This window comes from Abyssisolibacter fermentans, assembly GCF_001559865.1.
Lineage (GTDB): Bacteria > Bacillota > Clostridia > Tissierellales > MCWD3 > Abyssisolibacter > Abyssisolibacter fermentans.
The window spans coordinates 1-57,671 of sequence record NZ_LOHE01000057.1; the positions used below are offsets into that span (position 1 = coordinate 1).

Genomic DNA, 57,671 nt, shown 5'->3' on the forward strand with positions numbered 1-57,671 from the left:
ATTATAACAGTGTTGTAATTATGAGGTGAAGTAGGAATAACTAGAAACATTTTTTTATTAGTGTTATTTTTCAAGAATGATACTTTAATCAACAGCAATAAAAAATCATCTCTACTTTTTACAGGTAAATAATATAAGCAAAAAACCTTTGTTAATAAAGGTTTTTTGCTTATATTATTTTTTTAGTTAATACATATAAAATAAGGAAAAGTTTCTTTAACAAAGCAATGGGATTATTTCCAACAGTTCCTTCTATTTGAAATTTTCTCTTTATTGTTTTATTTAGGAGGGTATATTATAATTAATAATACTAGTTGGTATTTTAAGCTGTATAAGAATAATATTAAGGAGAATTTTATGTATACTAAATGGCTGAATACACTAAAAAAGGTTAAATTGTTTGAAAACATTGAAGTAGATGAATTAAATAGGATGTTAATCTGTTTAAAACCAAAGATAGAATCGTACCAAAAGAAAGAATATATAACTTTAGCAGAAAATGAGTATACAGGAATAGGGATTGTATTGCAAGGTGAAGTAATTGTTACAAAAGAAAATGCAGCAGGGGATAGAGTGATTATGGCAAAATTAAAAGAGAATAGCATATTTGGTGAGATGACTGCTTTTTCTAATAATAACAAATGGCCTGCTACAGTGAATGCTTCTACAGACTGTACAATATTATTTTTACCTTCAGATAAAATTGTAGGAAATTGTCCTAGAATGTGTATTGGACATAAAATTTTAATTAAAAATATGTTGAAACTAGTTTCACAGAAAGGGCTTGCTCTTAATAGAAAGATAGAATATTTATCTATGAAAAGTATAAGAACAAAAATAAGTGTATATTTATTAGAACAATATAATATTGTTAGGAAAAATAAATTCATGATACCTTTAAAAAGAAATGAATTAGCAGATTTTTTAAACGTATCTAGACCATCATTGTCGAGAGAAATTATAAAAATGAAAGATGAAGGCATTATTGATTTTTATAAATCTTCATTTGAAATTATCGACATTGAAGCATTAAAGTTAAATATTTAATTTTTAGTTAATAATGAGCTATAATGAATGAAAACAGTTATACAAGTAAATTTAATTACTTGAGTAACTGTTTTTTTCTTATTGATTTATTGTATATGCCATAAAATATATTTACGTAACATAGGATACGGAAAGAAAAAAATATAGATGGTACAATGAGTACAACAAACTAGCAAACAAAGATTATTTATAAATAATTTATGGGGTGAAAATATGGAAAATAAATATTTTGATATAAAAGATACATTGTTTGATATTACTGAAAAATATAAAGAAGTTATTGACCTATTAGTCTCAGTGGGCTTTGACAATATAAAAGATGAAAAGCAAAGAAAAACAATTGGTAAATCAATTACATTAGAAACAGCTTTAAAAATGAAAAAAATAAATGTAGATACTTTTACAAAACAATTAATAGATATTATAGAAGATACGCAGAACAATATAGATGAAGTATTAGAAGCAAACGAAATAATAAAAAATGCAGATGTGAAAATTGAAGGTATATTGCCATGTCCAGTAAGAGTACCATTGACAGAAGCTTTTCAGGAGTGGGTAGAAGAAAATAGAGATGAATTAGATATGACAATAGGATACGAATTGAAGGCTGCATCTATGGGTGTGGATTGGCTTAAAACATCTCTAGAAAAAACAGGGACAGTAGATGTACTGGCAGACATATTTATATCAGCTGGGTTCGATTTATTTTTTGATAAGGATTTAATTGGTAAATATAAGTCTGAAAATGTGTTTGAAGATATTACAGATATGGAGCATTATAATAAAGATTTTGAAAATGAATATATGAATTTAAAGGATCCAGATAACCAATATTCAATGATAGGAGTTGTGCCGGCAGTATTCTTAGTCAATATGGATGAATTGAATGAACTAAAAATGCCGACAAGCTGGGAAGATATATTAAGTGAAGAATTTGAAAACAAAGTGAGTTTACCAATAGGAGATTTTGATTTATTTAATGCAATATTATTAAATATCTATAATCAATATGGCGAAGATGGAGTAAAAAAATTGGGTAAAAGCTTATTGAAAAGTATGCATCCATCAGAGATGGTTAAATCCCATATTAGAAAAACAGAAAAGCCAGTTGTTACAATAATGCCTTATTTTTTCACAAAGATGACCAAAAGAGGTGGGCCAATGAAAGCTGTATGGCCAAAAGATGGTGCTATTATTAGTCCAATATTTATGTTAAGTAAAAAAGAGAAAAAAGAAAAATTAAAGCCAATTGTAGATTTTTTTGCTTCAGAAAAAGTTGGAGAAATATTGTCACACAATGGGAGATTTCCAAGTGTAAATCCTAATGTGGATAATATGATTTCAAGTGAGCATAAGTATATGTGGCTTGGATGGGATAATATTAAAAACAGTGATATTGGAAGTTTAATAAGTAAATGCGAAAAGCTATTTAATGAAGCAGTTAGTGAGGTGTAAATATGAATTTAATAACAATATCAGGTCCTCCTTCATCTGGAAAAACATCAATAATATTAAAAACAATTCATGCTTTACATCAAAGAGGGTTAACGGTAGGTGTAGTAAAATTTGATTGTTTATATACAGATGATGATGTTTTATATAAAAAAGCAGGAGTTCCTGTTAAAAAAGGATTATCAGGATCATTGTGTCCAGATCATTATTTTGTAAGTAATATTGAAGAAGTTGTGAAGTGGGGAAGAAAGCAAGATTTAGATGTATTGATTACAGAAAGTGCAGGACTTTGTAATCGTTGCTCACCATATATTAAGGATATTAAATCAATATGTGTTATTGATAATTTAAGTGGTATTAATACTCCTAAAAAAATTGGACCTATGTTAAAATCAGCAGATATTGTTGTAATTACAAAAGGAGATATTGTATCTCAAGCAGAAAGAGAAGTTTTTGCTTCAAAGGTTCATTCAGTTAACCCTAAGGCAATAACAATGCATATTAATGGATTAACAGGTCAAGGCGCATTTGAATTAAGTACACTGTTATACGATGAAAAAGAAGATATAGAATCTGTTAGAGGAAAAGAATTAAGATTTTCAATGCCATCAGCCCTTTGTTCATACTGTTTGGGAGAAAAAAGGATTGGCGAAGATTACCAAATGGGTAATGTTAGAAAAATGAAATTAGGTGATGAAGATGATTAATATAAAAGATATAGAACAACTGAAGATAAAAGATTTAGAAAAAAAATATCCTTTTTCCATTTCATTTTTTCAAAACAATAATTTGAATTTAGAAGGATATGAAGAAAGTACATTTGAACAATATCTAAATCATTTTACTGAAGAAGAAATAGAAGAATGGGCAATAGATGTTGAAAAATTGAAAGTGGATTTTGCTGCTTATATCAATGAAATGTTAGAATTTCTTGGAATAGCAGAAGATGATGATGTAGATTCCTTGACGATTGTGGCAGGAAAGGATAAAAACGGAGAAAAAGAGAATTTTGAAATGCTTACAATTAACAAAAGTGAAATTATTTCAATAGTTGGTCCAACAGGTTCAGGTAAAAGTCGTTTATTAGCTGATATTGAATGGACTGCTAATAAAGATACTCCTACAGAAAGAAGTATTTTAATTAATGGAAAGATTCCTGATAAAAAATGGCGCTTTTCATCTTCGAACAAATTAGTTGCACAATTATCTCAAAACATGAATTTTGTAATGGATTTAACTGTAAAGGAATTTATAGAGTTACATGCTGAAAGTAGAATGATTGAAAACAAACAAGAAATAATTAAGAGAATCATTGATGCAGCTAATCATTTAGCTGGTGAAAAATTTGATTTGGATACGTCTATTACTAATCTTAGTGGTGGTCAGTCTAGAGCTTTAATGATAGCAGATACAGCAATATTAAGCATGTCACCAATTGTTCTAATAGATGAAATAGAGAATGCAGGAATAGATAGAAAAAAAGCTTTAAATCTTCTTGTTAATGAAGAAAAAATAGTTTTAATCGCTACGCATGATCCGATATTAGCCTTAATGGCGGATAAACGAATTGTTATTAAAAATGGTGGTATCAATAAAGTTATAGAAACCAACAACGAAGAAAAAGAAATGCTAGTTGAATTAGAAAAAATGGATACGATTATAGGAACATTAAGAGCCAATTTAAGAAAAGGTGAAATATTAAAAAAAATAATATAAAGTAGGTAGTTGCAAAATACAAATTCAAAAAATGTGGATAACTTTTGTTGTTTTAGCTCATAAGTTTTTGGCGAGGGGAATCATCTCTACACGTAATTATATAGTTTTTTCAAAATGTGTATAATCTTTAATGGTTCTGACAACAGCACTTTAAAAAAATAAGAAACTCCCTACTCACTACGTTCCTAGCAGTAAGCGATTCACTCAAAATCGTAGATTTTGGTTCTCTACTTTGAAGCGATGTAAACGAACTCTTGAAGTCACGCTTTCAAAGAAACATTAGATGTTTCCTCTAGTGATTATATTGGGAATTTATGCAACAGATATATGCTGGGGAAAACTGAGTTGTTTTAGTACATTTAAATGTAGTATTTATGAATAGTTTAGCATTTTGCAATTAACTAAAAATAATATAAAAAAAGGAGGATGGAAAATGCACGAAGGATGTTCAGGAAGTTTTAAAACAGGAAAAGAAGTAGTTGATAAAGTGAGAATGATGGGGTTTTCAACTCAATATATGCCTATGCCACTATCTATTGAATGTGTAGAGTGTAAGAAAACATTTGAAATGCATACTTATGAAGATAAGTGTCCGCATTGTGAGATGGTTTATGGTGTTACACCTTGCCATGCTTTTGATCCAGACAATATTAAGGCAGCTGGAATAGACTATTAAATTTCATTTGGTAACATAGGATACCGAAATAGTATTTAAATTATTATATAGTAGATTCATAAAGATAAGAATTAAAGTTTAATTCAATATAGGAGGTTTTTTAATGAGTATGTTTTGTTATCAATGTCAAGAGGCAGCAAAAGGAACAGGCTGTACAATTAAAGGTGTTTGTGGTAAAACAGATGAGGTTGCAAATTTACAAGATTTGATGATTTACACGTTAAAGGGTATAGCAGTAATAGCGCAAGAAGGTGCAAAAACAGGGGTTAAATTTCCATCATCAGATTATTTTATAATGAATGGTTTATTTATGACTATTACAAATGCTAACTTTGATGATGCTGTGTTCATTGAAAAAATTAAAGAAGGATTAGCATTAAGAGAAGAAATGAAAAAAGAACTAAAAAATAAAGGTGTAGTACTTAATGATTTACATGATGTTGCTATGTGGACAGCTGATTCTGATTCTGCTATAAAAGCAAAAGCAGATTCAGTTCAAGTTGGTGTTTTAGCTACAAAAAATGAGGATGTTCGTTCTCTAAGAGAATTAATAACATATGGACTTAAAGGTATGGCAGCTTATGCAGAACATGCTTATAATCTTGGAAAAGAAAATGAAGAAATTTATGCATTTATTTCAAAAGCTTTAGCAGCTACATTGGATGATACATTAAGTGCAGATGATTTGGTTGCCCTTACTTTAGAAACTGGTAAATATGGTGTAGATGTAATGGCTATGCTAGATGCCGCCAACACAGGTGCTTATGGAAATCCAGAAATAACTGAAGTAAATATAGGAGTTAGAAATAACCCAGCTATTTTAATATCAGGTCATGACTTAAAAGATTTAGAGCAATTGTTAGAACAAACAGAAGGTACGGGAGTAGATGTTTATACACATAGTGAAATGTTACCAGCTCACTACTATCCAGCATTTAAAAAGTACGATCATTTCGTAGGAAATTATGGAAATGCATGGTGGAAACAAAAAGAAGAATTTGAAACATTCAACGGACCAATTCTTTTTACAACTAATTGTATTGTTCCTCCAAAAGGTGAAGTAGTTAATAGAATATTTACAACAGGTTCATCAGGATTCCCAGGATGTAAGCATATAGAAGCTGTAGATGGAAAGAAAGATTTTAGTGAAATAATTGAACTGGCAAAAACTTTACCATGTCCTACTGAAATAGAAACAGGCAAAATTGTCGGTGGATTTGCTCATGCACAGGTATTTGCGTTAGCTGATAAAGTGGTAGAAGCAGTTAAGACAGGAGCTATCAAGAAATTCTTTGTAATGGCAGGTTGTGACGGAAGAATGAAATCTCGAGAGTATTATACTGAATTTGCTGAAAAACTTCCTAAAGATACTGTTATATTAACAGCTGGTTGTGCAAAATATAAATATAATAAGTTGAATTTAGGTGATATTGGTGGTATTCCAAGAGTACTAGATGCTGGTCAGTGCAATGATTCATATTCACTAGCGGTAATTGCACTTAAATTAAAAGAAATATTTGAACTTGAAGATATAAATGAATTACCAATTGCATATAATATTGCATGGTATGAGCAAAAAGCAGTAATCGTATTGTTAGCACTGTTACATCTAGGTGTTAAGAATATTCATTTAGGACCAACATTACCAGCATTTTTATCTCCTAATGTAACAAAAGTATTGGTTGAAACATTTGGAATAGGTGGTATTGGAACTGTTGAAGATGATTTAAAAATGTTTTTAGGATAATTAGTTTTCAATCTAATTAAATTAAAATTAAATCATTAGAAATTATTTAATAAAAGGAACTGAGTATAAGCTTAGTTCCTTTTGGGTAGAGATAAAATAAGAATGGAGGAATTAATATGTTAGAGAAAATTTACAAATATTCAACTGGAAATGAAAAAGCGATAGAAAAAATTATTAATGATGAGAATCTTCATTTAAATCATATGGTATTCAATAAAGAAGAAGGATTGCCAGAGCATTTTTCAAATTCTAACGTGTACATGATAGTAATAAGAGGAACATTATCAATCCAACTAGACGAGCAAGATGTACATGAATATGTTAAAGGAGATATGCTAAATATTCCTTATAACACTAAGATGAATGTTGGAAACAAGCATGATGAGACATTGGAGATTTTTGTTATTAAGGCACCAAACCCTAAAGATTATGTGCAAAAATAATTAAACAAGATTGTCAAGTGAGTATAATTTATTTGTGTGTGAATAGTAGATTTTATCTGCTATTTTTTTTATATTACAGAAAACATTAATGATTATAGAAAAATTGTAAAAAGTATGGTAATCTAAGAACAGATGAACTTGTAAAATTAAAAACTACTTACTTGAAAAGAGGAGATTATGGACGATATCAAGATATTTTCGAAAAAAATCACCAATGTTTCATCAACAATGTTGATGACAATTTATTGTCATGCATTAGAAAGTAGGACAGAACAACCGATATTGAAAGACCCGAAAGCAGAGGAGATTGTAGCAGCCATCAATGATGAGTTGAAAAAATCACCAAGTAAATTGGCTAGGAAGTTAAGTTCTAACAAAGTCCGAAAAGACCTGAGGGTTCATATTGCAATTCGAGCCAAGCAGTATGATATGTATGCAAAGGAGTTTTTAGCTAAATATTCAGATGGTGTGATTGTTAATCTTGGTTGCGGATTTGATACGAGATTCCATCGAATTGATAATGGAAAAGTCGTATTTTATGATTTGGATCTTCCTGAAATTATTGAACTAAAGAAATCTATACTTCCTGAAGAGGACCGTTACAAGTATCTAGGGTGTTCAGTATTGGATCATTGCTGGATAGAAATAGTGAAATCTCATAATAAACCAGTCATGTTCATTGCAGAAGGGTTGTTTATGTATTTACCTCAATCTGAAGTAGAGGCTCTTATTAAGAAACTTAGTGAAGATTTTAAGGAGTCACTATTGCTTTGTGAAATTGTGAACAAGAAATATACTGTTGGTTTCAATAAAAAAATAGTTGAATTCAAGATGAATAAAGAATTAAAATTCGGAGATAAAGTTACTTATGATTTTGGTCTCAATGATAGTTATGAATTGGAGAAACTTTCACCAACAATAAAACTTATTGATGAATGGGCATATCTAGATGCTGATGAGGAGAAACTTGGCTGGATGAAGATGTTTAAAAATATGAAAGTTTTTCGAACAACTCAATGGACAGCAAGGTACAAACTGTAAATAAATTGGGTAGAGATTGCTCCATTTATTCCATTGTTTAGTTAATAATATTCATGTTTTTTTACTAATAACATGGATGGGCAATCTTTAAGGTTGACCGTTTTTTTTGAACTTCTATATGTTCAAATATAGTAATTTAGTAGTATCGAAGTTTAGCAATTAAACGATCTTCACATCAAATAAGGGAACGGGCTTGCTGGGCCTCTCGTTGTTCTAAAAATCAATAATTCGGGATAAATTGAAAGATTTAAATTAATATGATAACATAAGTTTATAAAAGAATTATATTAAAATAACAATGCTTATTGACACTATATATTTACACATAAGGAGAATTTGATGAATCGAATTGACAAAGTATACTCTGCTCTTGAAAATCTGGATAAGGGTGAAGGGGTTATTACCACAGATATTGCTGATTACTTAGGTGTTTCTAGAACCAACGTTAGTAATTCATTAAATACATTACATAAAAAAGGAATGATTTTTAAAACTGGTACTAAACCAATTTATTATCATATTTCTGAAAAAGGTTCATCAAACTTGATTAGTGACAATGATGAACCTAGCTTTGTATACCCAAAAAAGAAAAAAAGTACATTAGATGAATTTGTAAAACTAAATCCAAGTTTATCAACTGCTTGCCAACAAGCGAAAGCCATTGTTCTATATCCTCCAAATGGAATGAATGTACTTATATTAGGAGAAACAGGTGTTGGTAAATCAATGTTTGCAAATTATATTTATAACTATAGAAAAGAAATAAAGAAACAAAATGATATGTCCTTTGTTGTTTTTAATTGTGCTGATTATGCTAGCAATCCACAGTTGCTTTTGGGTCAATTATTCGGTGTGAAAAAAGGTGCTTTTACAGGGGCTAATGAGAGCAAAGCTGGCTTAATAGAAGTAGCTGATGGAGGCATATTGTTTTTAGATGAAGTACATAGACTTCCTCCTGAAGGACAAGAAATGTTTTTTACTTTTATGGATAATGGAACATATAGAAGATTAGGAGAAACTGACATTGTAAGAACTTCAAAAGTACTCATAATTTCTGCAACTACAGAAAATCCTGAGTCATCTTTACTTAAAACCTTTAAACGAAGAATACCAATGATTATTACCCTTCCAAATTTAGAGGAGCGTACTATAGAAGAAAGAATAAATCTAATTTCTTTATTTATATACAATGAAGCAAAGAAATTGGATAAAACTATACGCGTTTCTGTAAACGCTTTAAGGGCATTATCATGTTATAAATGTACTAATAATATTGGTCAATTAAAATCTGATATACAAATCATATGTGCTTCAGCCTATGCAGATTATATGACAATGAGAAAATCTGAGATAATTATTGATAGTTTCAAATTGCCAAAGCGAATCCAAGATGGGTTAATGAAAAATCAAGGGCATCGTGAGGTTTGGACTAAATTTAACTCTCCTAACAATAGATATATTGACTTTAATTCAACAGCACAAAACACATTAATAGAAAAGGACTTTTCTGTTAGTATCTATCAAACTATAAATGAAATAACAGATAGACTAAAAAATACTGGAGTTAGTCAAGATGAATTAGCTAATGAAATAGATAAAGAAATTAATAACTATTTTCATGGATATCTTAACAAAATTAATAGTAATATGATGGATAAAGATCTAATTAATATGGTGGGAGATGAAATTTATAATATTTCTAAAGAAATGATACAATTTGCGGAGGAAAAACTTAATAAGAAATTTTCTCAGGATATAATTTATAGCATAATACTTCATGTTAACAATACTATAACAGGATTAAAAACTGGTGTAAATATTATAAATGATAATATTAATCAAATAAGACTCCAACATAGAGCTGAATTTAATGTTGCATTATCATGCGTGCAATTTTTGGAAGAAAATCTAAAATTGATCATACCCATTGATGAATCTGCATATTTAACTTTATTTTTTGCCTATAATGAGCATTCTCTTAAAGATCAGAATGTTAAAATATTTGTTCTTGCTCATGGTAATAATACTGCAACTTCTATTGCTGATGTTGCTAATTCGTTGCTAAATACAAGTATTGTTACTGGAATAGATGCTCCCCTAGATAAAAGTCCTGAGTATGTTTTCAGTTCACTATTAAATTATATTAATGAAAAATCGATTAGTTCAGAAATACTATTACTAGTTGATATGGGTTCATTAATGATGATTAGTCAACAACTTGAAGAAAGCATTAGTATTAAAATAAAGACAATTCCTCTAGTTTCAACTTTACATGTGTTAGAGGCTGCAAGTAAATCAATACTTGGATATAATCTAGATGATATTTATCAATCTGTAGAGAAAATTTATGATTATAAAATATCTGCGCCCCAACCCCAAATTGAAAATACAAAAATGGCTATTTTATTAATTTCTGTTACTGGAGAGTATGGTAATAAAACCATAACTGAGTATTTGCAAGAAATGTTATTTTTCGACAAAAAATATTTAGAGATAATATCTGTTACCATTAATAATAGAAGCTTTAATCGTTACTTATTAAAGGAGTACCAAGATAAATATCAGGTTTTAGCTATAGTAACTGGTGGATCTATACAAGTTGATGAAATACCACAAATTTCTTTAGAGGCTATATTTAATGGAGAAGGTATTTCTATTTTACAGGAAGTAATAAATAAAGAATTCACATATTTTAACATTTACAAAACCCTTAAGAATAAGTTTGATAATCTTAACGGCAAAGAACTTATTGTGGATATTAAAAATTTCATAAATAATATAGAAAAAGAAATGTTTATTAGTATAGAAAGTAATGCTTTAATAGGTATAACCTTACACATTGTTAGTGTTATTTCAAGAATAAAAGACGGAACTCCTTCTCCTATATTCGATTTACCTGTTAAAAATAATAGAAAACATTTAGAATTCTTTTCTTTTGTAAAAGAATATTTAAAGCCAATTCAGAAGCTAGAAAATGTTATCTTTAATGATGATGATGTTCATTTTATTGTAAATAATATATTGAATTCTTCTTATTGAAAATTATCGTAGAAAGGGCTGCCTAAAAAGAAAACATGACAGCTTTTTTTATACTTATGTAAAAAACATTATATTAAATAATATAAAAATGAAAACCATATAGCTAGAATTTAGTTATATGGTTTTATAATTTTTTATTATTAATTTCAGAAAAATAATTAGTTAAAATTAACAATTATTTTCTATTAATTATTACTTAAATCATTACCATTTGTTTCAATTACTTTTTTATACCAATAGAATGATTTTTTTCTTTTTCTTTCAAGTGTTCCATTTCCATCGTTATCTTTATCTACATAGATAAATCCATAACGTTTTTTCATTTCGCCAGTAGAGGCTGACACAATATCAATAGGTCCCCACATTGTATATCCTATTAGATTAACACCATCATTAATTGCTTCCTTCATTTGCTCAATATGACGTTTAAGATAGTCGATACGGTAATCATCCATAATCTCACCTGAACCATTTACTAGATCTACAGCACCTAATCCATTTTCGGTAATTATTATTGGCTTTTGATATCTATCATAATAGTCATTTAATGCAATGCGTAAACCTTTTGGATCAATTTGCCATCCCCAATCACTTGCTTTTAAGTGTGGATTTTTAACTCCAAATACTACATTACCCAGTGTTGTAGGAAGTTCTGTATTTGTACTTGCTGCAGAAGACATATAATAACTGAATGTAAGGTAATCTGCAGTATACTCTTTAAGCAATTCTAAATCTCCATCCATAATTTCTAAATTAATATTATGCTCTCTAAAGAATCGTTTTGAGAAAGCTGGATATTCCCCTCTTAATTGTACATCGCTAAAGAAATATACTTGTTCTCTTTCTCGTTGTTTAGCTAACAGTACATCATCTGGATTGCAAGTATAGGGATAAACTGGATTTGAATAGACCATCATTCCAATTTTCATATTTGGATTAATTTCTCTTCCTGCTTTTACAGCTAGTGAACTAGCAACAAATCGATGATGAGCTGCCTGATATGTTCTTTGATATCTATTTTCACCTTCTTTAAAAACAAGTCCAGCAGCCATACTGGGGATAAATGTTATGTCATTTATTTGATTAAAGGTAATCCAATATTTAACCTTATCTTTATATCGTTCAAGTACAGTTTTAGCATAGCGTTCAAAGAGTTCAATTACTTTACGGTTATCCCAACCACCATATTCTTCAGTTATATGTGCAGGGGTTTCATAATGACTAAGTGTTACAATTGGCTCTATACCATATTTTAATAATTCGTCGAAATAGTCATCGTAATGCTTAAGTCCTGCTTCATTGGGTTCTAATTCATCTCCTTTAGGAAATATTCTAGCCCAATGAATTGAAGTGCGTAGTGTTTTAAATCCCATCTCAGCAAATAAAGATAGATCTTCCTTGTATCGATTATAATGGTCTATTGCTTCGTGTGATGGGTAATACTTATTTGGGTCTAATTCTAATTTTTCCACAACGTTACGTTTTAGGGTGGTTAAGTCCATTGGCATATAATCAGGGATACTCATTCCTTTACCATCTTGTTTATATGCACCTTCTAATTGATGAGCAGAAACTGCGCCACCCCATAAAAATCCATCTGGAAAACTTTGTTCATATTTTTTCATATTGTAGCCTCCTATAAATAAAGTGCTAATAGTAGTATTAGCACTAAAAAATTCCTAATCTAAAAATTCACCGTTAGATGCTATTACTCGTTTGTACCATTCAAAACTATCCTTTTTAATACGTTTTCCAGTACCTTTTCCTAGGTCATCAAGGTCGACATAAATGAATCCATATCTTTTAGACATTTCAGCTGATGAACAACTTATGATGTCAATTGGTCCCCAAGGGCAATATCCAATCAGTTCTACGCCATCTTTGATAGCTTCTTTCATTTGTTCAACGTGTTGTTTTAAATAGTCAATACGGTAATCATCATGGATAGAACCATCACTTTCAACTGTGTCTAAAGCCCCAATACCATTTTCTGCAATGATAATTGGTTTACCATAACGATCGTAATATTTATTTAAATTTGTTCTTAATCCTACAGGGTCAATTTCCCATCCCCAGATAGATTCTTTTAAGTATGGGTTTTTTGATAGATCACCTAAATCAGTTGAATTTTCTGCTGAGTTAATTTTTGTATAGTAGTAACTTATTGACATGAAATCTGCTGTGTTTTCACTAAGGACTTCTTCATCACCTGATTCCATGTGAATTGTAATATTTCTTTCATTGAAGAAGCGGTTACAATATTTTGGATATTTTCCCCTCAATAAAACATCTCCAAAGAAATATTGCATTTGATTTTTTTTCACAGTAGCTAAAACATCTTCAGGTTTACAAGTAGCTGGATAAGCAGTACAATCTGCAAACATCATACCGATCTTAAATTCAGAGTTTATTTCATGTGCAATTTTTGTAGCTTTGGCACATGCAACGAATTCATGATGAAGTCCTTGAAATTTTGCTTGTTCTAAATTTTTAACTGTATCACTTGGAATTCCTAATGCATTAAATGATTCAAAGAAAATCAAGTTAATTTGGTTAACTAAAATCCAATATTTCACTTTATCTTTGTAACGTTTGAAACAAACTTCACAATACCGAGTAAAAAATTCAATCAATTTACGATTACTCCATCCACCATATTTTAATGATAGATTTATAGGCATTTCATAGTGAGATAATGTGATTAATGGTTCCATACCATTTTTTCTTATTTCATCAAATAAGTCATCATAGAATTTTAATCCTTCTTCATTTGGTTCTAAATCATCACCATTTGGGAAAATTCTTGACCAGTTAATTGAAGTTCTAAAACAGTTCATTCCTGTTTTTGCTAGCAATTTTAAATCTTCTTTATACGTATGATAAAAGTTAATACCATATCTTTTAGGAAAATATGATTCTTTATCTTTTAATGCAAACTCAATGTCTTTTAAGGAAAAATCTCCACTGTGTAGCGTTTTACGATCTATTTTGGGGTTGTATCGATGAATATCAGCAGCACAAACTCCTTTTCCACCTACATCCCATGCACCCTCTGCTTGATTAGCTGCAATAGCACCTCCCCATAAAAAATTCTTGGGAAATGTTTGTTGACATTTTTTCATAAAATCACATCCTATAATTTTTATTTGCTTTCCTTTAAAGAACGGAACAGTCTTACTAAATTAGATGTTATATTCCATTCACTTGATATAGTCATTAAAGTGTCTTGTGCATGATTAAATAGTAATGAATTTTCGTGTTTTACTCCATTAGCTTCTTCCTGAATTAAATTTGTTTGTGCTTTATGAGCAATTGTGATTTCCTTCTTAGCTTCAGTTAATTTAATATCTGCACCTTCAAAATCATTAGCTTCAATACACTTAATAACCTCTGATAAGCCAAGGCGTGCATCTCCTGCATGTAAAATGATTTCCATAGCAACTTGTGTCATTTTTGTTTCATTTGTATTATTTTCCATATTAGCCACCTCTATAAATTTAGTCTAATTCTAGTTCTAAATCATCATATTCTTGAGTTTCTTCATTTTCTTTCTTAATCTCTTGAGCTTCATACACCTTAAAGAATGGATACCAGATTAAGAACATTATAAGAACTAAAAATGCTAGTAAAATAACGCCTTTAATACCTGCTACAATGTATGTTGGTATAGGAAAAGGCAAATACCAAAGTTGAAAAACTTGTGAAGGTATTGGTACTAATCCCATATTAAGGACAATATATGTAATTGTCGGGATAATAAGGCCGTTTAACCAGAAGGGAATCATTAGTATTGGATTCCAAGCAATCGGTGCTCCATATACTACTGGCTCATTTATATTAAATATTGATGGTATTAATACTGCTTTTCCTATTGCTTTTAATCTTTTTGATTTAGATAATACCATTAAAATTACAAGAATTAATGTACTTCCTATTCCACCAACAGCAATCCATCCTGTATAGATTACCTCGTAAGTATTTATAAATACTGGTGCTTTTCCTTGAGCAACTAAAGCAGCATTATCAGCTATGCCTTGTAACCAAATTGGAAATACAATAGGGACTAGTGTCCATCCACTTATACCAAAAGAGTATATAAAAACTGTTATAAAGTAGAATAAAACAAATCCGGGTAAAGTATTTCCTATTTTTGCTAATGGCATAAATATATTAATAATCATTGTAAACAAATCTATGTGTAATGCATAATTAAACAACCATCCAGTAAGTAAAACAATGGTTATAGGTATCATTGAATCAAACCAAGCTTTTACAAAGTCTGGTATAGTTGAATCTTTCTTAAATAGGGACAAATTAGCAAAAATATTCATTATAATTCCTGTAAATATTCCTACCACAATAGCAACAAACATACCTGCTGATCCAAAACGTTCAAAGACAAAGGTTATGCCTCCATCTTCTGTAAAGGTTGGATTTAATAACATCAAAAACAATGCTATTGAAGCTATTCCCGAAGTTATTTTCATCTTAGCTTTATCTTTCTTACCCATAACGTTGTATGGAATTAAAAAGGCAACAAATAAGCTTAATAGCCCAAATGAAAAACTATTAATTGGACTCAAATTAGGAAAGTTTGGAATGATATTGCTTAATAGGGATATCATTGTGATTAATGAACCCACAAATATCATAGGCAATACTGACATCATAGTATCTTGAATTGATGAAATCCAAACATTCTTAGTGATTTTTGTTAAAACTGGAGCAAATTTCGAATTCATAAAATCAATTAATTTTTTCATTGTTTACATACCTCCTCAGTCCTAGGTTTTAATTAATTATTTAATGTACCTTTTATTGTTTTTTGAGCTATAGCTAGTCCACGTTTGCCATCTAAACTTCCATAAGTTGTGTTATCAATCACAGCTACTGGAACATTGTATTTACTACATTTTTCTTTTAGTGTTGTCTCCATAAATTTCAAGTGTGGTCCAACTAGTAATACATCAATTTTATCGATATAATCATCTAGCATAGTGTCACTTCTTGCTTCTATTTCAGCATCTATACCATATTTTTTAGCTGCCTTTCTCATGTTAGCAGCCATAAATCCACTAGAAGCTCCTGAACCACAAATTAATAAAATTCTCATTTTTGCCATAATAAATCACCTCCCTAAGTGTCGTAATTTTTTAGCTTAAATTACTTTGACGTTAATATATTAAGCAAATCTCGTACCAAAATGTGTTTAGTCTTTATAAATGATGCATAAGAGCTAATAAATTTAATAATTATAAAATCTAAACACTTTATTGAACACATTTAAAAGATGTGTTCAATAAAGTGTTTAATAAATTCAGATGGGGGTTGACTTAGATTCTAGGCGCACTAATGCACATAACGTTCTATCGTAGAAGAAGACCCTATGGAGCAATGAGTATAACAAAGTTGAATACTGGATTTGAAAGATTTGATTTTCAAAGCATGAACCTATTGAATTTTATGATTGGATGAAGATATGGAGTCAGTCTATTATAACGTTTAATAATTTTGTTAAGTTTGAAGGCTCATATTTGAAGATTTTATTAACAGTCAAATCTCCATGCCTAAATCTGCCTAATTTAGCGGGTGTGTTGTTTAATTTGTAGTGACCAAGATAGTTTAGATGTTTTTCTTTATTATCGACAAATTTTTTAAAAATAATATAAAAATATAAAAGAAAAAGAAGGAATATAAAAAATAATGTAGAAATACATAATTAAATACTTAGTTAACTTAATTAAGAAAGTGAAAGAGGGAATTGAATGAAGAAAATTAATAAAGGTGCCAATCAAATATCATTAAAACATCTAAATCAAACTTTGATTATAGATAAAATAAAAAATTCTAAAGCTATATCTCGAGCTGAACTTTCAAAGAATATAGGCTTAAGTGCTCCTAGTATTTCCAAAAATATTGAGGAACTTTTAGATAAAGGTATTATTTTAGAAACAGGTATAGGAGAATCAAAGGGTGGTAGACGACCTATAGTGCTAGCTTATAATTATGATTATGGCCATATAATAGGTATTGCACTAAAAGAAGATAGTATTACTGTTATTATTTCAAATTTATCTGGAGAAGTAATAAATGAATATAATTTGGAAGGAAATCTTACTAAAACAGAGGAACAAGATATTTTAATTATGATAAATGAAAGTATATCAAAGATAATGGAGGAATCAAAGATACAATTAGATTCATTAAAATGTATAGTTTTGTCTTTACCAGGCATTATTGATGATAATTCAGTCAAAGTATCGAATATTTTTCCTTGCTTACAAGGAAAAGTTATTGTTGATTCAATAATGAAAAGATTTAATACAAAGGTCATAATTAAGAATGATATTAATACAAGAGCTATAGGTGAGTACTGGAAATTACCAGAAAATGATTTGAAAAATTTTATCTATATTAGTCCTGAAAAAACAGGAGTAGGAGCAGGAGTTATTTTAAATGGTAAGTTGTTTGAGGGTAGTAGTTTTGGTGCAGGTGAAGTAGGATATATGCTCTTAAACACAGAATTTTTAGCTAACGATTTTAGTAAAAACGATATTAAATATTTGGAAAAAATAATATCTAAAGAAAATGTTTTCAAATATGCATATGATTTAGCTATAAAAAATGGAGGCTACATTAGAGAAAGGGTTAAAGATGATCAAAATAATATCAATTTAAAGATATTAGTTGAAGCAATAAAGCAAGAGGATGAAGTTGGACTTAAAGTAATGGAGTTTTTATCAAGATATTTTGCTATAACGGTACATAATATAGCGACTATACTTAATCCTGATGTAATAGTTTTAGGAGGTATGATAAAACAGATTGGAAATCCAATTTACGATTCCATTAAGAAATATCTAGAGAAAATATCCATAATTCCTATAGATATAAGACTGGCAAATTTTAATGACATATCTCAACTTTACGGATGTATATACTTTGGGATTAAATATATTGATGAAAATATATTAAATTTATAAATATAAATTTAATAACTTGTGAAAGGAGGATAAGTTAGTTCGCAAAAGAAAAGCTATCAAAAAAAGGAGGAAAAAATATGTTACAAGGTATGTTAATTTTATTAGTTTTTGTATTAAGTGCAATAGGAATGATGAGTAAAAAGTTACCTGCATTAATAGCACTTCCTCTAATGGCTGTATTAATAGCTATTATTTCAAAGATACCATTCAATGAAATTTTGACTACTATTATAGGTGGAGGCGCAGTTAGACTTTCAAGTGCTATGGCGGCAGCTATGTTTGGAGGTATGCTATCACAGGTAATTAATAGAACTGGAATAGCAAATTCAATAATAAAGAGAGCTGCTGAATTAGCTGGAGATAACCCAATGATAGTTGCTTTTGTTATTGCAGCTGCTGTAGCTTTTGTATTTACTTCAATAGGAGGACTTGGTGCTATTATCATGGTTGGTACTATAGTATTACCAATTATGATTTCAGTAGGCATAAATGCTCTTTTGGCTGCTTCGATTATGCTTATTTCTTTTAAAATAGGTCTTTTATTTAACATGTACAACTATGCATTTTATAGTGATGTACTAGGAATTCCTATTGCGGATTTAAAAATATTTGCACTAGTATATGGAGCTATAACGGCAATAGCAACAATAGTATTTATTATCTTCAATGTTAGAAAAAGCAAAACAAGGACAGCATGGGCAATGCCTAATGCAAATATGGTAAAGCAGGATAAAAAAAATGTACCAATTTATGCATTAATTACTCCTATTATACCAATTTTATTAGTGTTTATATGGAATGTAAACGTTATAGCAGCAATAATTGTTGGTGCACTATATGGAATATTAACTACAAAACCTAAAGAAATAGTAAACATTCTTTCAAGTAGTTTTATTGAAGGAATCAAAGATGTTGCACCTGCTGTTGCATTAATGATTGGAATAGGAATGGTTTTACTAGCAGTTATGAATGAAGCAACAGCTTCTATAATGCAACCTATAATTGCAGCAGTTGTTCCTTCATCTAAAATATCATACATATTATTCTTTGCATTATTATCACCATTAGCTCTTTATAGAGGACCGTTAAACTTATGGGGACTAGGTAGTGGGATAGCAGGATTAATGCTTGCAACAGGATCATTAAGTCCAATGGTTATCACAGCCGCTTTATTAGCTTTAAGTGCAGTACAAGACGTTGCTGATCCAACAAATACTCATAATGTATGGATATGTAACTTTGTAGAAGTAGATACTTCGACAGTTCTAAAGAAAGTATTTCCATATGTCTTTGGAGTTGCAGTATTATGTTTGATTTATACAACAATGTTCATTTGGTAAATATGATTTATATAAATTATTCATATAACGGTGAATAATCAGAGTTTAAGTGTAAAATCAGATAACTACCTGATTTTACACTTATCATAACTCGGAAGGAGGAGTAGTAAATGGGTGAAAAGAAATACAGAATAGGAATAGATGTAGGGGGAACATTTACAGATGCTGTTGTAATAGATAACGAAACTTATGAGATTATAGGAAAAGAGAAAATCCCTACTACTCACAATGCAAAAGAGGGTGTAGCTAAGGGAATTATTGATATAATTCAAAAAATAATAATTAATAATAATATAAACGCTGATGATATAATTTTTATAGCTCACGGGACTACACAGGCTACAAACGCATTATTGGAGGGTGATGTTTCACCTGTTGGAATTATAGCTATAGGTACTGGTATAGAATCGATAAAAAGCAAGTCAGAAACCCAGATAGGAGATATCGAGTTAGCTAAAGGTAAGTTTTTAAAAACTGAACATGCTTTCATAGATTCTAAAGGTTTGAATGAAAAAGAAAATGAAATCAAAGATTTAATAAAACGGTTTAAAGAAAATGGCATAGGCACAATTGTATCTACAGAAGCATATAGTGTCGATAATCCTGAGAATGAAGAAAAAGTGTTAGAAGTAGGTAGAAAGCTAGGCTACTATGGAACTGCAAGTCATGAAATATCTAAGTTATATGGTCTCAAAACTAGGACTAGGACTGCTGTAATAAATGGGAGTATTATACCAAGAATGATGGAAACAGCTAATATGACTGAGAGTAGTGTTATAGATGCAGGAATAAAATCACCTTTAATGATTATGAGATGTGATGGTGGAGTTATGACTATTGATGAAGTAAGGAAAAGACCTATTTTAACTATGCTTTCAGGACCAGCTGCCGGAGTCGCAGGAGTATTAATGTATGAAAAGGTGTCTGATGGAATTTTCTTCGAAGTTGGTGGTACTAGTACAGATATTTCTGTTGTAAAAAATGGAAAAGTCATGGTAAAATATGCAGAAATCGGGGGACATAAGACATATCTAAATTCATTGGATGTAAGAACGTTGGGAATAGCTGGTGGAAGCATGATAAAGGTGAAAAATGGCAAAATTGTTGATGTAGGACCTAGAAGTGCACATATAGCAGGACTTGATTACGAAGTTTTTGCAAGAGAAGAGGATATGAAAGAACCCAAATTAAAATATATAAGTCCAAGAGAAGGAGACGATAAAAATTATGCAGTAATAGAGACTTCTAATGGCAAAGTGTTTTCGCTTACTTTAGCAGGGGCTGCTAATGTTGCTGGTATGGTTCCTGAAGGAGACTATGCAAGAGGTAATGTTGATGTAGCTATAAAAGCATTTGAAGTTCTTGCAAAAGAATTGAACTTAACAGTTAATGAAGTTGCTAATCAAATTCTTAAGGTAGCAATTTCAAAGGTGAAAAAAGTCGTTGACGAATTAAAAGAAGAGTATGATCTTAGTGAAAATATCATAAATTTAGTAGGTGGCGGAGGAAGTGCATCAATAGTAGTTCCTTTCTTAGCAAAGGAGACTGGATATAAATTTACTATATCAAAAAATGCTCCATATATATCTACTATTGGTGTTGCATTAGCAATGATTAGGGACGTTGTAGAAAGGACAATACCAAATCCTACTAATGATGATATTAGGTTAATAAGAAAAGAAGCATTAGAATCAGCCGTAAGGTCAGGAGCAAAAGCTGACACAGTGGAAGTAACTGTTAATATTGATAAAAAGAAAAACATTATAAGAGCTATAGCAACAGGAGCTACAGAATTAAGAACTAAGGATTTAGGTTCAAAAAAATTAGACAATAAAGAATTAGCAGATATTGCATCTAAATCAATGAATATTTCTCAGGAAAACATATATTTAGATTCTGAAGTAGGTAATTGGAAAATATTTAAAGGAGAAATAGTAAAGAAAAGATTGTTTGGACTAATTAAATCAAAGAAAACTCCTGTAAGGGTTTTAGATTGTGATGGTGTTTTAAGACTCCAAAAAAACTGGGGGAAATCCTGTATTACTAATGGAGCTGAAATAAATAAGACATTGGAAACATTTATTGATGAAAACACCAAGTATGGAGATGGAGGATCTGAAATACCTAGCACTTATGTTTTCCTTGGACATAGAATGATAGATTTATCCGGGTTAAGTCAAAAGGAACAAATGATTTCTTTAGTAGAAATGGAACTTAGCGATGCACAGCAAGATGAAAAGATAGTAATATTAGTATCTCGCTAAACTACTCAAAAGAGGTGAATTATGACAATAACTGAATTGAACAATTTGGCTACAGATAAGGTTATGTCTTTAGCGGAATTAAAAGAGGATAATATATACAGAAAAATACCACATAATATGCAAAAATTATACGTGTCAGAATCTATGAAAATAGGTGTTGGCACAGCTAATTTGATAAAAGAGAAGTATAATGATGCTGATATAAAAAGTATATGTTCGGACAAAGGTATTACTATTAAATTTATTGATAAAATACCAAAATTGAAATTTATTAAAATTAGAGCTGATTACAGCCATCAAGAAAAATGTTTAAATATATATAATTCTTCTATTGAAGAGATGTATAAACAGTTCAATAAAATAGATATGGGATTTAAATTGAATGTAGATGACATAATCAATATACACATAGCTCATGAATTATATCACTATTTGGAATATGAAGAAATCGGGTTGACTAATGAGATTTTGCCTAAGATTACTTTATTCAAATTTGGAAGTATTGAAAGAAAGTCTACTGTAGTAAAAACTAGAGAAATAGCTGCACATATGTTTTGCAGGAAGATGTTAAATTTATCGGTACATCCAAAATGGATAGATTATATATATTTATTAGCCGCTTCAGAAATAAAATACAAAGATTTAAAAGAATATTTATTAAATTTAAAGGAGGAAAAATAAATGAACGACTATTTAAAATTGTTAAATAATAAAAAAATATCTTTAATTGTAAGTTTACCTAAAAACGATATTGAATTTGCTAAAGCAGCAATAGAAGGCGGAGTAGATGCAGTTAAAGTACATATAAATGTTGAGCACCATGCAAGTAAGACATTATTCAAATCGCTTAAAGAAGAAATTAAAACTTTAGAACAAATTATAAATATTTGTAAAGAAAATAATAAACCATTGGGAATAGTAGCTGGAGGGAACGATAAAATTCCAATGAAAGAAATTGATGCAATTATAAAATTAGGATTTGACTTTATTTCACTTTATGATAAACATATGAACCCATTACTTCTAGAACGAGAAGGAATATACAAAATGGCTGCAATAAACAACGAATATGATATTGAGTGGGTTAAAGCTTACGATTCACTGCCAATAGATGTATTAGAATGTTCAATTATGGACCCAGATACATATGGAGATCCATTAACAGTTAGAGAAATTTTGAAATATCAATCAGTTAGAAATGCTACCAAAAAACCTATTGTAATACCAACTCAAAGAGCCATAGAGCCTAAGCAAGTAGCTATTCTAGATTCTATGAATATTAATGCAATAATGATAGGTGCAGTTGTTACAGGAAAAGAAAGTGAAACAATTTACGAAAAAACAAAGGAATTTAGAAAAGCTATTGATGAAATCAGCAGATAAATAAATACAAAATGAATGAGGGTGAATATTATGAGAATAAAGGACATTATCAAAACTGATATTGCAGTTATTGGTGGAGGTCCTTCAGGTATAATGGCTGCAAAAGCCGCTGCAGCGGAAGGTAAAAGAGTTATTTTGTTTGAGAGAAATGGATTCCTTGGCGGATGTGCAACTAATAGTCTTGCATTACCACTCATGACATTTCATGCTGGAGATAAACAAATTATAAAAGGTTATGCTCAGGAATTAATGGATAAAATTAGAGAATACAATGGAACATTAGGACACATCATAGATCCACTTGGAGTAGGAGGTACTATTACACCAATTGATACAGAAGTATACAAATTTGTTACGCAAGAATACCTTCTTGAAGCAGGAGTAGATTTGAAGTTTTATTCAGAAGTTATAGATGTTGAAGTCGAAAATGACAAAATTTTTTCTATGCTTATTAAAGTTCGTTCAGGTATATATCAGGTAGAAGCTAAAAGATATATAGATGCTTCAGGAAATGGTGATATAGCTTTTCTTTCAGGTAACCCCATGAAAGTTGGAAGAGAAAAAGATGGCAAATGTCAGCCAATGTCAATGATGTTCAAGGTTGGGAATGTTGATATAGATAAGGTTATCGAATATGCAGATAAAAACCCAAATGAATTTGTTATTCATCCACAAGTTGATTCATTATCAAAGGTAAAAAGAATTGCAGTATCTGGATTTTTTTCAATTGTAAATAATGCGTGTGAGAATGGAAATCTTAAGGTTAATAGAGATAGAGTTTTATTTTTTGAATCAATAAAAAGAGGGGAAATAATCGTAAATATGAGTAGAGTAATAGATAAAATTGCTACTCGTGAATTTGATATTAGTGAAGCGACTATTGAAGGAAGAAGACAAGTATTCAATATTATGAATTTCTTCAAAAAATACTTGCCTGGGTTCGAGAATGCAGTACTTTTAGAAACTGGATGTCAAATAGGGGTAAGGGAAACTAGAAGAATAGTAGGCGACTATACATTGACTGAATTTGATGTGGTTGAGGGTAGAAATTTTGATGATGCAGTAGCTCAAGGAAGTTGGCCTATTGATATCCATGACCCAGAGGGGAAAAGTTTAGATATTAAGGGTATGAAATGGGGAGATTATTATGAAATACCATATAGATGTCTTCTGCCACAAAATACTACCAACCTAATAGTTACTGGTAGAGCAATATCAGCTACCCATGAAGCATTTGCTTCAGTTCGAGTTTCACCTATATGTATGGCATTAGGGCAAGCAGCAGGTACTGCAGCAGCTATATCTTTAGATAAGAATACAGATTTTAGGAATGTACCATATAATTTAATTTATAATACTCTAATCGCAAATAATCAGTCTATAGATGAGAAGATGTTATAGCTTTTTATAATACATAGGAAATAATGAACCTTTAAAATTGTGGTAAATATTATTTCCGTTATGTAGTGGACAAAATCCATAGAAAATGTGTATGTTTTAGATTTTGTAATTAGCCCTATTGTTACATTACTAATTGTATATAGGTGAAATTCGAAATATAAAGGATGTGTTTAACTTTGCAAAATGTTATAGCGATAGATTTAGGTGGAACTAAAATAAAAGGTGGAGTAATAGATGAACAAGGAAGACTTCTAAAAACAGAAATTATTGCTACAGAGGCATTTAAAGGTAAGGAAACTATCTTAAATAAGATGGTTGATATGATAGAAAAATTGAAAAAAAACTATGAAATACAAGCAATTGGAATTGGATCGCCAGGATTTATAGATTTAGTCAATGGTAAAGTTTTGTTTGTTGGAAGTAATTTTCCTGGATGGCAAGGAACAAATATAAGGGAAGAAATAGAAAGAAGATTTAATATTCCTACTATTGTGGATAATGATGCGAATGTGGCAGCTTTATGTGAAAGTTGGATTGGTAGTGCTAATGAAATGAATAGCTTTGTAATGATAACACTTGGTACAGGAGTTGGAGGTTCTTTATATATAAGGGAAGATGGAATCTGGCGTGGAAACAATTGGCAAGCAGGAGAATTAGGTCATATTATTTTATATCCAAATGGTAAAAAATGTGGATGTGGTCAAAGTGGTTGTGTAGAACAATATGTATCAGGTAATGCATTAGAAAAAGCATATGAAGAAAATAATGATTGTGCGTTAAATGGAAAAGATATTTTTAAAAAAGCATCACAAGGAGATTTAGGCTGCATAAAAATTGTTGATAAATTTATATATGATTTATCAATATATTTAGTTAGTTTGAAAAATATTTTTGATCCTGAGGCTATTATTATTGGAGGAGGACTAATAAATTCAAAAGAATTTTGGTTGGAAAAACTACAAAAATCTTTTAAAGAAATGTGTAATAGTTCATTACAACCTCAAATATTATCAGCTAAATATTTAAATGATGCTGGGATGATAGGAGCTGCAAAATTAGCGTTTGATTATATAACGTAATTTAATGAATAGTTAGGCAAATTCAAATATTAAGCTCTTATATAGTTAATTTAAAAGTAAAAAAACTAACACTTGATATTAAATTCTTATCAAGTGTTTTTTTCATAAGCAAGAATATGAAAATAATTTTTTATGAAATCTTTTTTATTATTCTTATATTTTGTATTATCATTCTTATATTTCATAAATATTCAATATTCTCATAATACTTAACAAGAGATATTATCTAAAAATAGACAGAAAAAGATATAAATTACAAAAAATCTTAATTATATTAACCCTGAATTTAAGGCTAGTGAGTTGGTATGTTAAGAATTTAATGGATATATTATATCCATATGAATGCAATAGAGTATTAAATTTTCTATCATGAAATATATTGAAAATTGTTGAATAAAGTAATAAAATAGAGTTAAAAAGTGATTAGTTTATAGTTGGCTGAATGGATATAAAATAACATTGGAAATATAACTCATTAATATGTTTTTAATAGTTATTTGAATAAGATTATTTTTGTAAAGATAGGACCAATATGAAACTAAGATACTTATAATATGTTTTGGGGAGGTATAAGATGAGACTAAAAAGAAAGACAAACAAAAAAAAGGCGAACAAAAAAAAGACTACAATTAAAGTGAGGCTTATAGTTTTACCCCTAATTTTACTATTTATAGCCATTAATAGTATGGCAGTAGTATCCTCATTATATGTCAGGAGTAGTTTATTAGCCCAGATGAGAGAGGATGGAATAGCACTTACCAATCAACTGGTATCAAAGATTGAAAATAATATAATATCATTAAGAAGTATTAATCATTTGTTAGAAGACAAAATTAGTGTTGCAGCAAAAACAGTAAAATCAAATAAAGATGTTTTATCCAATGAATTACTAAAACAAATCGCTAAAGATTCTGGAGTAAATTATATACATTGGTATGCTGCTGATGGCAATATTGCATACTCTACCGATAATGATTATTTAGGAAGGAAGCTTTCTAAAGGAGATCCTGCAGAAAATTTTAGAGCTAGTGGGAAAAACGAACTAATAGAAGCGGATGCTGGATCTGATAATCCTAACATGAATGGATATCTAAGAAATAAAGATGGTAGTTTTATTCAAGTAGGGATAAGAGCAAATCAAGTAGAATCACTAGTCAAAAAATTTAGTCATCAAACCTTTGTTGAAGAATTGGCAAAAGAAGAGAATATAGTTTATGCTACTATAATAGATAAAAACCTAAAAGCTATTGCTGATTCTGATGCTAAAGATATTGGGGTTATATATGATAAAAATGAAGAAATTGGAATGGTACAAGCCTTAAAGGGTTCTAGCTTTACGAATGAATGGTACTATGATGTAATTGAATCCAATCTACTAGAAATGACAGTTCCAGTATTTGTTAATGGCGAAGTAAACGCTATACTAGATATAGGTATTTCTATGAAGGGTGTTTATTCAGCAATCAAAACAAATATTATATCATTTGTGATATTGGGGATTAGTTCCTTTGTTATCATGGGGATACTTTTAATAAGACGATCCAATTATGTGATAAGCACTATAAACAATTTAAAAGAATCTTTAGGATATATTTCTTCAGGTGATTTAACAAAGAATGTATCCCAAAAGGATTTAAATAAAACTGACGAACTCGGAGATATATCAAGAGCAGTTGATATAATGCAGAACTCAATTCAGGATATGGTTAATGGTATTGCCAATACATCTGCTAATATATTTTTATCCTCAGAAAAAGTATCATCTATAAGCGAAGAATCCGCTATGGCATCTGATGAAATAGCAAAAACTGTTGAAGAAATTGCAAAAGGTGCTACTAACCAAGCAAAACAAACAGAAGAAGGTTTTAATGATGTAAATATTTTAGGAGAACGGATAGAAGAAAATCAAAAAATGATGGATGATTTAAATACTGCTTTAAAGCAGGTTGAAATATTAAAAAATGAAGGAGTAAAGACTCTTGATGTTTTGGTAGAAAACACAAAGAAAAGTAGTATTGCATCCAAAGGAGTATATAATGTTATAGTAGAAAGTAATAAAAGTGCAGAAAAAATTGATAATGCAAGTCAAATGATTAAAAATATAGCTGATCAAACTAATCTTTTAGCATTAAATGCCGCTATTGAAGCCGCAAGAGCAGGAGAGGCCGGGAAAGGATTTGCAGTTGTTGCAGACGAAATAAGAAAATTAGCTGAACAATCCAATAGTTTTACAGATGAAATATTTAATATAATTGGGGAACTAGGGAATAAAACCAGTGTAGCTGTTAAAACTATGGAAGAAGTAAGTAGAGTTTTATCAGATCAGAGTAATAGTGTTGAACAAACTAATTTTAAATTTGATGGAATTTCTAATTCAATTGATGCAATAATGGATATTATAATAAAATTAAATGAATCAAGTAAAGAAATGGAAAATAGAAAAACAGATATTATTACTATAATAGAAAACCTAGCAGCTGTTTCTGAGGAAAATGCTGCATCAACAGAAGAAGCATCAGCAGCTGCTCAGCAGCAAACTGCTTCTATGGCTGAAGTAGCAAATTCAATTGATGCTTTAGTAAACTTAGCAGAGGAGATGAAAAAAAGCATAGCTAAGTTTAATTACTAAAATAATCCCTGATTATTCATATAACTTTGAATAGTATGCTGTATAATTCTGAATTAGAAGATTCCAGTGAATTCGAAGGCATACCGAGTTGGTATGTCAAGAATTTAATGGACATCTTATAACAACGGAAGCAATTACGTAGTAATTGCAACACACCGTTTCAACGAGGCGGGAGATATACACACCGCCTGTTAAATATAATTGGTACCCGCTACCTATAGAGGTGGGGGACATCTTGTGCCTTGTTATAATCAGAAGGATACAGTAGAATATTTGATTTTCTATGAATAATCTGGGATAAGTACTATTTAGATAAATTATTCTCATACCCCCTTAAAATAGGGGGTATTTTACTTTATAAAAATATTAGTATTTTATTTTGTTTTATACTAATCAAAAAATATAAAAGAAACAATGAATTTTAGAAGCATTAAACAATTAAACTATGAGTAGAGAAGATATTATAAAGATTTTTAATATTTTAATACCCCTGGTTTATGATAACATAAATGAAAAATTGTAAATAGTATTATCTAAATGTATAATAGAATGTATATATAATAAATGCGGAGGATATTATGAAAAAAAGACTTGGTATTGTTACTTCCAGTAAAGACGTTGGAATTGAGTATAAAAGACAGCTTTATAATGTTTTCAAAGACAAAATTGAAGTAACTACTTATGCCTTTGAAACGAATAATGTACAGAGTATAACAAATATAGATGCAATACTTATTAGTACGTATTCTCAATATGAGGTATTAAAAAAATATATTGATAATAGGGTTGAAATCATTATTTCAAAACTTACATTGTCAAAGGAAAGCTTTGATTTACTTAAAAATTTTAAAATAGACAAAACAGCAATGCTAGTTAATTTGAGTTTAGAAATGTGTATTGAAACCATGGCTTTATTATATCAGTTGGGTTTTGATAATTATGAACTTGTACCGGTATATCCAAATATGGGCGAATTACCCAAATCTAGCATAGCAATAACTACTGGTGAAATGAGATATGTGCCAAAGACTGCAAATAGAGTTCTTGATTTAGGTCATAGGTTAATTGATAAGAATACTATAGTTGAAATTGCAGCAAGTCTTAATTTGGAAGATATTTTATCAGAAAAAAGGATATTAGAATATTTTGAAACACTAGTTGCTTATAATAAAGGAGTAGAATTTTTAATCAGTAGATCAAATAGCTTGAAAAATCAATTCAATACCTTACTTTCTATAATGAAAAAAGGGGTAATTGGGGTAAATAAAAATTGTGTTATTGAAAGTTGTAATGGTCATGCAATGAAAATTATCGGTGCAGATCATTCATATATAGGTTGTAATGCTAGACAAGTACTTCCACAGATAGGTTTTGATGATTTTTTTGAAACTAAAAAACCTGTAAAAAACAAGCTTATAGAGTTAAATGGGAAGTATATCACAATGTCAATATTTCCAATAGGTGTTGTAAGCAGTGGAGAGATATTAGAGGTTACTGATGGAGCATATGCAATAATAGAAAGCTTTGAATCTCAAGAAAATACACAAAATATGTTAAGGTTACAACTAGCTAATAAAGGACATGTTGCAAAATACTCAGTAGATAACATTATAGGAAAAAGTAAAGCTATAAAAGAAGTTAGAAAATTAGTAGTAAGAATGGCTAATTCAAAATCAGCTGTTTTAATTACTGGTGAGAGTGGTACAGGAAAAGAACTCGTAGCACAAGCTATTCACAATGCTTCGCCTATTAGAGATAAACATTTTGTAGCGATTAACTGTGCTGCAATTTCACCAAATCTTTTGGAAAGTGAATTGTTTGGCTATGAAAGCGGTGCATTTACTGGTGCACTTAAAAGCGGCAAGATGGGTATATTTGAATTTGCTAACAATGGAACATTATTCTTGGATGAGATTGGTGAAATGCCTATGGAACTTCAAGCACGGCTTCTTAGAGTTATTCAAGAAAAAGAAGTTATGAGAGTAGGCGGCAATAAAATCATTAAAATTGATGTACGGATAGTTGCTGCAACTAATAGAAAACTATATAAACAAGTGGAAAAAGGCTTATTTAGGAAGGATTTATATTATAGACTCAATGTTTTGCCTATTAATTTACCGCCGCTTAGAGATAGGATTGAGGATTTAGAAGTTTTAATTGAACTTTTCAAAAATCAGAATCAATGTAGTTTTGATATTTCTGACGAGGTAATGGATTTTTTAAAGAAATATAAATGGGATGGTAATATAAGAGAGCTTATAAATTGCATAGAGTTTTTTGATAATATAGGTGTAGATTGTATAACCATGAGACATTTACCACATCATATGGAGGAGTATTACAAAAAAAAGATAAAGAAAATAGATTTAGAAAATATATCAGATTTAAATGAAAAGCAAAGCTTCGTTTTGAAATTGTTTTATGAGGCATTTTTAAATCGTGCAAAGCTAGGCAGGAGAAGTATATCTCAGAAGGCTTTCGAAAATAAAATGCACATTACAGAGTATGATGTAAGAGGTATTTTAAATGAATTAAAGGAACTAGGGTATATCAATGTCGAGCTTGGTAGAGGTGGAAGTACGATAACTAAAAAAGGAATAGAAGTAATAGGAAAGGAAAAATGAATAAAATGGGCCAATGGGATACAAACTAAACCATTGGCCCATTTTATTTTTTATTTATGATAGCGTTTTCAATTTTTAACACTTGTACTTCTATAATTAGTAGAAGAAAACTTTTTCCTTCAGGGAAAGAAGAATCTTTATCTGAAACCTAGATATTTAGCTTTAGAAAGACAAATTTTATAGTATTAAAATGAATCAAAAGACTAAAAAATCATGTCGAAAAATAAGAAATCACAAAGAATTTTTAAATTATTAATGGAATTGGCATTCGATTTGCAATAATATAAAGCGTTAAATTGATACAGAAATACAAATTCTAAAATACTATTTTAGAAAAAGGTACACAAGGAAATTATTAATACTATTATAAAACTAGGAGGTTACTTATGACACAAAAAATTAGTAAGAAGACAGTTTTTCAGTCGTACAAATCATTAATATTATTACTTATGGGTATTATTGCAGGCTGTATTGTTGGTTTGATTTACGGAGAGAAGGCAACTGTATTAAAGCCATTTGGACAAATCTTTCTTAATTTAATGTTCACTGCAGTTGTACCATTAGTATTTTTTAGTTTATCAAGCTCTATAGCTAAGATGTCAAATATGAAGAGACTTGGCAAAATATTAAGAAATACACTTTTAATATTTATTGTCACAGGTCTTATAGCATCTGCATTTATTATTGCTGTGGTAACAATAGTTCCACCAGCTGATGGAGTAAATATAGAAATGGGTTCTTATGAGCAACCTGAACAAATGAATCTATTAGATCAAGTTGTTAAGGCAATTACAGTAAGTGATTTCAATTTAATTTTATCAAAAGGTGCAATGCTTCCACTTATCATATTTGCCATTGCGTTTGGATACTGTGTAAGTCTTGTAACAAAGGATAGAAAACTTACTAAAAATCCATTAGTTGATGTTCTAGACATCAGTGCTGAAGCATTCATGAAAATGATAAATATAATTATGCTTTATGCTCCAATTGGATTAGGTGCTTATTTTGCATCACTTATAGGAGCGTATGGTTCTGAGTTATTAGGTGCATATACGAAAGCAGTAGTAATGTTCTTCCCAATTTGTATAGCATATTTCTTAACAGGTTTTACACTATACGCATATTACGCTGGTGGAGTAAAGGGTATCAGAGTATTTTACAAGAATATATTCCCAGCAGTTATAACATCATTAGCAACACAGAGTTCAGTCGCAACACTTCCTACAAACTTAGCAGGAACTAAAAAAATGGGAGTACCAGAGGATATCAGTAATATAGTATTACCTTTAGGTGCAACAATGCATATGGATGGAACTGCACTTACTACTCTTATGAAAATCGCTTTCCTATTTGGAATATTTGATATGAGTTTCACAGGTTTAGGAGTTTGGGGAACAGCTATTGCAATATCTGTTATGAGTGGTGTTGTAATGAGTGGTATTCCAGGTGGTGGAATGATGGGATCCTTGATAATAGTTGGATTCTATGGTTTTAACCCAGAAGTTATTCCAATCATAGTAACAATAGGTTTACTTACTGATGCAATAGCTACTATGATAAATGCAACTGGTGATGCTGTTGTAACAATGATGGTAGCAAGAAGAGTTGAAGGTAAAAATTGGATGGAAAAATCATATGATAATGAATAATCAGTAGGAGAATAAAATGTCTTTAAACTATAAGACACAAGAATTTTGGAGGTAAAAATGTATAATTTTGATGCAGTAATTGACAGAAAAAATACGAGCTCAGTTAAATATGAAGAAATGGAACTAAAATTTGGTAGCAATGATATGCTTCCATTTTGGGTAGCGGATATGGATTTTAAATGTCCTGATTTTATGATAGATTGTCTTGTAAATAGAGCAAATCATGGTGTTTTTGGATATACAAAAAGAATGCCTGAGTTCTATGAGGCAGTAATTAATTGGTTAAAAACAAGACATGATATAAGCGTAAAAAGAGAAAACATAGAGTATGGACCAGGTGTTGTATTTTTACTAAACATGATGATCAGAAAATTTACAAAGCCAAATGATAAAATTATCATTCAAAGACCTGTTTACTATCCTTTTAGAGCAGTTGTTGAAGGTAATAATAGGGTTGTTAGTGATAATACACTTAAGTTTGAAAATGGAAAGTATGTAATGGATTACGAAGATCTTGAGAAAAAAGCAAGTGATCCTGAGTGTACAATGATGATTCTATGTAGCCCTCATAATCCTGTAGGTAGAGTATGGACAAAAGAAGAACTACAAAGAGTTGGAGAAATCTGCTTTGAAAATAATGTTCTTTTAGTGTCAGATGAAATTCATTTTGACTTAGTTTACAAAGGAAGTAAACACATATCAATGATGAATGTGGATGAAAGATTTAATAAGAATATTATAGTATGTACAGCACCAAGCAAGACATTTAATATAGCAGGACTTCATACAGCTTATTGTATTATGTCTGATTTAGAAAAAATGGAAGCTTACAGATCAGAATTAGGATTATTAGATTTAAATCGTTCAAATTCATTTAGCCGTGAAATCACACAAACAGTGTATGAAAAAGGTGCAGAATATGTGGACGAGTTAGTTGATTATTTAGAAGAAAATATGAATTTTGTTCATGATTATATTACGGAAAACATTAAAGGAATAATCCCATACAAAATGGAAGCAACTTATTTGATGTGGCTTGATTGTAAAGGGTTAGGACTTGATACAGAAGGAATAGATGACTTATTCTTTAATAAAGCAAGAATTGCACTTGACAGCGGACATTGGTTTGGAGATACAGGAGAAGGATTTATGAGAATAAACATTGCATGTCCTAAATCAGTGTTAAAAGAAGGATTAGAAAGACTAAAAAATGCAGTAGATGAAATGTAATATATAAATATATTTAAAGATTAAGCATATTAAACATATAAAAAAGCATCTAACTTTGAGGTTAGGTGCTTTTATAAATCATCATTTTATTTTTTAGGAGCATTAATATTCTTGCTGATGTATTGTACTGTATGTATAATTCCATTATTAATTCCTGATAAACTTTGATAGATTTCTGTGTTTTGTGTGTCCCAAATATGTTTAACAAACAAGTGTCTTAAACTGATAGCGAGACCATATTTATCAGGATTATCTTTGTACATGTTGTTTATCCAACTAAAGCCATCTATTAATTTATTTTCTTGTTTAAATTTTTTATTTAATGAGTTCAAGATTAATTTATAATCATCTATATATAAATTTTTATTTTCATGTTTTTCTTCAAACACATAACTAGTGTCATATAATTGACCGTCATTATTAAAGCGGTAAGTAAGTGTAGTATCCAAATCTTTTACTGAAACTGAGTATATTAAAGTGCTATCATCTTCAAAAAACAATTCTGCTTTTTCATACTTTTTAACTTCATCTTTAGTCATGCCCCATTTAGTATTCCTAAAATCAGGATTTTCAATTTTGATTTCTTCATTAATAGTGTCATTATTTTTTTTAGCAACTTTTTCTTTTGGTTTTTGAGTATTGTTAACAGAGCTAGAAGAGCAGCCTGAAACATTGAAAAGCAACACAATTGACACTAATATTAAAAGTAATTTGTTAATTTTATTCATTTAATACACCTCTCATTGATATAGATAAAATTTGTATGACATTTATTAATTGTTTATATCACCCTCTTTTTTCGTCATACTTTGTACTAATTCTATAATATATAAGAATATCCTCTAAAAATTGAGATTGTTAAATATAACTACCAATGAACAATTAAAAACTATAAATGTGCAATTTTAGATACAATTTATACTTGTCTAATGTTTAATTAACCATATTAATATTTCGGTATTACAAAAAATAAAATCGCATTATTAACTAACAAACAATATAGTTACTAGGAGCCATGCAGGGCTCCCTGTCACATACTAAAGAGTTAAAACAGATTTTAATAATTTTATCTTTACTATAAAAAATGACAAAGCATAGACTGATTTAAATTGTAAAAAATCCAGTGCTTTGCATTACTATAGTTAAAATTATATTGATTGAATTAATAATATTACAAGAACTGGACAAAATATTTTTAAAGATTTTGAACAACAATCTTAAAAAGAGGTGAGTATATGTCAAATAGAAATAATGTAAGTAGAAAAGCTAGAGAAGCTTTAGATAAATTTAAAATGGAAAATGCGCAGGAACTTGGTATAGACACTTCGCTAAGATCAGAGAGAAGAGATGATAATACTAAGAAAGAAGGAACTTTAGACAAAATGGGAGATTTTGGAGGAAAAATTATTAAAAAAGTGACTGATAAAGCAAAAGATATTGTTACTAGAGATTAAATAATTTGAATTCATAAAAGTTTATTAATATCACTGGGGTGTTTAAGACTAGACACCCCAGTAATATGTAAGGTAAGCAGTTTTTATATTATCAACTAAAGCTTATATTTTATGTTAACATATAAACTCTTCTTTTAATATAGAATTATACTTTCAATCCATTATCGTTTCAGTTTCTAATGTTCTAGTTCCAATAGGCTTAATCATTTTAAATCCTCCTATAAAAGCTTGATTGTGTTATTTTAATAAATTATACATTACTTGTATTACTAACATTCTTGATAAATAGATGATAAAATATATTTACAGAAAATAAAAAACAATGGGGTGTAAGTATATGAAAAAGATATACAAGCTATTGATAATAGAAGACGATGTCAATATGGCTGAAGTGATGAATAAAATACTTTCAAAATGGGGATTTAGTGTATTTATATGTAAAGATTTTTCAAACATAATAACTAGCTTTGAGAAAGTAAAACCTCATATTGTACTTATGGATATTAACCTTCCAGCGTTTGATGGCTTTTATTGGTGTAAGAAAATAAGGGAAATATCAAGTGTACCTGTTATATTCATTTCATCAAGAGACAGCAGTATGGATATAGTTATGGCTATCAATAATGGAGGAGATGACTATATTCAAAAACCATTCGATAGCAGCGTACTGATAGCAAAATTACAGGCTGTTATTCGTCGCACTTACGAGTATCAAATGCTAGATACACAGATTATAGAATGTAATGATTTAATTCTTAATTTAAATGATACTACTATTCATTATAGAAACAATAGCTTAGAACTAACCAAAAACGAATTTAGGATTTTAAAGACGCTTATGGAGAATAAAGGCAAAGTAGTTTTACGGGAGAAATTAATGAAGCATTTATGGAATGATGATATATATGTAAATGAAAATACCCTTACAGTTAATGTTAACAGATTAAGGAAACGGTTAGAAGATATAGGAGTATTTGATTTTATAAACACTAAAAAAGGAATGGGGTATATTATTCTATGAGAATTTATGATTATTTAAAAATCAATAAATTATGGTTTATCAGTAATCTGGCTATTTTAATGATTGTAAATTGTATTATGTTTAGCAGCATAGCAATAAATAATACGTTAGAAGATATAATTTATATGGATGTTCTTATTATTATTATAGAAATCATAACTATTATCTATGGTTTTAGAAAAAGCAAAATCAAATATGACTCTATTTTAAAGGAAGCAGAAGGGAAAAACATACAAAGAGAAGCTTGTTATAAAGGAGATTTCTATGTAGATACAATACTGGAAATAAAAAGAAGACGGAATGAAGAATTTTACATGAAAGAAGAGGATTATAAAAGAAATATTAATGAGCTACAAGAGTACATAACACAATGGGTGCATGACGTTAAAGTGAATATAGCAGTATGTGAATTACTATTAGAAGATATAGAAAATGTTAATACCAGTAAACTTTGTAGTCAGATAGAGCAGATTAGATTTAATGTAAATCAAGTATTACATGTTACAAGAGCAAACCATTATAATCAAGATATCATTGCGGAAGAATTTGATATTTCTGAGGAGATAAAAAGTGCTATCAGAGATAATGCATTATTTTTTATAAACAAGAACATTAAAATAACAACTGAAATAGAAACTTTTATGGTAACGAGTGATAAAAAATGGATTCATTATATTATATGCCAAATACTTAATAATTGTAGTAAATATACACCAAATAGCGGAGAAATAACTATTACCTCTATAGAGAATAAAAAGGCTTACTGCCTATACATAAAGGATTCTGGTATAGGTATTCAAAAAGAAGATATAAATAGAATATTTAATAAAGGGTTTACAGGTAAAAATGGCAGAACCATGACAAAATCTACAGGTATGGGATTATACTATGCTAAAAAAATGGCAGAGAATTTAAGCATAGGAATAGATGTAAAAAGTGAAGAAGGTAAATACACTGAATTTATTATAAGTTTCTATAAGCTTTCTGATTATTACAATATTACAGCAATGTCACATTAAACTCTTAATATGTAACTTAATGCAATGGAGAAAATCTTTGATTAAAGTTATAATACACATAGGAAATTGAGAAATGAAAGGGTGTAAAGAGTGAAGAAAATAGTTGAAGCTATTAATGTGACTAAAGAATATGGTGAAATGAAAAGTGTTTATAAGGCCTTAAAAGAGGTGAATTTAGATATTTATGAAGGTGAATTTGTAGGTATCATGGGACCATCTGGATCTGGAAAGACAACAATGCTTAATATTATGTCTACTATTGACAAGGCTACTTTTGGTAAAGTGATAATAGATGGTATTGATATTACTACAATTAAAAGAAATGAACTTGCTAATTTTAGAAGAGATGTAGTAGGGTTTGTATTTCAAGAGTTTAATTTATTAGATAATATGACTATAAGAGATAATATAGCATTACCTTTAGCATTAAATAATGTAAAAGTTAGTATAATAACAAAAAAAATAGATGAATATGCAAAGCTGTTAGGTATTATAAATCAGTTGGATAAATACCCTTATGAATTATCAGGAGGTCAAAAACAAAGGGCAGTTATTTGTAGAGCACTTATTTCGTCACCAAAAGTTATATTTGCAGATGAACCTACTGGTGCTTTAGATTCTAGGCTTTCATCAGAAGTACTTGAGTGTTTTAAAAATATTAATGAAACATTAAACACAACAATAATTATGGTGACTCATGAAGCAGTTGCTGCAAGTTATTGTAATAGAGTTATGTTTCTAAAAGACGGAAAAATTAACGGAAGACTGGATAGTAGCGGTAATAAAAAACAATTGTTTAAGAAAATAATAAAAATGCTTGCAGTTATGGGAGGTTCAGATGATGAACTCCTTTAAATTAGCTTATAAACTATTAAAAAATAATATGAAAATATATGGACTATATCTGACAGTACTTATAGTTACAGTTGTTACATATTATAACTTTGCATCAATAGGATATAATGATATATTTGTGGAATTAACTAAGCGTTTACAATCAGCTAAGGTTGCTAGTTACACTTGTGGTTTTGTATTAATCTTAGTAGTTATATTTTTTATGTGGCATGCTAATAGTTTTTTTCTAAAACAAAGGCAGAAGGAAACAGGACTTTATATGTTAATGGGTATAAGTTCATCTAAGATAGGAAAAGTATTTGCTATTGAAAGTATATTTTTAGGCTCATTAGCACTTGGAATAGGATTGCCAGTGGGAATATTATTTTCAAAATTATTTTTTATGCTTCTGAGTAAGGCAATGTATGTAAAAGTACAAATACCACTAACTATATCATTAAAAGCAGTAGTACAGCTAATGATTGTTTTCATAACAGTTTTTATAGTATTATCAATTAAAAATTACAGAGTTGTAAAGAAATCACAGTTAATTGACATGCTTAATGCAGCTAAAATGAAAAGTCCTACTCATCAGCTTAGTTATACAAAAGGATTTTTGGGAGTATTATTGATAATAGGTGGGTATATACTAGGTTCAAAAATAAGACAAGAAGAACTTGATTTATTGCTCACATCTATGTCAACGCTTATATTAGTATGTATTGGTACTTATTTGTTCTTTGGAAGTTTTTTATCTATAGTTTTAAACAAAATTATTAAATGCAAAAACATTACATATAAAAATGTAAGGATGATAAGTATAAATAATATATTTTTCAGGTTAAACATTAATTATAGGACGCTTGCTATGACAGCTATTTTAGCAGCTTCAACAGTTACTGCTTTTAGTGTAAGTTTGTCTTTCAAACAGTTTGCAAATGATAATGTAATTATGGAAGCACCTTATAGTTTAAGCTATATAAGTGATGATATAAATATAAGAAATAAAGTTATAGATACTATTAAAAAGTCAAAACATGAATTGGAAGGTGTAAATGATATAAAATTTTGTATTAGTGATGTAGAGTATATAAATAAGGATAAAAAAGTTGATTATAATAACCAAGCTATAATAACAAGTTATTCACAAATAGAAAAGACTTTGACATTTTTAAGTTATAAAAATAATGAAAAAATACTAGAAAAGATTAAACCTAAAAAAGATGAGGTAACATTTATTTTAAACGCAAAAACAATAACATCTCCTATATTTGTAAGAGGTGAAATGGTAAAGGTAAATAATAAAAGCTTTACAATAAGAGAAGATATAAAAGTGCCATTCATAGGTAGTGCTACTTCACTTGCTGGGACAAACATCTATGTCTTAGATGACAGTCAGTATAAAGAATTAAAAAAAGATTTAAAAGAAATAAATTTTAATGGAGTCAAGATAACAGATAAAGATGATAGTGAGGAGTTAATTAAAGATATAATTAACATAGTGCCCGATGGAAGTAAAAATGTAAACACACGAGTAAAAGAATATGTATGGGAATATTATGCATTAGGTATATTTTTTTTCTTAGGGTTAATTATGTCTATAGTATTTGTACTTGCAACTTTTAGTACTTTATATTTTAAAATTATGGGTAATGCTCTTATGGACAGAAATCAATATACAATGCTAAAAAATATAGGTATGAGTAAAAAGGAAGTAGCTAAATCTGTTAATTTACAGATAAGTATAGAATTTATTTTACCTGTTATTGTAGGTATATTTCACAGCATAGCTGCAATGAATATGTTAGAGGAAATTATGAATGTTACTTTTACATTACAACTGATGTGGGGTATAGGTTTGTTTTTAATTGTTATTGTTATATTTTATTTAGGTTTAAGTAAGAATTATACAAAATTAGTTTATGGAGAATAGTCAAATCTGCTATAAAAAACAATCTAGCATACTATATATTAAACATATTTACAAATATATAATATATGCGATAATAAAAGTGGGTGATTGTTATGAAAAAAATACTTGTTGTTGAAGATGATACTGCATTAAATAATGGAATAGTATTGTCTTTAAGTCAAAATGACTTTGAATTTAGTAAAGCATATACAATAAAACAAGCAAAAGATTATATAAATAAAATAGATTTTGATTTGATTATTTTAGACATCAATCTGCCTGATGGCAGTGGTTTAGATTTGTGCAAACAAATTCGCCAGACCTTGAGTGTACCGATTATTTTTCTTACAGCAAATGATATGGAAATTGATGTTGTAACTGGATTTGAACTTGGTGGAGATGATTATATTACAAAACCGTTTAGCTTAAGTATTCTAAGAGCAAGAGTAAAATCACTTCTTCGAAGGACAGAACAGCTAGTTAAATCAAAAAAATATGAATATGAAAATTTTATATTCGATTTTGATAATATGAGTTTTCATAAAGGTACAGAGGAAATAATATTGAGTAAAACAGAGCAGAAACTGTTAAAAATTTTAGTGGAAAATAAAAACAACGTATTAACTCGTGCAATACTTGTGGATAAGATTTGGACTGATGGAGCAGAATATGTTGATGAAAATGCTCTTTCTGTGACAATAAGAAGACTGAGAAATAAATTAGAGGATAGTCCAAATAAACCAAAGTATATCAAAACGGTATATGGAGTAGGGTATTCGTGGATAGAAAAACCTTTAGAAAAGGACTTAGTATAAAATGAAAAAAGATAAATTATCATTTGCTTTGGTTTACGTAAAATTTGGAATTGTTTATATTTTAGGCACATTAGTTTTTGTTTACTGCTCAGAAGACATCTTTTTATCAATTATATTTTCTATCTTTGTAAGTGGATTAGTTTTAATGTTTGTGCTGGCAGTAAGAAAGAGAATAAGGGCTGTTATAAAAAGAATGGATGATATGGTTGATAGTGCAATCAATAATGAAGAGTTTGAAGTGTCTTTTAATGATAGAAACATATCAGCTCTTGAAAATAGACTAAGCAGGTTTATAAGTATTTCAAAAACTGTTTCAAAAGAAAGAGAAAAGGAAAAAAACAAGATAAAGAGTTTAATATCAGATATATCTCATCAAACCAAAACAGCTATGGCAAATCTACTATTGTATTCACAGCTTTTACAGGAGCAGTCATTATCTATAGAGACTAAACAATTAGTAAATGAGATATCAGCTTCATCGGAAAAACTTAATTTTTTAATACAAGCTCTTGTAAAAATGTCTCGTTTAGAGACAGGGGTTATTAATACAAGTGTGGGTCTATCATCAGTTTATGAATTACTCCAAAATGAAGTATCAGAAATAAAAAACAAAGCTGGTAGCAAAAACATAACTATTGATTTGACCTGCTATAATAGTATAAAGGCAGTGTTTGACAATAAATGGACAGGTGAAGCTATATACAATATATTAGATAATGCAGTAAAATATACTGAAGATGGTGGAGAAATTAAAGTATCAGCAGTACAATATGAGATATTTACACGCATAGATATAAGTGATAACGGTATAGGTATAGAAGATCAAGAAATAAACAATATATTCAAACGCTTTTACCGCTGTAATAATGTAAGTGAATGTAAAGGAGTTGGAATAGGATTATATCTTGCAAGAAAGATTATTTCAATGCAAGGAGGATATATTAAAGTTAAATCAAAACCCAAAATGGGATCAACATTTTCTGTGTTTTTACCAAATAAAATTTAGGGACAAATCTTTTTTTATTAATTTGTTAATTGAGTTTACTATTTTTCTTAATTCTTTCATTACTGTTAGATTTCAGAAAGATTGTGGAAAGAATTAAATGTTATAGTTTATACATACATTGAGATGTGTGTATAAACTATTTTTGTGGAGGAAATTAAAATGACAATATTGAAAACAAATAATCTAAAAAAATACTATAGCAAAGAACCTAATATTGTGAAAGCGCTAGATGATGTTTCATTAGAAGTGAAAAACGGGGAATTTGTAGCGATTGTAGGAACATCAGGAAGTGGTAAATCAACTTTACTGCATATGCTTGGAGGACTTGATAGACCAAATTCAGGTAATGTAATAGTTGATGGGAATGATATTTTTTCATTAGAAGATGATGAACTTACAATTTTCAGACGAAGAAAAATAGGTTTTATATTTCAAAATTATAATCTAGTACCAATGCTAAATGTTTATGAGAACATAGTACTGCCAATTGAGCTTGATGGAAATAGAATAGATCAAGAATATGTTGACCAAGTTATTGATACTTTAAAATTATCAGAGAAGCTCAATAACTTACCTAATAATCTTTCAGGAGGACAGCAGCAACGTGTAGCAATAGCAAGAGCATTAGCAGCAAAACCTGCGATAGTTTTGGCTGATGAACCAACCGGTAATCTTGACAGTAAAACAAGTCAAGATGTTATAGGTCTTTTAAAGACAACAAGTAAAAAATTCAACCAAACAATAGTTATGATAACGCATAACGAAGAAATAGCACAGCTTGCAGATAGAATAGTGCGAATAGAAGATGGAATAATTGTAAGTAAGGTGGTTGAATAAAATGCTTGAAATTGATAACAAAAAAATCATGAACAGGCTGTCAAAAAGAAGCCTTAAAAACAATAAAATGAGAAATATTTTTGTAATCATTGCAATTGTACTTACAACTACTTTGATGACAACTGTTTTCACGTGTGGAGTAAGCTTCTATAAAACATACGATTTTCACGCAAGAATGGGAAAAGGTGTTGATAGTGATGGTGATATCAATGGTGGTTTTGATCAATACGAAAAAGTCAAAGAACATGATGAAGTTAAGAAAGCAGGGATTCTATGTGATTTAGCTACTTCTTATATTCGTTCAAAAGAAGTTACAGGGAATAGAATTTATTTAAAATATGCTGATAGTTCACTTTTTGAAATGAACTATGTAAAACCTATAGAAGGAGATTATCCAAAAACAAGTGAAGATATATTAGTTCCAACGTTCTTTTTAGACTTGTTTTCTATGCCTTATGAAGTAAATCAAAAAGTGTCTTTGAATGTACCAATAACTGAAGATGGTAAAGAAATTATTAAACCTATAACATTTAATATATGTGGATATTATAAAGCAGTAATACCTCCTACATCAAATTATGGTGAAATATTCACAGATTTCAGTTTTATAGACAAGTACAATCCTCAGCTTCCAAAAGGTTTAAATGAAATTAATATACAAACAAAATCACTCAATAGTTTTTCTTCATCATTTGAAGCAATGGAAATTTTGGACAAAATCTCAAAAGATGTGGGAGGAACAGGTATTTCTATATCTCCTGATTTTTACAATGCATCAAAACTTAGCGATTCGATAACTATGCTTGTGCCTATTTTGGTTTTAGCGCTTTTGGTAGCTCTATGTGGATATTTTTTAATTTATAATATTTTTGACATTTCCGTAATAAACGATATTCAATTTTATGGACTTTTGAAAACAATAGGTACAACTAAAAAACAAATAAAAAAATTAATTAGAAAACAAGTGATAATTTTATCAATAACTTCTATTCCTATTGGTTTAATCATAGGTTATTTAATTGGGATTAAGTTTGCTCCTATGGTAATTTCAATGACGACTTATAAAGATTTTATGAAGCTATCAAAAAGCCCGTATATATTTATAATATCTTCTATATTTGTATTTTTAACTATATTAATAAGTTGTAGAAAGCCTATGAGGATGGCTTCGCAAATTTCACCTGTTGAAGCTGTGAAATATGCAGGAGATATAAGTAAAAAGAAAGTAAAAATAAACAAACGAACAAAGAAAAACAATATTTATAGAATGGGTTTTGCAAATGTTCTTAGAAACAAAAAGAAAACCCTAGTAACAGTAATTTCTATTTCTTTGTCATCAATTATTTTTATAGTAGTTTGTAATGTTACAATAGGTTATGATGAATACAAAATATCTGATAGATATAGTCAATCAGATATCTCAATATATCACCATACAGCAAAGTGGCATCAAGAAGTTCCTTATAAACCTATAGATTATAAATTATATGAAGACATACAAAAACTAGATATTGTCAATAAAGCTGATATCTATTATATGGGTAGAACTTATCCTGATTATAAGAATAGAGGCGATATAAGAACAGATTATTTTTCAAAAAGTGAACTTAAAAATAAAGGATTATTGAAAGAAGAAATAAACAGTATAATGAAAGCTCGTAACGGGTATTATTGTGATTTATTGAATGAGAAAGGAAATGTAGCAGTATCTACTTTGGGAGTTCCAGCAGAAAAAATTGAAACAGAAATTAAAAATTGTGAAATACTAAGTGGTAATGTTGATAAAGAAAAATTCAAAACAGGTAATTATATTATATTTCAGTCACCAAATGATTTTTATCACGAATCAGATGTAGGCGGTAATATAATAAAAGCAGGAGATAAATTAGATTTATCGTTTTATGATTATGCAAGAGATATTTATATTGATAAAGAATTCACTGTTATGGCAGTAATAGAATCTCAGGATATGTTTGGTCAATATAATATCATGAATAAAGATAGTATAATTTTATCAAACAAAGCATTTCAAGAAATATATTCAAACTACAAAGAGCAAATTTTAACTATAGAAATATATACGAAAGAACATCTATCGAAGCAGGATGTTGACAAAATTGAAAGACTTATTAGGAGTACAGGTAATTTTCAAATTGAAATGGAATCAAAATATGAATGGCTACAGAATTTTATTGAAGAAAAACGTGCAATAAGCATTATGGGGTACAGCTTGTCATTTATCATTGGTTTTATTGGCATACTTAATATGATAAATACTTTAATTACAAGTATCTTAATGAGAAGACGTGAGCTGGCATCTTTACAGAGTATCGGTATGACAAAAAAACAGCTCAAAAGAATGTTTTTAGCAGAGGGAGGAAGCTTATCACTATTATCACTTGTCACAATATTGCCTGTGAGTTTGTATTTATCTATAATGACCGCAAATTCTTTGATGTTTTCGGGATTTAATTTATTGATATATTTAATCTCACTAATAGGTATTTGTTTGTTGTTATTTATTTTATCGATAACTGTAGCAAGTATAATGATAAAAAATATTACAAAAGAAAGCATAGTTGAAAGATTGAGAATTACTGAGTAGATATAACTAACTAAATAAATATTCAAAACAGATACTATTTACACTAGTATCTGTTTTTTTAGACAATCATAAGGGACGGTTCATTTTGACCAAAGATTCATTTTAATATAAATACAATTTTAAAAATTAAAACATACTTAATTAAAAGTCTATCAGAATTCAAAATACTATTATTAAAGTAACATAATTAATAAATAATACATAATTTATATTAGGCAAAGTCATAGCAAAGAGTTTGACAAAAAGTTAATTAACCAAAAGGAGGTAAAAAAATGGCAGATAGAATATATGCATCAGTAGTTAACCAAAAAGCAGTAAGCCAAGTTGAACTACAAGTATTATCATTAGTAGCAGCACAATTGATTAATTTGATGGAAGCGCAATTTGGATTTGCAGCACAAATTGAAGATGATGATGTAGTAGATATTATTTAAGAATAAAAACAAAAAACTATGACTAAAGGGAGGTAAAAAAATGGCAGATAGAATATATGCATCAGTAGTTAACCAAAAAGCAGTAAGTCAAGTTGAACTACAAGTATTATCATTAGTAGCAGCACAATTGATCAATTTAATGGAAGCGCAGTTTGGATTTGCAGCGCAAATTGAAGATGATGATGTAGTAGATATTATTTAATAAATATCCTCCAGAATATTTAGGGAAGGAGAGACTTGAGTTGAAAATTGGGTTCTATAAGGACGGATTAAAAGTTAATTCAAAAAAATTCAATCCCTTAAATGTGGCATTTAAGGGTCATAAATTAGAAACAGATAAAGAGTATAAACCTTTAGAAGCTTCAGAAGTTCTAGAAACATTTAGATCTATTAGTGGTCAAAGAAATACAAGACAAGATAAAATAAATGCATTAAAACAGATGATTGATAAGATGAATATGTAATATAAAAACATAGTCACTACCATTATGGGAGTGGCTATGTTTTTAAACAGAGAACCCTTATCCAAGTCTGGTGTAAATCGAAGTGAGTAGGATTTTAAAGTTATGCAAGTTCACTAGTGAGATTGAGTCCTAATAATCTATTAACATTTATATGATAGATTACATACAATATTATGTAGGAGAAATTTATATGTATAGAGGTGATGTAATATTGAGTAAGGAAAAGAACAAATCCTTCAAAAAAAAAAATGATGTAATGATGGGGGCTAAAATTGTCAATCAATTAAATACTAACCAGCAAACAAATATGACACTTTCTGCTTATTGTGTAACAACACAAAATAGCTCTACAGTAAATATTAATTGTGGATAGAGGTGATAGAGGACATGAATACGCAAAATCAATGGATAAAAATAAAAATGAAAAAGAAAAACAAGAAGGTACCTTCAGAAATACAAATAAATACCGATGGTGTTGTATATATAGATGGAGAAATTTATGATGAAAGTACTTCTAAATATGCAAGAATGAGTATAGATGTTGATAATCACAATAGAATTAATATAGGAGAAGAAACGCAAAAAATAATTGAAAGTAGGGAAAAGGCTAAAAAAGGGGATGTGGTAACGATAAAAGATATTAAAGGTCCTGACAGAACTGAAAGTACAACCGTAAAATTTTAATTGGTACTGGAGGAGTTGTTATGGTAGAAAAAAAGAATTCAAGTAGTCAAAATGTTGAATCAGATTTTCAATATGAAAATGAAGAACTTGATAATATTGAAAGTAAAGTAGAAGAAGAAAAAAAAGAGAGAAAGGTTTTTATGAATTACAATAAAGAAGGGGAGTTTGAAATTAAAATTCATGAAAGAGAAAATATAAATCCCTTCGAATTATTAGAAAAGCTGAATCGAGTACAAAGTAATGAGAAATTATCAAGTAAAGAAAAAAATAAACTAGTAAATAAAATTATGTCAAAATATCTGAGGTGATGGTTTTGAACAATGCTATCTCATCTATGAATCTTAATCTTTCAAATCAAGCTAATACTATTAAATCGGAACAAGTAAATTTGTCACAATTCAACTTTTTTGTGATACTTGGTCTTGAATACTTATATGAACAGATTGAAAATAATAGGGAAATAAAAGGAATTCCTATTGACATAAGCATAAAAAAATCTGGAGAAATGACTATAAATGGTCTGGATCAAGATTTAATTGATGATAATAATATTCGTATCTATTCAGATAAAAAAGTTACAAATAGCAATAAGTAATTTTTTATTAATAGTGCAGAGAGGAGGAAGTGTTTTTGGAAAATGAAGAGAGTAGTAAAATTAACTATGAAGATGAAAATGTAGAAAATGAAATAAAAAATATGATAAAAGGTGGAAAAGGTTCAAGTTATAATTTTTTAGTAAATGCTTCAAATCAAGCCAATTTGGTGAATACTTATAATTTATCACCTCTTCAATTGAATTCCATTTTTGTGTTAATTTCTCCCTATTACATTGAAAATTTTAATATAGAAGATTTAAATATAAATGTAAAAATTAATGAAGAAGGTATTGTTTGGTTGAACGATAAAGAATTTAAAACTTTGGAAATAGAAAAAGGAGTAAAAGTATTTGGTATTGTCAAACAAGAATAGGTGGTGTGATAAATGATTTGCAAAGAATGTAATGAAATAGAAGTTATAAAAATATATAAGAAAGAACATGTAAAGTTTAAATGTAAAAATGGGCATGAGTGGTATGAGCATTATATTGATCAGGGAGGAATTCATCAAAGACCTAAATCCTACAAAGTGAAAATAGAAGATATATTATTTCCAAGTGAAAAAGCTTTATATAAAAAAGTATTAAGAGAAATAAGTAAAAATCCAAGTTTTTATACTTCTTCAAATCCTACAGAGATTGTTCAGCATTTAATAAATAATTGCAAATTAGATAAAGAAAAGATTTATAAATTATTTAAGAAGATTACTCTTTATAACGAAAAAAAAATTAGCATTGAGTAGAATGGAGGAAAGATATCATGGAACTTAATACTAATAAAAACAAAAAAGTAAATATTCATCATACACAATTTACCGGTCTTATTCTATCAAGCACTGATGACTTTGAAGAAAAGCTACAAAAGATTAATACAAAAGAAGAAAAAAAGATAGAAGAAGAGAATAACGTAAAAAGAGATGAAAAGATAGAAGAAGAGAGTAACGTAAAAAAAGATGAAAAGATAGAAGAAGAGAGTAATGTAAAAAAAGATGAAAAGATAGAAGACAAGATTAATGCAAAAAAAGATGAAAAGATAGAAGATAAGGTTGATATAGAAAACAAAGATGATGATGATCAGATTGAGAGAGATGAGATTTTTATAAGCAATCCTTTTGATGAAATTTTGAAATTATATTCGATACATGAAAATAGAAATGAAAGAAATAAATAGTAAGGATAAATTATGTACCTAAGGGATGATTTGGAGTGATCCTTTTTTATTATAATTAAGTTAATTTATATGTAAAAGAACATATTGAGTTGAGTAAATTAATGTGATAATCAAAATTAATTATCCCTATTTAATATTTTGTCTAATTAAATTGTTACAAAAGATAGTATAGTTTAGAGAATAAAAACTATAAATAAACATATATAAAAAAACAGGCACTGCATAGCTTAGTGCCTGTTTTCAATTTTAACTTTATCTATGGCGACAAAATTACAGATTGCTAATTTACCATATTATACTATAAAATTATTATATTATAACATCATCATTCAATAACGTATTCAACTATCATGATTATACCTTTAACTTCAAGTCGCCTACTTCTATAAGTGGGTTTTTATGTATAAAAAAGATTACAATATATTTAAATTTTTTGCTTTTCATATTTAGATAATTTTATTAATTTAAAATACTTGCTAATTAAGTGAAACTATGTTAACATGAAATTAATACAAACGTCCGAATTAATAAACCGAGTTTTGGGGTATTATGCATAAAGGGGGTAAAAGTTATGTATAATTATTTAGATATGGTATTGTATTTTTCAATTTATGCCTTTTTAGGATGGTGCTTAGAAACAACTTATGCTAGTAAGAGAGCAAAAAAATTTATTAATAGAGGTTTTTTAACAGGTTTTTTTTGCCCAATATATGGCTTTGGTGCTGTAATAATCATTCTATCGTCACAATGGGTTAGTAATGTTTGCGATAATCAATTTGTATCATTAATTGTTAGTATAGTTCTTTCGGTTATATTGGTTACAGTACTTGAATACATAACAGGATATATTTTGGACAAAACTTTTAATTATAAGTGGTGGGACTATAGTAAAGAAACTGCAAACCTTCATGGATATATTTGTGTTAAATATTCTGTTCTTTGGGGCTTATTAGCATTATTACTTGTTAATACTGTACATACTGTTGTTTCAGAAATAATCTTACCTATACAGATTCTAACTAAAAGCTATATTGTAAATTTTCTAATGTTTTATTTTCTAATTGATATTATTAAATCAGTAATAGATGCTTTGGATTTAAGAGAAGTTATTCAAAACTATTCGAATTTTTCATTGATAAAATATCATGAGAAAATTATTGAACATAAAAGATTTTTTCTAGCATTTCCTCATTTAAGAATTTTAAATGAAGATATAAAACATGGGAATGTAATGAGTATTTTAAATGATAGAATGGTTAGAATAAAAATTAAACTAAAAAGTAGGTTTTTATAGAATTTGACATGAGATTTTGATTATTTTATAATGTATTTGTTTGTACGAATTGTTTTAAAGGAGTTTATTATATGAAAAATGAATTTGACCATATGAGTCAATCTCAAAAAATACTTAATGCAGCTTTCAAATGTATATCTTCGAAAGGCTATGCGAATGTATCGTTACGAGACATTGCAAATGAAGCAGGTGTAGTATTAAGCCAATTAAACTATTACTATAAAAATAAAGAGGGATTATTTACAGAAGTGGTGAAAAAGTTAGCTGAGCAATATCTCAATGAAATTGAAGATATATTAAAAAAAGGTATTGCAGAGAAGAAAAAGCTATCTTGTCTAATAGAATATTTTCAAGAGATGTTAAGAAAAAAACCCGAGTTGTTAAAACTTTTATTCGATCTAATAAGTATGTCTTTTTGGTCAGCATCACTTAAAAAAATTCTTAGCAACTTTTTTAATGATGTAACACAATTAATTGAAAAATATATGGATAACTTTTCAAATAAAGAAGAATTTAAAAATTATTCTCCAGCTACATTGTCCAGAATGATATCAGGAGCACTGTTTGGAACTTCTGTTCAAGTAATTTTAGCACATGGAGAAGACGATATGATAGATTCTTTATCAGCTATACAAGCATTATTTCAATAAAATAATCATTTGATAATAAAATTTAGAGAAAATTGATTAATAAAAAAGGGAAAACTTACAGAATTGATATATAAATTCTGATGAAAGTTTCCCTTTTTTATATAATGGAGTTTAAAAAACTTAAATTGCTAAGTTTTGGTCATATAAACATATATAGTTGAATAAATATACAAAATTTGTTATAATACATACGGTAAAGATAACTATAGATAAAAGGTATTTAAATCATTTATTATAACAATAGCTAATACGCTCATTTTAAATAGTTACCACTAACATAGTAGAAATATGGTAGTGGTAATTAATATGGCTTTTTTAAAAAGTTATAGATATAAACTAGAAATATTTAAAAAAGCAACTTATTAGTGTTCAAACAAGGGTTTTTACATTCTTTATAATCTGTAGGAAGTTATAAACTTTAAAACAACTTAATAATTTTCTTATATAGATTTCAATAAAAGGTTTTGTTCTATATTTTGCATATTATAATAATTGGTACATAGAAAATAGGAAAACCTTTTCGTGGAATATGAAAATAAATAACCTAGTGCAAAAGTACTAAATTTTAAAAAACACAAAAAAATAAAAAATACTACAAAATATTACATTAATGCGTGATAAAATATTCCAGGGAAGGATAATAAAATTTATTTAGTTTTAGCATTGATTTCTATCTTTGTTTTTGGAGGTAGTATTTTTGTAGTGAAAATGTCATCCTCTGCAAAATTGAGAAGAATCAATGTTTACATAATTTAGAAAATCATGAATAAAAGAAAGGGGAGAAAGTATGAGAGAAAAAAGGATTTATATTCTAGTTATTGTTTTTTTATTACTTTTTAGTACAATAGCATTTGCACAAGATTATATAGCCCAGCCTATAGGTAGAATTGATACAGATGGAAACAGTTTGGTATGGGCAAGCTATGTAAGTGGCGAGTGGTGTGTTTTTCATGCGGATTTATCTACAGGAAAGCAAAGTCAAATTACTTTTGGAGATTTCTCAGCTTCATATCCATCTATATGGGGAAATAAGATAGTCTGGCAGGAGTATAGAGATGAAAAATTTGATATTTACCTTTATGACATGGATAGCAAAACAAGTAAAAAAATATCGACTCTTGAGGGGAACAATATAGAATCTCTTATAAGAGGAGATTATATCCTATGGGCAAACCAAAATGATGGATATAAAAATATAGTTATATACGATATGAATACTCAAAAAGAAGAAATAGTTACTACAGAAATTTTGGCATGTGGTATAGATTTTGACGGAGAATATGCAGTATGGATGGATGGAAGAAATGGAAACATGGATATCTATGCATATGACATACAAAATAGTGCTGAAATCAGAGTAACATCAGATATGGAAGATGAAAGCGATCCCAAAATATCGGAAGGAGAAATAGTATACACTACAAGATACGGTGGAACAACTCATCTTCATAAATATGATATAGAGGCGCAAGAAGACAGCAAGCTTACAGCAGGGGATGAGGAGCATAATCTTTTAGCATTTTCAGCTGGACAAATAATTATGACTGAAGGAGACGATGTAATACTTAAAGATACAGACACAACAGTAGAAACAGATATAAAAACTATCGATAATAAAAAGCCTAATAAGACATTCCTAAATGGTACAGATATAGTATGGTTGAGTGATACAGGCATAAAGACTGATAATACTAATGATGCAATAGACCGAGCTGATGAGACTCCAAAGGAAGAAAATCCAAAGGAAGAGAATCCAAAAGAAGAAGTTCCAAAGGAAGAAGCTCGTCACTCAGAAAAAAGGAGTAAAGAGGAATCAAATGAATCAACTTTCTCGGTAGTGCCTGGAGATGATAACCTGTTTGAAATAGAAAAAGATAAAATAAAAATATTGATAAAAGCAGATGAAATATTATCTGAAGGAGAAATAAGGTTTGACGAAATAGATATGAATATACAAGACAGTGATTATTCCTTGAAAAGCAAGATATATGAGCTAAACATGGAAGAAAGCAATACACAAACAAAAACAGCAACTCTGTTAATATCCTATGGAAGCTATAAAAACGGAAACAAATTAAGGGTATACAGCATAGAAGACAAACCAAAAGCATTAAAACTTAAAAGAAATAAAGAAAATCAAACTATTTCAGTTGAAATACAAAATGGAATGAAAATAGCTTTAATGGCACATGAAAAAGAATATTCAGATATACAAAAACATTGGGCAAAGGAAACTATAGAATCAGTTGCAGCACAACAGATGATAAGTGGATACAAAGATGAAACAATAAGACCTGACAACACAATCACCAGAGCAGAATTTATGAAAATACTAGTTAATTACTTTGCGAAGGGAGAAGAAGCTATAGGAGAAGGTTTTACAGATATTTCGGAACACTGGGCAGAAAAAGATTTAATAATAGCAAAAAATAAAGGGTGGATAAAAGGCTACGATGGAAAAGCAGCTCCAGACAATAAGATAACTAGAGAAGAAATGATTACGATTCTTATGAGAATATCTGCAGAAAATATTGAGAAAAAAGAAGTTGCTATGGAGGATTTTGCGGATTATTCACAAGTAAGTAAGTGGAGTAAAGAATCGATAACAAAAGCAATAAAAGAAGGCATAATACAAGGGGATAACAAAAACATCAAACCAAAATCAAATGCAACAAGAGCAGAGGCTATTACAATAATCTATAGATTTTTAGACAATAGGGGTAACATTTAGGAAAGGGGGATTAAATATGAGGAAGAGTAAAAAAATAATCGCATGTTTATTAGCGTTTATAATGACTATATTAGTACCACTTAGTCCATTATCGCAAAATTTCACAGCAAATGCAGCATCATCAAAGATATTTGATATAAGTCCATCAAAAATAGATATTGGAGAAACAGTAACAATAAAAGTATTGCTTCAATACACACAAAAAGCAGATGTATACGTTGAGGATTCAAGTGGGAAAAAAATAAAAACCATAGCCAATAATGTAACAATTGGAGGGTACGATGGTACCTATGAAATTGATGCAGATGGTAATGTAGTAGTAATAGGTGATGATATAGCCAAAAATCCAGACATATTCACTTGGGACGTCAATGAAGTTGAAGATGGAAAATATACCATCGTAGTCATGCCAGAAGAGGAATCATTTAAGCAATACGCTGATAGAGGAAGTATTTTTGTAGGAAGCGGTGCATCTGGTGGAGGATCCTCCGCTCTAGAAGTAGATCCTAATCTCAGCACTGGTGAATTCAATTTTCATGGCTATATAGAGTCTGGAGAAGACGAAGATCAAAAAGTAGATAAAGACGATTATAGAAAAAGGGTATATATTGATACTGAGAGTGTAGAACTTATTGTTGATGGTCAAAGGTATAAAGCGTCAGTAGAAAGCGATAACTGGAACGTTACTCTAACTAAGCCAATAACACCATATAAAAAAGTAGAAGTAACAGGTAAAAAAATAAATGAAATAACAATAGAAGAAGAGTTTCTTATAGAAAAAGAAGTTCCCGATGGAACCGATGAAGAAGGAAACCCTATATTTAAAACAATATATGAATGGGAAGAAGAAACCAGTACTGAAGAAGAAACTATTGAATTAGATTCTCTAAATATAGCAGACCATGTTACAAGAGAACTAGATAGGATTGTATATATTTCAGTAATATATTTTGATTCGATAAAAAATATAGCTGATATAAGAAGTGCTAATGATAAGAATTCATCATGGAACCCAGAACATGGAAATCATATTTTAGTAGTTGAACCAAAAGGTGTTTTCTATGATGTAGATAGTATTAACTATAAGGATCTTGATGAAATTGTTAGAACAGAGTATGCAAAAATAAGTAAAGACCCTGTAGACATAATGTCAGGAAACTATATTTACAGACATAAAGATATAGAAATTGCAGGGGCATTCCCTATTGAATTTAGCAGATGGTACAACTCAAGGGACAACTATAACGGACTTTTAGGTAGAAACTGGCATACAAGCTACGAATACAGACTATGGGAAAAATCAAATGAAGTAGAAGTAGTATTTCCTGATGGAAGAAGGATTAAGCATAACTATTCAGGAGGGAAATATGTACCTGCACAGGCAGGAGAATATGACAAACTAGAAAAAACAAATGGACAGTTTATACTAACAAGAAAAGATAAAACTCAATATACATTTAATAGTGCAGGAAAAATAAAAGAAATAAAAGACAGTAATGGAAACATAACAAAATTTGTTTACAAAGAAGACTTCCTAGCTGAAATCAGAACAAATAGCGGTTATGTAACTATTGACTATACAAATAAAGGTCTGATAAGACAAATAAGAGATAATACAGGAAGAGTAGTAAAATACGGATATAATAACAGCAATGAACTTACTAAATTCACCTATGCAAACGAGGAAAGTATACTTTATGATTATGACAGTAATTCAAGACTTACAAAAGTAACAAGTCCTAATAGAAACGCAGGGGTAACCAATGAATACGATAGCCAAGGCAGAGTAGTAAAACAGACATTCCCTGACGAAACTATAATGCTATTTGATTATGATACAGCAAATAATAAAACAACAGTAACAGAAAGAAATGGACAAGTTACTACATATTATTATGATAATAAATATAGAGTAACACAAGTAGAACATGCAGACGGAACAGAACTTTATTCATACAATGCACAAAATGAACTTGAAAACTATACAGATAAAGCAGGAAGCAAAACTTCTTACCAGTACGATACAAGGGGAAATATAACCGAAATTGACAAGGATGGAGATAAAACATACCTTGCATATAATGAAAATGATAAAATAACAGGGGTTACAGATATTAAAGGAAACACAACAACATATGCATATGATACCAAGGGGAACCTAGTTAGTGAAACAGATGCAAGAGGCAATATAACAACATATGCATATAATACAAAGGGACAAGTAACACAAATATCAAAGTCAGATGGAAGCACTACAAAAATAGCATATGATGATAAAGGAAATATAAGTAAAGTAACAGATGCAAGAGAAAATAGCAAAGAATATGAGTACGATAGCTTAAATAGAGTTATAGCAGTAACCGATAGAGAAGGAAACACAATAAAATACGAAAACAATGAAGAAGATAAAATATCAAAAATAACATACCCAGATGAAACATATATAAGCTACGAATATGATGAAAATGGTAACATAACAAAATATACAGATCAAAATAGCCATAGTGAAAGCTATGAATACGATAAATTAGGAAAAATAACAAAAATAACAGACGTAATGGGATACGTGACCGCATACCAATACGATAGTATGGGTAATCTCATAGGCGAAACTGATAAAAGAGGAAACACTACTACATATGCCTATGACCAATATAACAATCTCATAAACAAAACAGAACCAGAAGGAAATATAACATATTATGAATATGATAATAACTCAAATTTAACAAAAGAAATAGACCCTAGAGGAAAAGAAACAACCTATCAATATGACATAAAAGGTAACCTAACAAAGATAACAGACCCATATGGAAATGTAGTGTCATATGAATATGACAAGCTAGGAAAAGTTGAGAAAATAACAGACAAAAAAGGAAATGTAATAAGTTATAACTACGACCCTTCAGGAAACGTAGTAAGTGAGATAGATAAAAATAATAACCAAATAACATATGAATATGATTCCTTAGGTAGACTTACAAAACAAATTGACCAACTAGGAAGAACAGGACTATTTGGCTATGACAAAGAAGGTAATGTAACAACAGCTACAGATGCACTAGGTTATACACAGAAATACGATTATGACGGTGAAAGTAGAATAACCCAAATAACAGACAAAAGAGGAGCTGTAACAAAATATACTTACGACAAACTAGGAAGACTGACAAAAATAACAGATGCAATAGGAGGAGAAAAGAACCTCTCATATGATGAACTAGGTAATATATCAAGCATAAAAGATGAAAGAAGAAATACAACAACGTTTACCTATGATAAACTAGGAAACCTAATAGAAGAACAAGACCCATATGGAGAAATAACAACATATGAATATGATGAAAACAATAACCTCACCCAAATAATTGACCCAATGGGCTATAGCATGTCATATGCATATGACAAAAATAACAGAATAGCAAAAGTAACAGACAAAGAAGGAAACGAAACAAGCTATACTTATGATGGAGCAGGAAACATAACTACAGTAACAGACCCATTAGGAAGAACAACAAAACTTCAGTACGATGACTTAAGCAGAATAACAACAGTAACAGATAAAGATGGAAAAACTATAACATACACATACGATAAAGAAAATAACATTACATCAGTAATAGATAAGATGGGAAATGTTGTATACTATGAATATGACGCAGTAGGAAATATAATAAAAGAAACAAATCAAAGAGGATATCAGACAAAATACACCTATGATGCAGTAGGCAATCTTTTACAAAAAACAGATGCAAAAGAAAACAGTGTAAAAATAGACTATGACTTGTTAGGTAGAATCAGTCAAGTAACAGACGAAGAAGGAAACATAACAAGCTATACCTATGATAAATCAGGAAATATAACCCATATAACAGATGCTCTAGGAAATACAACAGAGTTAACCTATGACCTATTAGAAAGAGTAGAAAGTAAAACAGATAGAGATGGAAATATCACAAAATATAACTATGATGCAGTAGGCAACATAACAAAAGAAACAAATGCGAGAGGATATGTACAGGAGTATGACTATGATAAAAATGGTAACCTCAAACGAAAAACAGATGCTAATGGAAACGAGACGGAATATGTATATGACAGTATAGGAAGAATAACAAAGATTGTAAATCCCGACGGAACAAAACAAAGATTTACATACGATAAAGAAGACAGAATAAAAACAGTAACAGATGAAAATAAAAACACTACAGAATATACCTATGATGCAATAGGAAACTTAACAAAAACAACAGATGCTGAGGGAAACAAAACATACTACACCTATGATGAAATGGACAGGCTAGTAGAAATAGAAGTAAAAAATAAGATAACTACAATGTCAATAGATGCAGAATTACTAACCACAGATGAAGAAGTAACTGGTGATAATATCGAAGAAGAC

The 57,671-nt window shown here is 29.2% G+C and carries 48 protein-coding genes and 2 pseudogenes (1 of these 50 running past the window's edge); 44 read left to right on the forward strand and 6 right to left on the reverse strand.

The window, feature by feature from the left end; all coding sequences use genetic code 11:
- Positions 1–357: 357 nt before the first annotated feature.
- The 9 genes from AYC61_RS09855 to AYC61_RS09895 all read left to right on the forward strand — a co-directional run bounded on the left by AYC61_RS09855 (position 358) and on the right by AYC61_RS09895 (position 11,161).
- Complete coding sequence (locus AYC61_RS09855; RefSeq protein WP_066500888.1) at positions 358–1,047, forward strand: Crp/Fnr family transcriptional regulator; 690 nt, start codon at positions 358–360, stop codon at positions 1,045–1,047.
- A gap of 213 nt (positions 1,048–1,260) precedes the next feature.
- The gene (locus tag AYC61_RS09860; protein ID WP_066500891.1) at positions 1,261–2,502 is read left to right on the forward strand and encodes an ABC transporter substrate-binding protein; all 1,242 of its coding nucleotides are present in this window, start codon (positions 1,261–1,263) and stop codon (positions 2,500–2,502) included.
- Between the two features lie 2 nt (positions 2,503–2,504).
- Entirely contained in the window at positions 2,505–3,206 is a 702-nt protein-coding gene (locus AYC61_RS09865) for a GTP-binding protein (protein ID WP_066500894.1), read from the forward strand.
- The gene (locus AYC61_RS09870; RefSeq protein WP_066500895.1) at positions 3,199–4,215 is read left to right on the forward strand and encodes an ATP-binding cassette domain-containing protein; all 1,017 of its coding nucleotides are present in this window, start codon (positions 3,199–3,201) and stop codon (positions 4,213–4,215) included. The genes AYC61_RS09865 and AYC61_RS09870 overlap by 8 nt, the downstream gene beginning before the upstream one ends.
- A 433-nt stretch (positions 4,216–4,648) precedes the next feature.
- Positions 4,649–4,891, forward strand: coding sequence for a hypothetical protein (locus tag AYC61_RS09875; protein WP_066500904.1), 243 nt, complete (start codon positions 4,649–4,651; stop codon positions 4,889–4,891).
- A gap of 103 nt (positions 4,892–4,994) precedes the next feature.
- A complete protein-coding gene (gene hcp, locus AYC61_RS09880) occupies positions 4,995–6,638 on the forward strand; it encodes a hydroxylamine reductase (protein WP_066500911.1) in 1,644 nt (547 codons plus the stop codon).
- Between the two features lie 116 nt (positions 6,639–6,754).
- Positions 6,755–7,081, forward strand: a complete 327-nt coding sequence (locus AYC61_RS09885) for a cupin domain-containing protein (protein ID WP_066500919.1) — start codon at positions 6,755–6,757, stop codon at positions 7,079–7,081.
- A 177-nt stretch (positions 7,082–7,258) separates the two neighbouring features.
- On the forward strand, positions 7,259–8,122 hold the full coding sequence (locus AYC61_RS09890) for a class I SAM-dependent methyltransferase (protein ID WP_066500935.1): 864 nt from the start codon (positions 7,259–7,261) through the stop codon (positions 8,120–8,122).
- Between the two features lie 339 nt (positions 8,123–8,461).
- Complete coding sequence (locus tag AYC61_RS09895) at positions 8,462–11,161, forward strand: sigma-54-dependent transcriptional regulator (protein WP_066500942.1); 2,700 nt, start codon at positions 8,462–8,464, stop codon at positions 11,159–11,161.
- A 185-nt stretch (positions 11,162–11,346) separates the two neighbouring features.
- Here AYC61_RS09895 and AYC61_RS09900 read toward each other — a convergent pair whose 3' ends face one another.
- The 5 genes from AYC61_RS09900 to AYC61_RS09920 are packed head-to-tail and all read right to left on the reverse strand — an operon-like array spanning position 11,347 to position 16,283.
- Entirely contained in the window at positions 11,347–12,786 is a 1,440-nt protein-coding gene (locus tag AYC61_RS09900; protein ID WP_066500945.1) for a glycoside hydrolase family 1 protein, read from the reverse strand.
- 54 nt (positions 12,787–12,840) lie between these two features.
- Positions 12,841–14,283, reverse strand: coding sequence for a glycoside hydrolase family 1 protein (locus tag AYC61_RS09905; RefSeq protein ID WP_066500946.1), 1,443 nt, complete (start codon positions 14,281–14,283; stop codon positions 12,841–12,843).
- Between the two features lie 20 nt (positions 14,284–14,303).
- Positions 14,304–14,639 carry a PTS sugar transporter subunit IIA gene (locus AYC61_RS09910; protein WP_066500954.1) on the reverse strand — a complete coding sequence of 112 codons (336 nt, stop codon included), beginning with the start codon at positions 14,637–14,639 and terminating at the stop codon, positions 14,304–14,306.
- 19 nt (positions 14,640–14,658) lie between these two features.
- Positions 14,659–15,924: a PTS sugar transporter subunit IIC gene (locus AYC61_RS09915; RefSeq protein WP_066500955.1), complete on the reverse strand. Its 1,266-nt coding sequence runs from the start codon at positions 15,922–15,924 to the stop codon at positions 14,659–14,661.
- A 32-nt stretch (positions 15,925–15,956) separates the two neighbouring features.
- Entirely contained in the window at positions 15,957–16,283 is a 327-nt protein-coding gene (locus AYC61_RS09920) for a PTS sugar transporter subunit IIB (protein WP_066500956.1), read from the reverse strand.
- Positions 16,284–16,926: 643 nt separating this feature from the next.
- On the opposite strand from AYC61_RS09920, the gene AYC61_RS09925 reads away from it, so the two are divergent.
- The 12 genes and pseudogenes from AYC61_RS09925 to AYC61_RS09975 all read left to right on the forward strand — a co-directional run bounded on the left by AYC61_RS09925 (position 16,927) and on the right by AYC61_RS09975 (position 33,743).
- Positions 16,927–18,144, forward strand: a complete 1,218-nt coding sequence (locus AYC61_RS09925; RefSeq protein ID WP_066500957.1) for an ROK family protein — start codon at positions 16,927–16,929, stop codon at positions 18,142–18,144.
- Between the two features lie 77 nt (positions 18,145–18,221).
- Positions 18,222–19,484: a transporter permease gene (locus tag AYC61_RS09930; protein WP_066500959.1), complete on the forward strand. Its 1,263-nt coding sequence runs from the start codon at positions 18,222–18,224 to the stop codon at positions 19,482–19,484.
- A gap of 110 nt (positions 19,485–19,594) precedes the next feature.
- Positions 19,595–21,748 carry a hydantoinase/oxoprolinase family protein gene (locus AYC61_RS09935; RefSeq protein WP_066500961.1) on the forward strand — a complete coding sequence of 718 codons (2,154 nt, stop codon included), beginning with the start codon at positions 19,595–19,597 and terminating at the stop codon, positions 21,746–21,748.
- Positions 21,749–21,769: 21 nt separating this feature from the next.
- Positions 21,770–22,429 carry a hypothetical protein gene (locus AYC61_RS09940; RefSeq protein ID WP_066500963.1) on the forward strand — a complete coding sequence of 220 codons (660 nt, stop codon included), beginning with the start codon at positions 21,770–21,772 and terminating at the stop codon, positions 22,427–22,429.
- A complete protein-coding gene (locus AYC61_RS09945; RefSeq protein ID WP_066500964.1) occupies positions 22,430–23,131 on the forward strand; it encodes a beta/alpha barrel domain-containing protein in 702 nt (233 codons plus the stop codon).
- A gap of 30 nt (positions 23,132–23,161) precedes the next feature.
- Entirely contained in the window at positions 23,162–24,532 is a 1,371-nt protein-coding gene (locus tag AYC61_RS09950) for an FAD-dependent oxidoreductase (RefSeq protein WP_066500967.1), read from the forward strand.
- 176 nt (positions 24,533–24,708) lie between these two features.
- Entirely contained in the window at positions 24,709–25,611 is a 903-nt protein-coding gene (locus AYC61_RS09955; RefSeq protein ID WP_156456423.1) for an ROK family protein, read from the forward strand.
- A 1,078-nt stretch (positions 25,612–26,689) separates the two neighbouring features.
- A pseudogene (locus AYC61_RS22345) lies at positions 26,690–27,067 on the forward strand (methyl-accepting chemotaxis protein); the annotation flags it as partial.
- 591 nt (positions 27,068–27,658) lie between these two features.
- Positions 27,659–28,240, forward strand: a pseudogene (locus AYC61_RS22285) (methyl-accepting chemotaxis protein); the annotation flags it as partial.
- Positions 28,241–28,818: 578 nt separating this feature from the next.
- Complete coding sequence (locus tag AYC61_RS09965) at positions 28,819–30,864, forward strand: sigma-54 interaction domain-containing protein (protein WP_066500978.1); 2,046 nt, start codon at positions 28,819–28,821, stop codon at positions 30,862–30,864.
- 386 nt (positions 30,865–31,250) lie between these two features.
- On the forward strand, positions 31,251–32,513 hold the full coding sequence (locus AYC61_RS09970; RefSeq protein WP_066500980.1) for a dicarboxylate/amino acid:cation symporter: 1,263 nt from the start codon (positions 31,251–31,253) through the stop codon (positions 32,511–32,513).
- A gap of 57 nt (positions 32,514–32,570) precedes the next feature.
- A complete protein-coding gene (locus tag AYC61_RS09975) occupies positions 32,571–33,743 on the forward strand; it encodes a MalY/PatB family protein (protein WP_066500985.1) in 1,173 nt (390 codons plus the stop codon).
- An 86-nt stretch (positions 33,744–33,829) separates the two neighbouring features.
- Here the strand turns inward: AYC61_RS09975 and AYC61_RS09980 are convergent, their stop codons facing one another.
- Positions 33,830–34,471: a hypothetical protein gene (locus AYC61_RS09980; protein WP_066500990.1), complete on the reverse strand. Its 642-nt coding sequence runs from the start codon at positions 34,469–34,471 to the stop codon at positions 33,830–33,832.
- 507 nt (positions 34,472–34,978) lie between these two features.
- Here AYC61_RS09980 and AYC61_RS09985 point away from each other — a divergent pair.
- From AYC61_RS09985 to AYC61_RS10085, 23 genes are all read left to right on the forward strand, one after another.
- Positions 34,979–35,197 (forward strand): small, acid-soluble spore protein, alpha/beta type, encoded by a 219-nt coding sequence (locus AYC61_RS09985; protein WP_066500993.1) that lies wholly within the window; start codon positions 34,979–34,981, stop codon positions 35,195–35,197.
- Positions 35,198–35,534: 337 nt separating this feature from the next.
- A complete protein-coding gene (locus AYC61_RS09990; protein WP_156456424.1) occupies positions 35,535–36,218 on the forward strand; it encodes a response regulator transcription factor in 684 nt (227 codons plus the stop codon).
- On the forward strand, positions 36,215–37,237 hold the full coding sequence (locus AYC61_RS09995) for a sensor histidine kinase (protein ID WP_066500999.1): 1,023 nt from the start codon (positions 36,215–36,217) through the stop codon (positions 37,235–37,237). Before AYC61_RS09990 ends, AYC61_RS09995 begins: the two co-directional genes overlap by 4 nt.
- 90 nt (positions 37,238–37,327) lie before the next feature.
- Positions 37,328–38,092, forward strand: a complete 765-nt coding sequence (locus tag AYC61_RS10000; protein ID WP_066501002.1) for an ABC transporter ATP-binding protein — start codon at positions 37,328–37,330, stop codon at positions 38,090–38,092.
- Entirely contained in the window at positions 38,079–40,004 is a 1,926-nt protein-coding gene (locus AYC61_RS10005) for an FtsX-like permease family protein (RefSeq protein WP_066501007.1), read from the forward strand. The genes AYC61_RS10000 and AYC61_RS10005 overlap by 14 nt, the downstream gene beginning before the upstream one ends.
- Positions 40,005–40,096: 92 nt before the next feature.
- Positions 40,097–40,798: a response regulator transcription factor gene (locus AYC61_RS10010; protein ID WP_066501010.1), complete on the forward strand. Its 702-nt coding sequence runs from the start codon at positions 40,097–40,099 to the stop codon at positions 40,796–40,798.
- Position 40,799: 1 nt separating this feature from the next.
- Positions 40,800–41,804: a sensor histidine kinase gene (locus tag AYC61_RS10015; protein ID WP_082759897.1), complete on the forward strand. Its 1,005-nt coding sequence runs from the start codon at positions 40,800–40,802 to the stop codon at positions 41,802–41,804.
- Positions 41,805–41,963: 159 nt separating this feature from the next.
- Entirely contained in the window at positions 41,964–42,641 is a 678-nt protein-coding gene (locus AYC61_RS10020; RefSeq protein WP_066501012.1) for an ABC transporter ATP-binding protein, read from the forward strand.
- 1 nt (position 42,642) lies between these two features.
- Positions 42,643–45,246: an ABC transporter permease gene (locus AYC61_RS10025; protein WP_066501015.1), complete on the forward strand. Its 2,604-nt coding sequence runs from the start codon at positions 42,643–42,645 to the stop codon at positions 45,244–45,246.
- A gap of 272 nt (positions 45,247–45,518) precedes the next feature.
- Positions 45,519–45,680, forward strand: coding sequence for a hypothetical protein (locus AYC61_RS21680; protein ID WP_202906826.1), 162 nt, complete (start codon positions 45,519–45,521; stop codon positions 45,678–45,680).
- Between the two features lie 40 nt (positions 45,681–45,720).
- Positions 45,721–45,882 (forward strand): hypothetical protein, encoded by a 162-nt coding sequence (locus AYC61_RS21685; RefSeq protein WP_202906826.1) that lies wholly within the window; start codon positions 45,721–45,723, stop codon positions 45,880–45,882.
- Between the two features lie 40 nt (positions 45,883–45,922).
- Positions 45,923–46,144 (forward strand): hypothetical protein, encoded by a 222-nt coding sequence (locus tag AYC61_RS10030; RefSeq protein ID WP_066501017.1) that lies wholly within the window; start codon positions 45,923–45,925, stop codon positions 46,142–46,144.
- 190 nt (positions 46,145–46,334) lie between these two features.
- Complete coding sequence (locus AYC61_RS10035) at positions 46,335–46,517, forward strand: hypothetical protein (protein WP_066501020.1); 183 nt, start codon at positions 46,335–46,337, stop codon at positions 46,515–46,517.
- Positions 46,518–46,531: 14 nt separating this feature from the next.
- The gene (locus tag AYC61_RS10040; RefSeq protein ID WP_066501023.1) at positions 46,532–46,828 is read left to right on the forward strand and encodes a hypothetical protein; all 297 of its coding nucleotides are present in this window, start codon (positions 46,532–46,534) and stop codon (positions 46,826–46,828) included.
- A gap of 20 nt (positions 46,829–46,848) precedes the next feature.
- Positions 46,849–47,136, forward strand: a complete 288-nt coding sequence (locus AYC61_RS10045) for a hypothetical protein (protein ID WP_066501025.1) — start codon at positions 46,849–46,851, stop codon at positions 47,134–47,136.
- A 5-nt stretch (positions 47,137–47,141) separates the two neighbouring features.
- Complete coding sequence (locus AYC61_RS10050; RefSeq protein ID WP_066501027.1) at positions 47,142–47,423, forward strand: hypothetical protein; 282 nt, start codon at positions 47,142–47,144, stop codon at positions 47,421–47,423.
- A 35-nt stretch (positions 47,424–47,458) separates the two neighbouring features.
- Positions 47,459–47,797 (forward strand): hypothetical protein, encoded by a 339-nt coding sequence (locus AYC61_RS10055; protein ID WP_242866775.1) that lies wholly within the window; start codon positions 47,459–47,461, stop codon positions 47,795–47,797.
- A 12-nt stretch (positions 47,798–47,809) separates the two neighbouring features.
- On the forward strand, positions 47,810–48,166 hold the full coding sequence (locus AYC61_RS10060) for a hypothetical protein (RefSeq protein ID WP_066501035.1): 357 nt from the start codon (positions 47,810–47,812) through the stop codon (positions 48,164–48,166).
- 17 nt (positions 48,167–48,183) lie between these two features.
- Positions 48,184–48,594, forward strand: coding sequence for a hypothetical protein (locus AYC61_RS10065; RefSeq protein ID WP_066501043.1), 411 nt, complete (start codon positions 48,184–48,186; stop codon positions 48,592–48,594).
- 571 nt (positions 48,595–49,165) lie between these two features.
- The gene (locus AYC61_RS10070; RefSeq protein ID WP_066501047.1) at positions 49,166–49,888 is read left to right on the forward strand and encodes a putative ABC transporter permease; all 723 of its coding nucleotides are present in this window, start codon (positions 49,166–49,168) and stop codon (positions 49,886–49,888) included.
- A gap of 71 nt (positions 49,889–49,959) precedes the next feature.
- A complete protein-coding gene (locus AYC61_RS10075; protein WP_066501050.1) occupies positions 49,960–50,538 on the forward strand; it encodes a TetR/AcrR family transcriptional regulator in 579 nt (192 codons plus the stop codon).
- A gap of 787 nt (positions 50,539–51,325) precedes the next feature.
- The gene (locus tag AYC61_RS10080; protein WP_066501051.1) at positions 51,326–53,269 is read left to right on the forward strand and encodes an S-layer homology domain-containing protein; all 1,944 of its coding nucleotides are present in this window, start codon (positions 51,326–51,328) and stop codon (positions 53,267–53,269) included.
- A 16-nt stretch (positions 53,270–53,285) separates the two neighbouring features.
- On the forward strand, positions 53,286–57,671 hold part of the coding region annotated (locus AYC61_RS10085; RefSeq protein ID WP_156456426.1) for a DUF6531 domain-containing protein (this coding region is incomplete at its 3' end). The annotated region continues 966 nt past the right edge of the window; 4,386 of 5,352 annotated nt are visible.

Coding starts and splice junctions, on each gene's coding strand:
- AYC61_RS10045 (WP_066501025.1), top strand. CDS start 46,849: ATGGTAGAAAAAAAGAATTCAAGTAGTCAAAATGTTGAATCAGATTTT.
- AYC61_RS09915 (WP_066500955.1), bottom strand. CDS start 15,924: ATGAAAAAATTAATTGATTTTATGAATTCGAAATTTGCTCCAGTTTTA.
- AYC61_RS09870 (WP_066500895.1), top strand. CDS start 3,199: ATGATTAATATAAAAGATATAGAACAACTGAAGATAAAAGATTTAGAA.
- AYC61_RS10060 (WP_066501035.1), top strand. CDS start 47,810: ATGATTTGCAAAGAATGTAATGAAATAGAAGTTATAAAAATATATAAG.
- AYC61_RS10020 (WP_066501012.1), top strand. CDS start 41,964: ATGACAATATTGAAAACAAATAATCTAAAAAAATACTATAGCAAAGAA.
- AYC61_RS09900 (WP_066500945.1), bottom strand. CDS start 12,786: ATGAAAAAATATGAACAAAGTTTTCCAGATGGATTTTTATGGGGTGGC.
- AYC61_RS09855 (WP_066500888.1), top strand. CDS start 358: ATGTATACTAAATGGCTGAATACACTAAAAAAGGTTAAATTGTTTGAA.
- AYC61_RS10065 (WP_066501043.1), top strand. CDS start 48,184: ATGGAACTTAATACTAATAAAAACAAAAAAGTAAATATTCATCATACA.
- AYC61_RS09895 (WP_066500942.1), top strand. CDS start 8,462: ATGAATCGAATTGACAAAGTATACTCTGCTCTTGAAAATCTGGATAAG.
- AYC61_RS09885 (WP_066500919.1), top strand. CDS start 6,755: ATGTTAGAGAAAATTTACAAATATTCAACTGGAAATGAAAAAGCGATA.
- AYC61_RS09865 (WP_066500894.1), top strand. CDS start 2,505: ATGAATTTAATAACAATATCAGGTCCTCCTTCATCTGGAAAAACATCA.
- AYC61_RS10015 (WP_082759897.1), top strand. CDS start 40,800: ATGAAAAAAGATAAATTATCATTTGCTTTGGTTTACGTAAAATTTGGA.
- AYC61_RS09890 (WP_066500935.1), top strand. CDS start 7,259: ATGGACGATATCAAGATATTTTCGAAAAAAATCACCAATGTTTCATCA.
- AYC61_RS09985 (WP_066500993.1), top strand. CDS start 34,979: ATGTCAAATAGAAATAATGTAAGTAGAAAAGCTAGAGAAGCTTTAGAT.
- AYC61_RS09975 (WP_066500985.1), top strand. CDS start 32,571: ATGTATAATTTTGATGCAGTAATTGACAGAAAAAATACGAGCTCAGTT.
- AYC61_RS09990 (WP_156456424.1), top strand. CDS start 35,535: ATGAAAAAGATATACAAGCTATTGATAATAGAAGACGATGTCAATATG.
- AYC61_RS09935 (WP_066500961.1), top strand. CDS start 19,595: ATGGGTGAAAAGAAATACAGAATAGGAATAGATGTAGGGGGAACATTT.
- AYC61_RS09965 (WP_066500978.1), top strand. CDS start 28,819: ATGAAAAAAAGACTTGGTATTGTTACTTCCAGTAAAGACGTTGGAATT.
- AYC61_RS09970 (WP_066500980.1), top strand. CDS start 31,251: ATGACACAAAAAATTAGTAAGAAGACAGTTTTTCAGTCGTACAAATCA.
- AYC61_RS09920 (WP_066500956.1), bottom strand. CDS start 16,283: ATGGCAAAAATGAGAATTTTATTAATTTGTGGTTCAGGAGCTTCTAGT.
- AYC61_RS09875 (WP_066500904.1), top strand. CDS start 4,649: ATGCACGAAGGATGTTCAGGAAGTTTTAAAACAGGAAAAGAAGTAGTT.
- AYC61_RS09995 (WP_066500999.1), top strand. CDS start 36,215: ATGAGAATTTATGATTATTTAAAAATCAATAAATTATGGTTTATCAGT.
- AYC61_RS09925 (WP_066500957.1), top strand. CDS start 16,927: ATGAAGAAAATTAATAAAGGTGCCAATCAAATATCATTAAAACATCTA.
- AYC61_RS10010 (WP_066501010.1), top strand. CDS start 40,097: ATGAAAAAAATACTTGTTGTTGAAGATGATACTGCATTAAATAATGGA.
- AYC61_RS09950 (WP_066500967.1), top strand. CDS start 23,162: ATGAGAATAAAGGACATTATCAAAACTGATATTGCAGTTATTGGTGGA.
- AYC61_RS10025 (WP_066501015.1), top strand. CDS start 42,643: ATGCTTGAAATTGATAACAAAAAAATCATGAACAGGCTGTCAAAAAGA.
- AYC61_RS09905 (WP_066500946.1), bottom strand. CDS start 14,283: ATGAAAAAATGTCAACAAACATTTCCCAAGAATTTTTTATGGGGAGGT.
- AYC61_RS09860 (WP_066500891.1), top strand. CDS start 1,261: ATGGAAAATAAATATTTTGATATAAAAGATACATTGTTTGATATTACT.
- AYC61_RS10035 (WP_066501020.1), top strand. CDS start 46,335: ATGTATAGAGGTGATGTAATATTGAGTAAGGAAAAGAACAAATCCTTC.
- AYC61_RS10080 (WP_066501051.1), top strand. CDS start 51,326: ATGAGAGAAAAAAGGATTTATATTCTAGTTATTGTTTTTTTATTACTT.
- AYC61_RS09930 (WP_066500959.1), top strand. CDS start 18,222: ATGTTACAAGGTATGTTAATTTTATTAGTTTTTGTATTAAGTGCAATA.
- AYC61_RS10040 (WP_066501023.1), top strand. CDS start 46,532: ATGAATACGCAAAATCAATGGATAAAAATAAAAATGAAAAAGAAAAAC.
- AYC61_RS09945 (WP_066500964.1), top strand. CDS start 22,430: ATGAACGACTATTTAAAATTGTTAAATAATAAAAAAATATCTTTAATT.
- AYC61_RS10075 (WP_066501050.1), top strand. CDS start 49,960: ATGAAAAATGAATTTGACCATATGAGTCAATCTCAAAAAATACTTAAT.
- AYC61_RS21680 (WP_202906826.1), top strand. CDS start 45,519: ATGGCAGATAGAATATATGCATCAGTAGTTAACCAAAAAGCAGTAAGC.
- AYC61_RS09910 (WP_066500954.1), bottom strand. CDS start 14,639: ATGGAAAATAATACAAATGAAACAAAAATGACACAAGTTGCTATGGAA.
- AYC61_RS21685 (WP_202906826.1), top strand. CDS start 45,721: ATGGCAGATAGAATATATGCATCAGTAGTTAACCAAAAAGCAGTAAGT.
- AYC61_RS10005 (WP_066501007.1), top strand. CDS start 38,079: ATGAACTCCTTTAAATTAGCTTATAAACTATTAAAAAATAATATGAAA.
- AYC61_RS09940 (WP_066500963.1), top strand. CDS start 21,770: ATGACAATAACTGAATTGAACAATTTGGCTACAGATAAGGTTATGTCT.
- AYC61_RS09980 (WP_066500990.1), bottom strand. CDS start 34,471: ATGAATAAAATTAACAAATTACTTTTAATATTAGTGTCAATTGTGTTG.
- AYC61_RS10070 (WP_066501047.1), top strand. CDS start 49,166: ATGTATAATTATTTAGATATGGTATTGTATTTTTCAATTTATGCCTTT.
- hcp (WP_066500911.1), top strand. CDS start 4,995: ATGAGTATGTTTTGTTATCAATGTCAAGAGGCAGCAAAAGGAACAGGC.